Consider the following 57,671-nt stretch of genomic DNA (forward strand, 5'->3'; position numbering starts at 1 on the left):
GCCCGATCCCGCGGCATCCCGACGACGATCGCCCGGCTCGCGAGCCCGTATGGCAACCACGGGGGCTTCCCCTGGTTCCACCTGCTGCCGATCCTCGCAGGCGAGCCGGTGACGCTCCACACCCAGTCGCCGTGCTTCTACAACCTGATCCACGAGGACGATCTCGTCGCCAGTCTCCCGCTGCTGCTCGAGGCGGCCGATGTGCCGGCCACTGTGCTCAACTGGGGTGATCCGGTGGCGACCAGCGCCGAAGAGTGGTGCGAGGAACTCGCCCGGCTCGTCGGACGTGAACTCACGATCGAGCGAAGCGACTTCGCGCCGCCGCCCGGCCACGTCGACACGACGAAGCTGGCCGACCTCGGCTACGCGCCACGGGTCGACTGGCGCGAGGGGATGGCTCGGATGGTGCAGCACCTCCACCCCGACGAGTTCATCGGCTGAGGGCGCCTGCGGCGCCGAACTCAGTCGGCCTTCTGGGTGCCGACCTTCAGCTCCTTGAACGGGACGCCCTTGTCGACACTGATGTCGCGGGGGAGGCCGAGCACGCGGTCGCCGATGATGTTCTTCTGGATCTCGTTGGTTCCGCCGGCGATGCCGCCCTGGAGGCCGCTGAGCGCGGTTCGCGCCCAACCTCCGCCGGTGTCGCCTTCCCAGGCGACACCGCTCGCCCCGACGATCTCCATCGAGACATCGCGCGTGTAGTTCATGATGTTGGTGCTGAAGAGCTTGCCGAGGGAGCCACCGGGGCCCGGGGTCTTGCCGGCCTGCATCTCGGCACGGGTGCGCATGGAGACGAGCGACTGGCAGGTCTCCAGGATGTAGATCCGCATGAGCTTCTGGCGCAGGGTCGGGTCGTCGATGAGGCCGCGCTTGGTCGCTTCCGCGATCAGGCTGTCGGCCCGGTCGTGGGTGACACCACTGGTGGCGCCGGAGCCGATGGCGACCCGTTCGTACATGAGCATGGCGGTCGCCATGTTCCACCCGTTGTTGAGCTCACCGATGAGATTCTCGGCCGGGATGCTGACATCGGTGAAGAACACCTCGTTGAAGTGCTTGCCGCCGTCGATCTGATGGATCGGGCGGACCTCGACGCCCGGAGCGTCCATCGGGAGGATGAACATCGAGATGCCGGCGTGCTTGGGCACCTCGGGATCGGTTCGGGCGATGATCACGCCGTAGTCGCTCACGTGGGCGAGGGTCGTCCACACCTTCTGCCCGTTGATCACCCAGGTGTCGCCGTCGCGTTCGGCCTTCGTCTGCAGGCTGGCGACATCGGAGCCGGCACCGGGCTCGGAGAACATCTGACACCAGAGCGTGTCGCCGCGGATGTTGTCCTTGAGGTACGCGGCCTTCTGCTCGTCGGTGCCGTATTCGGCCAGCATCGGCAGGCACATGCCGTGCGAGATCGTGAACTCGAACGTCATGTTGGGGAACTTGCCGTATTCCTCGCGCCAGATCTTCTCGAAGGTCTTGTCGAGGCCCTGACCGCCGTATTCCTTCGGATAGGTGATCCCGGCGAGGCCCGCATCGAACAGCGCCCGTTGGAACTTCCGCCCGGCCTCGAGGCGCTTGGCCCCGCCGGCGTCGGCATCGCCGCCGAGGTGGATGCCGACCGCGTGCTCTTCGAGGAACGCACGACAGCGTGCTCGGAAGTCGGCTTCGTCAGGGGCTTCGGGCATCTCTGTCTCCAACAAGTAAGCGATCGTTCACAAGCTACCGGCGCGGCCGCCGCTCCGGCGAGTCCGCGCGATGCGCAGATCCTCACACCGGAAGACTCGGCTTCGGACCGCCCCGCCACCACTGGAGCACCTCGCGGCGCGTGGCGAATCCGATGGGTTCGTAGGGGTTGGGTACCAGCCCGTCGTCGACGAGTACCTGCAGTTCGCCCTTGCTGGCGGCGAGGAGGTCGGTGTCGATGCCGCACCGGATGCCATCGGGGTCGACGCCGAACAGAGCCGCCGCGTTCACGCCGAAGATCTTCGCTTTCACTGCGTCGGTCAGCGCCGGGTAGCCGTATTCGCTCTGGAACGCCTCGGTGATCCGGAAGGCCCGGAACGCCTCGATCTGACGCTGGGGAGAGCCGAGCCAGATGCCGTCGGTGCCCCACATCACTCGGTCTTCGCCGACCCGGGTGAGCAGCTTCCCGAGCACGTGCGCGGCCTGAGTGGGGTCGTTCATGGTCTCTCGCCACGTCGTGCCGAGCTCACACCAGACGTTGCCGTTGGCAGGAATGCCATGGTCGTCCATGGCTCTCAGGAGCGAGTTCACGCCGGTGGTCGCCCGGTTCGGATCGTAGGCCCGTTCCGTTGTCTGGATCTCGTAGGCCGAGTGGTAGACGACGAAGTTCATGTCGGGGAACTGGGCGGCGACCGCGCAGATGTCGTCGGGTCCGTTGAAGCGCCGATCGAACTCCTGCAGGGGGAGACCCTTGTGGGCGCAGATCGTGGTGACGCCCAGGCTGCGAGCCTGCTCCACCACCGGCAGGCCGATGGCGGGATCGGCCAGCGAGTAGCCCTGATTGCCGGGCCCCCATGCGGTGTAGACCTTGAATGCCGCGACCCGTCCCGTTCCAGCCGTGGTGGCCATGTCGTCGAGGCGAGCGGCGAGGTCACCGAAATTCGGTGCGATCACGTCGTGGATCAGGACGCGTGGTTGCCCGGCGACCGTGAGTGCCGCCATCAGGTCGGCGGTACCGACCTTGGCGTCCCAGGGCAGGGGAGCGTCGGCCGGGCCGGAGTTGGGAACGTCGCTGAGCAGGGCAAACGTCGTGTCGGAGCCCAGGAACATGTTGGTGACATAGGCAATCCGGTTGAGACACTCCAGGCGGTCGGCTTGGTTGCATCCCGACGGCACCAGATTGCGGATCATGCTCTCGATCCGAGGGGCGTTGTCCCGCCAGACACCCTCCGGCATCACGTGATGGGTGTGGATGTCGAAGATGAATTCGCCCCGATCGCCGAGCTCGATCGAGCAGGCCTCCTCGTCCTCGGGATCGGGGACGACGTATTCCCCGCCGCGGTCGCCGAGCGTCGTCGTGGTGGACGGAGCACCCGACGTCGTGGACGATGTCGTGGTCGGGCCGACGGTGGTCGAGGTGGGCGGTGGAAGCGCCTCGTCGCCGGACGCGCAGCTGTTGAGCACGGCCAGCGAGGCGGCCATAGCCCCCGACGTGGCGAGGAAGCGCCGTCGGTCGACACCGCGCCGCGACGCAGTGTGGGCGAGTGCCTCGAGCATCATCCGCGTCATCGCCTTCTGACGAGCGGTCGCCGGCGGGGGGAGGAACTCGCCATTCGACAGCGTGGTGGGCCACACGGGGAGCGCGGGGCGGCGATCCGGCTCCCGGTCACGGGCACGGCGCCACTGGCTCGTCATGGGGCGAGGCTAGGGCATCTACGCTGCCGCGATGTCTCGGACCCTCGCCGCGCTGTGTCGACACCCGGTGGCGGTGTTCGCCGCGCTGGTCGCCGCCCTCCGGTTGCCGAGCTTCGTCGGCCAGCTCTTCGACCCGGATGAGGCCGCGGTCTCGGCCCAGGCCATCGGGCTGTGGCGGGGCGGCGAGATGTACGTCGACGGCATCGACCGAAAGCCCCCGCTCGCGCCGTTCGTCTACGAGTGGTCGCACCGGCTGACCGGCAACACCGATCTACGTCCGCTCCACGTGCTGGCCGCCATGCTCCTCGTCGGCGCCGCGGTCGTGATCGCCGGTGAGGCGCGCCGAATCGGCGGGTCGCAGGCGATGTGGTGGGGCGGCGTGCTGTTCGTCACCGGGGCGCTCGCGATGGTCCCGGTCGACGCCCAGGCGGCCAACTACAGCCATCTCGCGATGCCCTTCGGCGCGGTCGCGATCGTCGCGGCGCGTCGCGGGACGGATCGGGCGGCATTCGTGACCGGTCTGGCCCTCTCGATTGCCACACTGACCCGTCAGACGTGGGCGATCGGGATGCTGCCGGCCGCGTTCGCGTTGTGGCGCTACGGCGATTGGCGGCGCCACCTGCCGCTGGCATTCGTCGGCGGGCTCGTCCCCCTCGGCGTCGTCGCTCTGATGGTCCCGTGGGACGACTTCGTCTACTGGTCGCTCGAGAGCAACGGGAGCTTCGTGCTCGATGGTGCCCGGCCGGCCACGGTGCTTGCTCGGGGGCTGGTGAGCATTGCCGTGTTCACGGCCTTCCATCTGGTGATCGTGTGGTTCGCCGGTCGGGCGCCCTGGCGCCGCCAGCCCGACCTCTGGCTCTGGACGGCGACGGGGATGGTCGCCGTCGTCGCCGGCTACCGGTTCTACGGGCACTACTGGATGCAGGTGCTTCCTGCCCTCGTGCTCATCGCGGCCGACGAGCTGCGTACCCGCGACGGTGTCGTGCAACGGCGGGCCGGCCGGCTGGTCGGGGCCACCGCGGTGATCGCCTTCGTGCTGGCGTGGACGCCGTCGACCGTGCGCGAGTTGCCGGATCCCGACCCGCTGGCCGACTTCGTCCGTTCGGTGTCGGGCGAGGACGACACCGTGCTGGTCTGGGGCAATTTTCCGGAGGTCTACTGGAAGGCGGAGCGGGCCCCGGCCGCCGGTTTCGTCAGCATGGACTTCGTGACCGGTCGGTCCGGGGCGCGCGACAACGGTCCGCACACCATCGCCGATGCGCCCGACCGCGGTTATCCGCACCTCCTGGCGTCGATCGAGGCGAAGCCGCCTGCGGTGATCATCGACACCCAACCCGGCGGGTTCCGCGAGTACGGCGACTACCCGGTCTCGCTCTTCCCCGAGCTCGAGCAGTTCATCGCGTCGCACTACGGCGAACCGGTGCTCGTCGACGGGTTCGTCGTGTACACCCCCGAGTAGGCGAACGCCTTCGCGGGTCTGTCCCGTTTCTCCCACCGGTTGCGAGGGTCCTAGTGTCGGCCGCGTGACGGTCGAGCGGGGTAGCCAGCGGAAGGCGACGGACCCTGCCACGTCGCTCGAACGTCCCCGTCTGTTGCAGATCATGGACGGGCGGTTCGAGCGATCGCTGACGGTCCTCACCGCCGGTGCCGGTTTCGGGAAGAGCACGCTGCTCCGCCAGTCGATGGATCGCAACGCCGAGGATCCGCAGGGGATCGATCTGTTCCTGGCCTGCCGCCCGGTCGACGAGCGCCCGAACGAGTTCGCGGCGGCGCTGCGCCGTGCCGTCGGGATCGCTCGCGGCGATGACGACGTGATCGATGCCGTCTGCAGCGAGATGTGGCGTCGGAGCCCTGTCGAGGTTGCGTTGATCGTCGACGACATCCACCTGCTCCCTCCCGGCGGCGAGGCAGCGGCCCTCCTGCAGGACCTGCTCGATCGCCTGCCCGCCAACGCCCATCTGGTCCTGTCGGGGCGCCGGCCACCGTCACTGCGGACCGCCCGGCTCGAGGCCGCCGGCGATGTCTCGCATCTTCGCGAGACCGACCTCGCCTTCACCGGCGGCGAGCAGACGGCGTTGCTCGCCCAACGGGCACCCGAGCACGAACCGACCGATCTGGGTGGCTGGCCGGCGTTGCTCGCACTCTCGATGGCGTCGCCCACGGCCCGCGTCGACGACTTCGTGTGGGAAGAAGTGCTACGGCCCTTCCCTGCGTCGCAGGTCCGGGGCCTGGCTCGGCTGATCGGCCTGGACTGGCTCGACGCTGCGCGCATCGATGCGTTTGCCGGGCCGGACAGCGGGCTGCGCGATGTCATCGACGGGTTGCCGCTGTGCCATCGCGACGACGAGGGTCGGGTCCATCTCCATGCCTTGTGGGAACGGGTGCTGGAGGGCATCGATCCGGAGTGGGACGACGATGCGGTCGCCGCGGCGTCGTCGATGCTGGCCGACGACGGCTGGTACCGCGAAGCGCTCGAGTTGTGCATCGAGCACGGCACGGTCCGCCATGTCGAAGGCCTCGTTCGGCGGTACGCCACCGAGGCGGTGGAGCACCTGCCCACCGAGGAGGTCGAGACATTCGTCGATCTGCTGGCCGACGGGGCTCGCCGGTCGCGGTTCGGGTGTCTCCTCGAGGGCCGGTTGGAGATCCGGCGCCGGCCTCGGGTCGCGAAGCCGCTCTTGGCCGAGGCCCGTGAAGGATTCGCAGGCCGAGGCGAGGATGCGCTGGAGGTCGAGACGCTGGTTCTCCTCGGCCAGATCGCGTTCTCGGAGTGGGACGCCACGGCGTTGGCCCACATCGCCGGCCGGGCCCGTGAGATCGCGACGCCGGCGGCCCGAAGCCTCGCTGCGATGATGGACGCCACCCGGCTGACGGTCGAGGGTGCGCCCTTTGACGGGGTCCGCGAGCGCATCGAAACGGCACGGGCGATCGGTGTGCCGCTCGGGGGTGTCGACGGAGTGGTCGCCGGGGTGGCGTGCAGACTGTCAGGGGTGCCCGAGGAGGGGCTCCCGATCGTCGAGCGGGCGCTCCGGGAGGCCACGCGGGCGAACAAGCCGCTCGTCATGGCCAACCTCTTCGACGTGGAGTGGCTCGCAGGAAGAGTGGGTCCCGACGTGTTGGGAATGCTCGATGCCGGACCGGCCGACGGGTTGGCGGAGATGAGCCATCAGGCCGCTGCGGTCAGCGGGCTGATGGCATTCGCGAACGCGGTTGCGGGGCGAGCGCGCCAGGCCCGCCGGCACCTCGAACGAGCCGACGCCTTCCGTTCCCATCAGCTCCGCAGCGGGCTGGCCATGCCAACCGCGGCGCGCATGGCGCTCGAGATCGCCGCCGGCCGAGACGATGTTGCGGCGGCGATCGCCGACGACGGGTTGGACATGTCGATGATGACCGACCCCGGGGTGCGGCGGGCCATGCCGATGGCATTCCTCGTCTCGGAGAAGCTCCGGGCGGAGCTCGAGGAGGTCGACCTGGGGCCGTGCTACGAGGTCGGCCGGCGCGCGGCCGACGCGTTGCAGGCGCTTCGAGACGCAGGTGACACGGGGCCCGCCGCGGCGCTGCCGTGGTCGACGTCGTCGAGGTTCTCCATCTTCTTCGTGCCGCCGCTGATCCTGGAGCTCGCGCTCGGCGCAGTGGCGGGCGGGACCGACGCGGCGTCCTCGGTGGCGCGCGAGATGGCGGCGCTCGACCGGGAGGCGTTGCGCCGACTGGCCGTGGGTGGGCCCGTTCCGATCCGCGATGGTGCCGCGCGCCTGCTGAAGGAGGTGCCGGCCCGGCCGGGCGACGTGATGGAGCTCCGTGCCCTCGGGCCGTTCGAGCTGTGGCGTGACGGCGAGCCGGTCGACGACGCCGGGCTTCGTCGCGGCAAGGTGCGGGCCTTGTTGCAGTATCTCGTGGCGCGCGGTGAGTGCCGGCGTGACGAACTCGGCGTGGCGCTCTGGCCCGACTTCGACGAGGAGGCGATGGCCAACAACCTGCGGGTGACCCTCTCCCACGCGATGAAGCTGCTGGAACCGGAGCGGCAGAAGGGCGAGCCGGCGTATCGGCTACGGGCTGTCGCGGATCGCATCGAGCTCGCGGTCGACGATGCTCTCACGATCGATGTGGCGGTCTTCGACGAGCTGTTGGACGCAGCCGAGGATGCCGATCGCGGAGGGGACCCGGCCCGAACGCTGGCGCTGATGGACCGCGCCGTCGAGATGTATCGCGGCGAGTATCTGGAGGACTGTCCGGAACCGGCGTGGGGCGAAGCCGAGCGGACACGCCTGCGTCACCGGTTCGTCGGCGCTGCACTGCGGGCTGGGGAACTCCGCCTCGGCCAGGGGGATCTCGACGCAGCGCGGGCGAGAGCGGTGCGAGCTCGCCACGCAGACGCCTACTCCGAAGCGGCCGCGAGGCTGGAGGCGCTCGTCTACCTCCGCGAAGGCAACCGTGCCGCGGCCCGGTCGGTGCTGGACGCCATGGTCGTCGTGCTGGAGGATGCCGGCGTGTCGCCCGAGCGCGAGACCCTCGCCCTGCTCCGTCGGGCCGGCCGGGCGCCCGCCTAGTCAGCGGCCCGGACGATCACCGCTGCCGTCTCCTCGATGGCCGACACGAAGGGGGAGTGGTCGGTGTCGAGCGAGACGACGCGCCCCGCTCGCGTCGCCATGCGGTGTTGCGCATCGGCGCTGATCGCCTGGTCCTGTTCGCAGACGACGTAGGTCGACGGTGTCGAGCGCCACGGATCGCCGAGACATTCATGCGCCGTGCTGGACGCGTCCATGGCGCGGAGCCGTTCGATGGCGGCCTCCGCGAGTTCGGTGGGGCAGTGCGCGAAGAACGCGGCGGTGGCCTTCTCGGGAATGATCGCGCTGCGACCATCGGGGAGCCATTGCATCGCGTCGACGATCGGGGTGGGGATCTGGCCGGTGAGTTCGTCGGCGACGGTGTGGCCCTTCTCGAACAGGAAGGCGCAGACGTAGACGAGGTGGGAGATGTCGTCGCGGCCCTCGGCGGCACCGGAGATGACCAACCCGCCGTAGCTGTGGCCGACCAGGACCTTGGGTCCGTCGAGCGCGTCGAGCGTGTCGCGAACGCAGCCGACATCGTCGAGGTGCCCGGTCAAGGGCAGGTCGACCGCGACATGGGCCAACCCCGCCCGATCGAGATGGGGGAGGAGGTGCTCCCAGCACCACGCGCCATGCCATGCCCCGTGAACCAGAACGACCGTTGTCATCTGGTGGACAGTAGCCGTGACGATCGAACGCAGCGGTTCCCGTGGGTGTTTCGGCGGAGCCGGAACACTGTGGAACCCGAAGGGTTCCCGTGGGTGTTTCGGCGGAGCCGGAACACTGTGGAACCCGAAGGGTTCCCGTGGAGCTGGAGGGAATCGAACCCTCGTCCGTCAGGTGGTTGCCCACCGCGCTACGACCATTCCCGTGATCGTGGCTCATGGTCGCCACACTGCCGGGTCAGGCGGGCCACGAGGGCCCAACCACTGGGTCTTTCCCCTGGGTCAGCGGTCTTTGCCTGCTGTCAGTGGTCTTTCCCTACCGTCCACCACCGCTTCTGGTGACAGGCTGCGGTGATCTGGCCCCGCGTGCCATTGCTGGTCGCGATGACTCTCTACCTACTGACTAGGTCAGGCGGCGAGAGCGAGATCGTCCGAATCGGCGTCTCTGTTGTTGCCCCGTTTTGAGAGTCTGAGCAACTCTGGTCGCACGTTGTTGCATCCGGTTCCCAACGTCGAAACCGATCAGCCCCGTTGTGCTGCGTTCGATTGTCAAGCAGCGTCCCTCCGGGGAGGGAACTGTCTTCATGGTATCGGGCTGCCGTGACCGCTACCTTGCCGACATGACGCATGTCTCCGATTCATCCCCGCCCGACCCGAACGACATCTGGGCGGCCGGTGGTCCGGTCGAGGACTGGACCACCGACTACGACATCCGCGACGCGGCCTATGTCGAGAACCCGGTTCCGATCTGGGCGGAGATGCGCGAGAAGTGCCCGGTTGCCCACACCGATCGGCTGGGGGGATCGTGGAACCCGACGAGGTTCGACGACCTGCGGGCGATGGCGAAGATGGTCCCGGAGCTGTCCAGCCGGCAGGTGCTGGTGATGCCGCAGCCTCCAGGCCTGCCGGAGATGTCGCGCTACGAGCAGCAGATCGCAGCTGCGCCGATCACTGCGGATCCGCCGATCCAGACCTGGACGCGACGCATGATCCTCCCGGCGTTCTCGCCGAAGACGGTGAACAAATACGAGGAGTTCACCGAGGAGCTCTGCCATTCGCTGATCAACGGGTTCATCGAGAACGGCGAGTGCGACGGCGCCGTCGACTACGCCCAGCAGATTCCACCGCGGGTCATCGCCCACCTGATCGGGATCGACGGCGGCATGGCCGACCAGTTCGTCGAATGGGTCAACGATCTGCTCGGTGAGGGGCTCTTCGATCCGGCCCGGCGCCTCGCGGCTCGCAACGCGCTGTTCGCGTTCCTCCACGAGGAGGCCGACAAGCGGCTGGCCGATCCGACCGAGGATCTGATGAGCGAACTGCTGTTCATGGAACTCGACGACCCCGAGGCCGACATCACGACGGACGTCGTGGTCGGGATCTGCAACCTCCTGGTCGTCGCCGGCATCGACACCACATGGAGCTCGATCGGGTCGGCGCTGTGGCACTTCGGCACCAACCCCGACGATCGGTCCCGGTTGGTCGACGAGCCCGAGCTCCTGCCGTCGGCGGTGGAGGAGTGCCTTCGCTTCTACGCGCCGGTGACCATGGCCCGGGTGGCCGAGGTCGACATCGAGTTCGGCGACGCCCACATCCGCGCCGGCGACAAGGTCCTCATGAACTTCCCGGCGGCCTGCCACGATCCCGAGCACTTCGAGAACCCCGACGACTTCATCATCGATCGGGCGCGGAACCGCCACATCGCGTTCGGATCCGGCATCCATCGTTGCGCCGGTTCGAATCTCGCTCGACTCGAGATGACGACGGCGCTGCGCGTGTGGTTCGAGCGCATCCCCGACTTCGAGGTGAGCGATCGTGAACCGATGCGCTGGGCCGGGGGTCAGGTCCGGGGGCCGAGGGTGATGCCGATGAGTTTCCCGGCCGGGAGCGTCCGCTAGTCCTTGCCGCTGCGCCGACGGGACAGAGCCCGCTCGGTTTCACGCTGGGCGTCGCGTTTGGCGATGTCGTGGCGCTTGTCGGTCTGGCTCTTGCCCCGGGCCAGCGCGACCTCGAGCTTGGCCCGACCGTTGAGGAAGTAGAGGGCGAGCGGGACCATCGTGAGGTGCTCGCGGTCGAGTCGGGCGGCCCACCGCTCGATCTCTCCCCGGTGGGCGAGCAGCTTGCGGCGCCGATCGGTCTCGTGGGCGAACGCGGCAGCCGAGTGCGAGTAGGCGGAGATGTGCAACCCCACGAGCCAGAGCTCGCCCTGGTAGTGGATGACGAACGAGTCGGCGAGCTGGACCTTGCTCTCGCGCAACGACTTGACCTCGCTGCCCCGGAGCTGGATGCCGACCTCGAGGGTGTCGAGGATGTCGTAGTCGCGACGGGCGACGCGGTTGGTGGCCACGGCGGTGGCCCCTGCCGGGACGTCTCGCTTCTTCTGTGACTTTGCCATCGGATCTCCACGTCCCGGTCGGGAACACGTCCACGGTACCGGTCCACTGTCGCGACGGTCGATGGATTGCTACGGTCGCGCGAGGGGGATCGATCATGAAGACGCTGGTGAAGCCCATTGTGCTGGTCGTGGTCCTGGCGCTGGTCGCTGCGGCCTGCGGCGATGACGGCTCGGAGACGACCGGCCCGGCATCATCCACGACGACCGTCGGGTCGACGACGACGGCGGGGTCCGGCGAACCGGGCGACTCGACCACCACCACGGAGGCGGTCGAGCTGACGGCCTCGTGGAAGGGCGTCACCGAGGACACCGTGAGTGTCGCCGTGTCGATCCTCGACTTCGACGAGCTCCGCGAGATGGGACTGCAGGACTTCGGCTGGGGTGACCAGCGGCTGATCTGGGAGTTCTACCTCGACCGGCTCAACGAACGGGGTGGTGTCGCAGGGCGTCAGGTCGACGCCGAGCTGGTCTTCTACAACCCGGCGTTCGCCTCCGACGCGGAAGCGGCCTGTCTCGAGATGACCGAGGACCGCGAGGTGTTCGCGGTGATCGGTGCGTTCCTCGGCCCGGCGGAGTCGGCGACGCCGTGCCTCACGCTGCAGGAGGACCTGGTCGTCTTCAGCGGGACGATGACGGTCGAGCTGCTCGCCGGCGCCGAGGCGGTGTGGGTGAACGACGGCTCTGCCGGCGCGCGCCGGATCCCGATCTTCTTCGAGTTGCTCGACCAGGCCGGGTATGTCGACGGGCAGAAGGTCGCGGTGGTGAGCGGCAACGAGAACGAGCGAGACAGTGTCGATGTGATCGAACCCATCCTCAACGACCTGGGGCTCGACATCGTGCTCACGACCGTCAACACCGTCTCGACCGACGACGTGGTCGCCGAGGACCGCTACTGGGACACCACGGCCGAGAAGATCCGGACCGAGGGCGCCGAGGTCATCGTCATCAATGGCGACACCACGGGAGCGATACGCGGGATCGGTCGTAACGGCCTCGACCAGGAGCTGTGGGTCGTGACCGGCGACCAGTTGACCAACCTCGGTACCACGGTCGACCGTTCCGAGGCCGATGGAGCGATCACGCTCGGTGGCCTGAGCGCCGAGGAGGGCTGGGCGGAGCCGGGTCTGGCGGCGTGCGTGGAGGAGTTCACGAACGCTCACCCGGAGATCGACGTGCGTGGTCCGCTCGAGGTCGGTGAGGGCGACGAACGCTGGGACCTGGCCCTGGGGCAGGCCTGCCGTTGGCTCGCGACGTTCGAGATCGTGATGAACGCAGCGGGACCCGAACTCACCCCGGCGTCGGTGCAGGCAGCTTACGAGGGCCTGGGCGAGGTGGATCTTCCCGGCTACTACTTCGCGTCATGGGGGCCGGGCAAGCCCGACGCCAACGACGGGTTCCGACTGTCGGCCTGGGATTCGACCGTCGGCGAGAACGGTTCGCTCGTCCCGATCACCGACCTTCTCGACGCGACGCCCTGACGCTACCCTCGGCCCCGTGTTGGCGATTCCTGCGTCCGTTCATGCCGAGATGATCGGACATGCGATTCTCGGCCTGCCCGACGAGGCATGCGGACTCTTCGCCGGCGCCTTCGGCAGCGGCGTCGTCGATCGCTTCTTCCCGATGACCAATGCCGCGAAGTCGAGTCAGATCTATCAGCTCGACGGCCAGGAGATGATGGCGGTCGAACGCACGGCCGACGACGCCGGTCTGTCGCTGATGGGCGTCATGCACTCCCACACCCACACGACCAACTATCCGTCGCCGACCGACGTGGCCGATGCTGCCCGCTTCGACCCGTTCGGCGCGTGGAGCTTCATCATCGTGTCGCTCAAGCACCCCGACCCGTCGCTGCGGAGCTATCGCATCCTCGACGGTGAGATCGCCGAGGAGTCGGTCGTCATCACCGACGGCTAGAGACGGATCTCGCCGGTCGTGATCCGTTGGTGCCGTTCGGCGTCGAGGCGGACATAGCTGCCGGTCTCGGGGTCGAGGAACCAGATCGGGTCGGGGAGGGCCGGGTCGAATCCTTCCTCCATCGCGTCCTTCTTGCGGTGTTTGAAGGTTGCGGTGATCTCCACCTCGGTCTGGACCCGGAGGAAGAGTGGCCGGGCGTAGGCCGGGAGGTTCTCGGTGAGGCGGGTGAGCACGGCGTCGGGCGAGAACTGATCGTCCACCACGAGCGTGGCCATGCCGGCCCGGCCGTCGGCGCCGGGCACCTCGACGCCGTAGACGTTGGCCTCGAGGACACCATCGCACTCGCCGAGCACGGCGGAGACCTCGGCCGTGGACACGTTCTCGCCCTTCCACCGGAACGTGTCGCCGACCCGGTCGACGAAGAAGTAGTAGCCGTCCTCGTCCTGGCTGAGGAGGTCGCCGGTCCGGAAGTAGGTGTCGCCGTCCTTGAACGCACCCCGCAGGATCTTCTTCTCGCTGGCCTCCTCGTCGGAGTAGCCCTCGAAGGGCGTGATGCTGCTGATGCGGGTGATCGCCTCGCCCGGTTCGCCGGGACCGACCTCGATCACACGGCCCTCGGCATCGCGCTCGATCTCGTCGGCGGCGACGTCGTAGCGGACGAGATGGATGCCCATGCGTTTGGCGAGCGCCGGGCGGAGCCGGCCGATGGCGCCGACCCGGTTGTCGAGGTTGAACAGCGACGAGGTGCCTTCGGTGGCACCGTAGAACTCGACGATCCGGGGGATGCGGAACCGTTCCTGGAAGGTCGGCCACACGTCGGGCCGGAGGCCGTTGCCGATGCAGATGCGCAGCTGGTGGGCCCGTTCGAGCGGGTGGCTGGGACTGTTGGCGAGATACCGGCAGAGCTCGCCGATGTATTGGAACGTGGTGGCCCCGTGTCGGACGCAGTCGTCCCAGAATCGGCTGGTCGAGAACTTGCGGGTGATGATCGCGGTGCCGCCGTCGAGTAGGGGTGCTCCGAGCGCCATGACGCCACCGGCCGTGTGGTACAGCGGGAGGGTGACGTACATCCGGTCGCTGCGACCGAACCCGATCAGGCCGGCCGACCCGCCGGCGACGGTGAGGAACTTCCCGTGGCTGAAGCGGGCGGCCTTGGGCAGCCCCGTGGTGCCGCTCGTGTAGATGAAGAACAGCGGGTCGCCGTTGACGAGCCCCTCTCGCACGCTGCGGTCGGGTCGGGTGGCGCTCATGGTGGCCAGCGTCGCGTCGAAGTCGGTCGGGGCGTTCGGCCCGCCCCACCGCCATTCGGTGAGCATCTCGTCGGCGCGGGCTTCGGCCCACTGGTCGGCCAGTTCGGCGTCGACCACGAGGTGCTCGGCCCCCGCCACCCGGATCGAGTGGCGCAAGGGTTCGCCGGTGAGGTTGGTGTTGATGAGCGCGGTCACGGCGCCGACCTTGGCCAGGCCGAGCCACGTCGACACGAACTCCGGCCGATTGGCCATGAGGAGCGCGACCACATCGCCCCGGCCGATGCCGTGCGCGCTCGCCCAGTGGGCGATCCGGTTGGCCTGGGCGTCGAGCTCGGCGTAGGTGACCGTCCGTCCGTCGTCGGAGGCGTCGATGAGGGCGACGGCCGCGCCGTGGTCGTCGACCACCTTCTCGAGGCGGTCGGCGACGGTCGAGGTGCTGCTCGCCCGGTTCTTCGCCGCGTCGGGCGCCACCCTGGCCAGCGCCCGGACCATCCGCAGGTCGCTCTCGATCCGCTCCCGGCGGCTCAGTCGACCGGGCGATGTCTGCATGAACCCTCCCTCCGCATGAATTGACCATAGACACCGAGCGGGGTTTGGTGCTCGGGCTCGCGCGACTACAATCCCGAGTAGTCAGGTCGGATTTAGGGAGTCCCCCGTGGTGGTCTACAACTCGGTGCTCGACATGATCGGCAACACCCCGATGGTCGACGTCAGCCGGCTGAGCCCCAACCCCAACGTGCGCATCCTCGGGAAGATGGAGGGACAGAACCCGGCCGGGTCGGTGAAGGACCGCATCGCGAAGTCGATGATCCTCGCCGCCGAGGCCGACGGCACGCTCACGCCGGGCAAGACCATCATCGAGCCGAGCTCGGGCAACACCGGGATCGCCCTGGCCATGATCGCCAAGGAGCGCGGCTACCCGATCAAGATCGTGCTGCCCGGCAACGTCAGCATCGAACGCCGGCAGATGCTCGAGGTGTTCGGCGCCGAGATCATCGACTCGCCCGGTGAGGAGGGGAGCAACGGCGCAGTCCGGCGGGCCCAGGCGCTGGCCGACGAGCACCCCGAGTGGGTGTTCCTCTACCAATACGCCAACGAGGCGAACCCGCAGGCCCACTACGACACGACAGGCCCCGAGATCTGGGCCGACGTGCCCGAGATCACCCACTTCGTCGCCGGCCTCGGCACCAGCGGCACACTCATGGGCGTGGGTTCCTTCCTCAAGGAACAGAACCCCGAGATCAAGATCCTGGCCGTCGAGCCGCCCATCGGCGAACAGGTCGAAGGCCTGCGCAACCTCGACGAGGGCTACATCCCGCCCGTCTACGAGAAGTGGGGCGGAATCGACCTGCTCGACGGCAAGCGCATCGTGCGTCCACGCGAGAGCCTCGAGTGGACCCGCAGGCTCACCGAGGTCGGGATCTTCGCGGGCATCTCCGCCGGCGCTGCCCTCGCCGGCGCGGTCCGCACGGCCGAGAAGATCGGCGAGGAGGATCCCGATGCCGAGGCGACGATCGTCTTCATCGTCTGCGATGGCGGCTGGAAGTACCTGAGCACCGGTGCTTGGACCGACGACCTCGACGAGGTCGTCGAGCGGGCCAAGAAGATCATCTACTTCTAGCGGTCACCTCTCATCGCCCACGGCCCAGGTCAGGGCAGTTCCGATCCGAGGATCGTCGCCCGTTCGGTACGACGCAGCGTGATGTCGCCGAGATCGCCGACGGCGGGCGCCATCACCAACCCGATGTCGAGGCGCAGGGTCACGGCGATGACGGTCCGACCCTGCGGGTCGAGGGAGATCGCGACCTGCTCCACGACGGCGTCGGGCAGCGGCCCGTTCACGACCGACGCAACGACCCGGGCCCGGGCGTCGGCTTCGTCGATCACCACGCCCCGCCCACTGCGCAGGGCGGCGACGTCGAGGGCGGCGAGTGCATCGTTGGCGGCCGAACCGGCCACCGCCTCGAGCTCGCGTGCTCGCACCTGGGTGAGGGCAACATCGATCACGATGGCGCCGAGGAGGAACATCACGAGCACCGCAGCGGGAAAGAGCAACAGGACGGTGCCGTGCTGCGCTGCCGGATGCGGCCCGGGTCGTCTCAGCACGTCGATGGGCCGTCGAGGCCGCTGCGAAAAGGATCCACGAGCGCCGAGTGGGTCGACTCGACGGGAGTCGCTGAACCGAATCCACCGATGAAGGGGACCTGGATCAGCGGCACCTCGTAGGACACGGTGATCGACACGCGCACACATCGTCCGAACGAGGCGCCGATCGCGGGGGATCCGACGGTGGCGCGCTCGTCGTCTCTTCCCCAGGCCCCGAGGGTCTCGGTCCCTCGCCGCGTCGCCGTCGCCGTTGCCTCCGCAAGCGTGTCGGCTTCGATGAACGCCCGGACCGATTCCCTCGCGGCGGCAGTGACGGCGAACTTCGCGTCGATGACGCCCCACGCGTTCACGAAGAGCAGGGTTGCGCTGACGAAGGTGAGAAGGCCGAACGGAAGGACTTCGATACCGCCGACCTGGCCGGCGTCGCCTCGGCATCGACATGGTCGCCTCGGCCTCACCGCTCGGTCTCGATCCGGACCTCGACCGTACGGTCGACCTCGGACAGCGACAGCAGCCCTCCCAGCCGGGGCGGCAGCACCGACGGGTGGGTCGCCAGCACCCTGACCCGGACAGCCTCCGGATCGCTACACGTCCACTCGAGCGTCGCGTGGCCTGCCGCGCCGTAGGCGCCGAGATCCTCCACGAAGCCGGCAGTGGCAGCGTCGACCGCCCCGCATCGATCCGACGCAGCGCGAAAGCCGGCCACTTCGCGAGCAGCGTCGTGGGCCGCGGCCGTCACCATCGAGGTCGCGTAGAGGTCGAAGAGAATCTGAACGGCCGAGAAGAGGAGCAGCAGGAACACGACGAACGCAGCGGCGGTGCCGATGGTTCCGACGCCCCGTTCGTTCGACGCCCGGCCGGCAGGCGGCTGTGTGGCCGGCATCGTCACGGCGCGGGACTCGCCCCGATGTTGCCGACCTCGCGTTGGATGTTGCCTTCGGCGTCGGTCCAGATCGAGTTGAATGCCACCCACATGGCCGCGCCGATGAAGGCGACGATGAGGACGGCGATCGCGGTGCTGATGACGCCCTCCCCGCGATCACCGCGAAATCGGAGACGCTGGGCTGCCGCTTCGGCGTGGTCGGTTCGGTTCATGGTCGGTTCCTTTGGTTGTCGGATCATGAGGAGGAGAAGAGCGTCAGCGCATCGATGAACGGCACGCCCATCAGCAGCGCTCCCGGGATCAGGGCGGCGACCGTCACCGGAATCCACACCTGCTGGTTGCGCTGCTCGATCGCCTCGATCAATTCGCGTTGGGCTTCTCGCCGAATCGCGCGCGCCTCTTCGCTCACGAGCCGGCCGAGATCGGCGGCCTCCCGATTCAGCGAGAGAATGGCGACGAGACGGTCGAGCGCGTCGATGTCGACGAGCCGCGCCCACTCCTGGAGCGCGTCGGCTTCGCTCAGGCCTTGGCCGATCCGCTCCGTGACGCGGTGCAGATCGGCGGCGCAGTTGCCCGACCCGCGGGACGAGATCCTCCGGATCGCGGCGCTGAGCGACCAACCCGCGGCGGTGAGCATGCCGAGTTGTTCTGCAACGACCGGCAGTTCGAGGAACACACGCCGCTGCCAGTCGGCAGAGGCCGAGGCGACGCGCTGTTCCTGGACGAGGAAGCCGAGGAGGGCCGACCCTGCGACGGCCAGCATGGCCAACGGCGGCGAGAGGTCGAAGGCGAGGGCCACGAGCGAGCCGGCGACCATGGCCGTCGCGGTCGTCCCGATCTGGCGGACGCGAAACGTCGCCACATCGAGGGGGGAGTGGACGCGCCGGAGGCGAACCGACAGGTCCTCGTTCACGCCGAACGCCCGCGCGATCCGTTCGCCGAGCATCTCCGATAGTGGGGCGACGACCTCGCGGAAGGTCTCGACCGAGAACATGCGGGATCCGGGGGCACGCGGGCTCCCGGGGACATAGGGCGAGAGGCGGTCGGCCAGGCGGGGTCGGCGGAACCAGCGAAGCTCCGAGAAGAGAAGGGTGAGACCGGCGGTCGCCGAGAGGCCGATGAGTACGAGGATCCGACCCATTTCAGTCCTTGAAGACCCGATCGGCTTCGGGCAGGCGCATGACGCGTCCGGCCCACACCCAGCAGCCGATGACGAGTGCGAGGGAGAGCGCGACGATCATCTGGCCGGTCGAGGTCCGGTAGGCATCCCGTCCGTTGCCGATGGAGGTGCCGGCAAGCGCCATGCCGGCGGGGACGGCAAGAACGAACAGTCGGGCGAAGCGAGCGCCCGCCTGACGACTCCGCGCGTCCTTGCGGCCCTGCACATCTTGTCGCCGATCCTCGGCCAGCGCCTCGAGGCGGTGATCGAGATCGGTGCCGCCGAGTTCGTGGGCCACGAGGAGCGTTTCGCACGCGATGTCGGCGGTCGGATCGGCGAGGCGCTCCTTGAGCACGGCGAAGGTCCGGCTGAGATCCGTGGTGAGGAGCCACTGGCGCTGGGCAGCTGCGAAGGCCGGGCGGAGCTCGTCCGGCGCCCGCCTGCCCACCTCGAACAGGGCCTGCGGTATCGACCGGCCGAGCGACGAGGTCTGGACCCTGATCTCCTCGATCATGCGCGGCCAGGCGTCCTGGGCGCGGAGGCGGCGGGCATCGCGGCGGTGCCGAAAGGTCGCGAACGGAACCGACGCGCCGAAGCCGCCGACCGTCAGCGCCGGGGCGATGCCGCCGAACAATGCGTAGCCGAGCGATGACGTGAGCCCGAAGATCAGCGCCACGACACCGGCGAATTCCCAGCGGTCGATCTCGTCCAAGCCGGCCTGTCGGAGCCAGCGGTCGACCTCGGCGGCGCGGTGGCTGCGGGGCTGCGGGCCGGGAGCTGTCGCCTGGATTCGGCCCGATGGTGAGCACAACGCCGAGAACAACGTGAAGACGCCGATGCCGGAGACCGTGGCGAGCGCGAGGGCGATCATTGCCGTCCTCGCAACGTTTCGCGGACGTCGAGACCCGTAGCAGCGAATGCGTTGCCCAGCCGTACCGGCAGGAGCTCGGTCCAGGTCAGCGGGCCGTCGGGCTCGCGGCGAAAGAGCTCGGTTGTCGTGAACCCGCCGCCGTCGACGCCCGACGTGAGGTCCTCGACCGCGACGATCGAACCGACCTGCGGGCCGTCGGGGGTTCGGACGCAGTGCACCACCACGTCGACCGCCTCGGAGACGAGGCTGGTGAGGGCCGACATCGGAAGTTCGTTGCTGGTGTCGGCCAGCTGGCAGATGAAGCGGAGCCGGGTCAGCGCCTGGCGAGCGGATCCGGCATGGATCGTCGTGAACCCCTTCACCCCGGAGGAAAGCGTCAGCAGCAAGGGCAACGCCTCGCGGTCCCGGACCTCGCCGACGATCGCGACATCGGGGGCCATGCGGAGGAATCCGGCGACGAGTCGGCGGAGGTCGACCTCCGGACGATCTGGTCGCGCCGCGCGGGTCTGCATGCTCGCGACGTTGGGGAGCGGGATGTCGGCCTCGAAGACCTCCTCGGCAACGACCACCCGTAGTGCCGGGTCGAGCTCGGCGGCGCAGCAGTTGAGCATCGTGGTCTTGCCCGCTCCGGGGGCGCCGGCGAACACGATGGTCTGGCGGGCGTCGACGGCGGCGCGAAGGAAGCGAGCGGCCGACGCGGTCAGCATCCGGCGGTCGACGAGTTCGTCGAGACTGCGAAGCGACACTCCCGTGAACTTCCGGATGTTGACCATCACATGACCACCTCGTGCCACGTCGCCGTGGACGATGTGAAGGCGTGCCCCGTCGTCGAGCTGGGCATCCTGGAGACCCTCGCTCGGGTCGAGCTTTCGATGTGCCCGGGAGGAGTCGTCGAGGATCTTGGTCAGGGTCCGCACGACGTGCTCGTCGTCGTGGAACACCTCGTCGTGGTAGCCCGACGGCCCCTGGTGGCGCTTCACGAAGATGGCGTCCGGTGCGTTGACCATCACCTCCCAGACATCGTCGTCGTGCAGCAGTGGAGCCAGGGGCCCGTAGCCGGTCAAGTTGCGCACGGCGCGCTCGGCGACGGCGGCCGGGTCGTGCAGCGCGAATGCCCGGACGCCACGCTGGTGATCGGCATTCCAGCGCCGGATCTCGGCGTCGACGAGGCCGGCGAGCGCGGCAGCGGACGCGTCGGCTGCGAGATCGATCGCCTCCTCCTTGGCTCGTGCCTGCACGATGGTCTCGATCTCGTGCAACGGGCTGATCGGCTGGGCGGCGGTCATCCGGCCTCCTCGGTCCAGGAACCGAGCGAACCCACGGCGACCGGCAATGGCTGCGGGTCGCCGCCGCCGACATCGGCGGTAGACGGTGGATCGACGAGATCGAGTCGACGAAGCAGTTCGGCGTGGAGCGGGCGGCCGAGCTGGACGGCGAGGCGTTGACCGTCGCGGATGGCGTCTTCGACATCGTTGCGCTCGGTGAGGAACACGGGATTGCCCATGTCGCCGAGGCCGGGCTCGGCATCGACCAGGGCGGCGAGCGCCCGGACCGATTCCGCCCTGCGCCGAGGGTTCCGAGTTGCCCGGGTGAAGACGGGCACGAGGCGTTCGCCGGCCACACCGGAACGATGAAGGTGGCGGGCGACCCGCAGCAGGGCGTGGATTCCCTTGGTCGTGGGGTTTCCGACGACGACCACGATGTCGGCGGTGGCGGCGCTGCGGCGGGCCATGACGTTGCGATCCTCGACATCGATCGACCCGGTGGACGCCTCGCCCTCGAGGTCGGCATCGATGTCGGCCACGATCAGGCGGTAGGCGGAAAGGAGCCCGTCGAGTGACGCGGCGAAGGCTTGCGGACGGATCGCGGTCCAGTCGCGATGGCTCCGAAGGCCGAGCAACAGGTGGTAGCCGCGCCCGCGGGCGTCGAAGGCGAGCGACCGCACCTGATCGACGGTGAGGCGTCCCCCGCGGTGGGCCTCGGTCAGTTCCTGCACGCCCGGGATCACCTCGCGGGCATCGTGGAGCATCGCGAGCTCGGCGTCGAGCCGAAGATCGGCGAGGAGTACCGATCCGCTCTCGGTCGACTCGGCGGCGAAGGCCTGGGCGACCGCCATCGCGGCGATCGACGACCCGGTGCCGCCCGGACCGGTGACCGCGATGAGACGACCCCTCGCGACGTCGGCCTTGTCCACTGCTCCGGCGAAGGGCAGGGAACTGACGCGCGTCACAGCTCTGGCGTGGGTGTGGAGCGTCGAGACGAGCGTCTCGCGATCGAAGTCGGGTGGAAGGGCCGCGGCGGCGCCGAGGTCGGCCCAGTCACGGTGGGAGGGTGCGCCGACGACGATGACCGTTGCACCGCCGGTTCGGGCCGACTCGATGAGGTCGCGGTCGAAGCCGCTGACGTCGGCGCCCACGAGGAGTGCGGAGTACGAGCGTCCGCCCTGGAGTCGAATCCGGGCTTCGCTCGCCGACACGCATTTCACGAAGTCGACCGGGATCGCTGCGGTCGTGGACCACTTGGCCATGTCGCTGAACCAGGCGGCCCGCGGATGCCCCAGGCCCAGCACGACCCATCGATCGTCGTTCATGGCGCGACCTCGCCAGGTTGCAGTGTCACCGTCGTCGGCGGCGAGAGCTGGATCGGATACTCGTCGTCCACGGCTCGGGTGGTCAGGACGACGGTCAACGGTTGGTAGGACCAGCGCGTGACGGCGGTGACCGCCTCGGCTCCATCGAGGGCCAGTGTGAGCCGAGCGTCGGCCGACGCACCGATGCCTGCGGCGTCGATCTCGAACCCGAGCACGAGCGCGTCCTCGATCGCGGTGTGCAGGGTCTCGTCGCCGCCGGAGTAGGCGAGGATCGCCACCCGATCGCCACGGCGCAGCGCGGAGGGTGCGCGTTCGCGGGACACCGGGATGGTCAGCTCGTGGACGCCGGAGACGGCGATGCCATCGACGAACGCCGCCCCGTTGACATCTCGCGGGTCGAGGATCGATCCGGCTCGGAGCAGTGTGAGTGCGGTGGCCCCCTCGAGGCCGCTGGTCGTTCGCAGTGCGTTGGACGCGGCGGCGGGGGAGAGCAGCAGCGGTTCGAGGGCGAGGTCGTCCAGGCCGATCGCGTCGCCCGGCTCGATGTCGTCGAGCATCACCACGTAGCGGGTGTCGGGGTCGCCGTGATCGGTCGTGGCGAGGGCGAACGTGCCGATGGCGGCAACGGAGACCAGGAGCGCGCCGACCACGGCGCGACCGTTGGGCAATCCTCGCCGCGGTGCAAAGGAGCGCGGTGCGTGGGTCTCGGTGTCGGTCGCGGGCAGCGAGACGCTCCGGCTCATCGGTGGTCTCCGCCGATGAGGTGCGAAGTGCACGGGCAACCATCGAAAGGGTGCAAAAGCAGCAGAACTGCGCGATCATCGACACATGGCTCCTGCTGCATCAGACGACACCGCCGAAGAGATCACGTGGCTCTCCACGCCCGCCGCCGCCGAGCGCCTCGGGATCACCGCCCGCACGCTCTACCGCTTCATCGACGAAGGCCAGTTGCCGGCGTTTCGCTTCGGTCGGGTGATCCGGCTCAAGAAGGCCGACGTCGACGCCTACATCGAGAGCTGCCGTGTCGAGCCGGGGTCGATGAGCCATCTCTATCCGGAGACGACGGGTTCGAGCGACTCCTGACACGCCGATCGGAGGGTTCTGCGCAATCACATTGCAAGGATTACTCGCGATGTGTCGGGAATGTCAACAGGACGCTCAGGGAGCGACGGCCGCCCAGGCTTCGGCGAGGTCGGTGTCGCCGCTGATCGTGACGTGGCCGCCGCGGCCCCACAGGTAGAGGAGCAGGTCCTCGGCGCGTCCCTGGACCGTTGCGGTACCGCTCGTGCCGGCGTCGCCGTTGCGGCCGACGAGCAGGGTGCCGTCCATGGCGCGGACCCGCCAGCGGTCGGTGCCGTCGGTGCGTTCGAGGAGCAGGTCGCCCTCCGGGTACTCGACGCTGTTGCCGTCGCCGCGGAAGCGCATGCCGACGTCGAGGATCTCGTTGATGCCGTCGGTCGCGACCTCGGTGTCGATGTGTGACGAGATGCCGGCTGCGTCCTCGGCGTCCCAGCGGTGCACGACCGTCTCGTGGAGCATGCGACGGTGGTAGAAGCTGCCGTTGCGACGGTCGGTCCACGACCAGACCGACTCCTCGGGGCCGATGTCGGCCAGCGCGGCGAGCACGAGGCCGAGACCGGCGCGGCACCAGTCCCACGGTGCGGTCGGGTCGGCCGGTTCGTGATCGGGCCAGCGCTCGGGCTTGGCGAGGCGGTTGGCCGTCCAGTGGGCCACGCGGCGGTGCACCCCGGCGGTGTGGATCGCCAGATCGGTGTTGGTCCAACCCGGGCACGCCCGTACGGCGGCATCGGGCGACCGTTCGGCGGCGGCGATCAGCGTCTCGCCGTCGCGCCGGATCATCTGCAGGGTTGTCGCCAGGTCGAGGGTCATCGGCAGCGACGGTAGCGGCGGATGTCGCGTCGGCGGTGAACGATCCGGGTTCGCCTGCCGATCACTCCGTCGTCCGGGCCCGGCTGCGCCAGATCTCCGGACCGACGTCGACCGCGGCGTGGTCGGCAGCGAGTTCGACGAGCCGGGCATCGAGCGCGGCGCTGCGCGACTTCGCGTCGACATAGGCGCGGTAGGCAGCCGACGCGTCGGCCTTCGCGGCAGCGAGCCGTGTCTGCAGCGACTCGAGCACCGCCGGGTCTGTCGTCTCCACGGTGTCGCGTTCGAGACGGAGTGCTTCGGCGGCGACGAGGAGACGGCCGGCTTCGGCATCGAGTTCGGCGGCCCGCTTGCGCGCCGCTTCGGCCTGGTCGGAAAGGCGGGCGTATTCGGCGACGTCGCCGTCGTCGGCCTCGGCGTTGAGTTCGATCTCCTCGGTAGGGAGGATCATCACGGCCAGCGGAAGGCTCTCCACGAGCATGCCGAGCGGTGTCTCGAACGGTCCGATCGCGACACCTCGGCGCACCCGCAGCGGCGCGAAGGCCAGCGTTGCGTCGGCCAGGGCGGTGGTGAGGGCGGCCGGGGTGGGCTCGACGGCCCGGACGGTGGCTTCGATGCGCCCGTCGTCGAGCACCTGCGCCACACGGGCGGCCTCGGCCTGTCCGTCGTCGTCGTTCCCGATCGGGACATGGACGACGATCGACGCGGCAGACCAATCGGGATGGCGTCGGCACAGCCACCCCAGGAGCGTGATGAGCTGACCCGCTTGGTCGTCCGACCACCACAGCCCGATCGAACGGTCGGTCGGAGGGGTCGCCTCGAACCGCTCCCAGGCATCGTCGCGCACATTGATGACCGCCACGTTGGTGCCGAACCGCACACAGTTCTGGAGCATCGTGCTGTAGATCTTGCGATCCTCGTCGCTGCCGCGGAGATCGCCCACACCGAACATCGTCAGGTTCGCCCGCATCGGTCCGAGGCCGTGCGACTGCACGAGCGCCTGCACCCCGGCCTCGGTGTCGCTCACGACGAGGACGCGGGAGAAGGCGGTCGGCGCGACGTCACCCACCTCGGCGGCGAGGTCGACCTCGATCACCCGTGCCTGCTGGCGCAGACGAGGGCCCGACCCTTCGATGATCCGCACGGCGGTGAGGAAGCCCGATGCACCTTCGAGCCACGAGGCGATCGTCACCATCCGCCGCCGGCTCGTCGGGTCGCGGGGAACGAACGCGAGGATCGACGGCCGCCAGTCGCGCTTGGCTTCGGGCTCCGCGGCCAGGGAATGAATGTGATGGCGGGTGCGCGTGAAGTGGTGGGAACCGGCGCTGTCGATCCACCGATCGGGAACGTCGCGATGGCGGAGGTAGTTGAACAGCGCCAGCAGCACGAGCGCCGCCAGCGCGCCGGCCAGAGGATTGATCGCGACGATGGCGATGCCGCAGGCCAGCGTGCCGGCCAGGCTGGCCCGGCGGTCGTACCAGCGGAACCGGGGCCGGAACGAGGTGCTGCCGGCACGGATCTCGTAGTACGTCGCGTAGTTGATGAGGCCGTAGGTCGCGAGGAAGAACATCGAGATGATCGGTGCGATCGCGTTGAGGTCGCCGGCCATCACCGTGATGAGGGCGATCACGACGCACAGGCCGAGAGCGCGGCGGGGATTGTTGGTGGGGCCGGCGCCGACCGCGAACGTCTCGAGACGGGGCAGCACGTGGTCTTCGCCGAGTCGCTGCAACACCCGCGGGCCGCCGAGCGTCGACGCGAGTGCGGACGACAGGGTCGCGGCGAGCACGCCGACGAGCATCGTCCAGGTCAGGAGCGACAGGTCGCCCATGATCGTGGTGGTCTCGTCGGCCAGCCGCGCCGCCGGCGCCGCCCCGGCGAGCAGCACCACCACAACGATGTAGACCACGGTCGAGAACCCGATCGCGGCGAACGTGCCGCGGGTGATCGATCGGCTCGGCGAGCGAAGGTCGCCCGACATCGCCACACCCTGACTGAAACCGGTGACCGCGGGGAAGAAGATCGCGAAGGCCTCCCAGAAGCCGACGCCGCTCTCGGGTCGGTCGAGGTTGTCGCGCAGCACCGCACCGTCGAAGTCGGCGCCGGCTCCGATGAAGAACGAGCCGAGTGCCACCACGAGCAGCGCCATCACCAGGTACTGCAGGCGCGTGGCGAGATCCGCGCCGACCGCGCCGACGCCGGCGAGGACCAGCACGAGCCCGGCGGCGATCAGGCGCACGACCAGTGCGCTCTCGTTCTCGAACGCGGCGGCCACCGCCTCGGCGAACCCGATCGCATAGAAGGCGATCGACACCGAGATCGCCAGATAGAGCACGACACCGACGGCTCCGCCGAACTCGATGCCGAGCGTGCGGGAGATGAGGAAGTACTCGCCGCCGCCTCGGACCTTCATGTTGGTGGCCACCGTGGCCAACGAAATGCTCGTGAGGATCGAGACCGACGTGGCGAGGCCGAGGATGACCAGCGCTCGGAGCAGGCCCACCGAACCGATGACGTACGCCACCCGCAGGAAGAGCACGAGCCCCAGGATCGTGAGGATGCTCGGTGTGAACACGCCGCCGAAGGTCCCGAGGGTGCCGCTGGAGGCGACGGACGGAGCGGATCGACGTGCGGTCATCAGACGTGGCCCTGAGGGGGGAGGAGTCGGCGAGCGTTTCGCTCCGTGGCGAGACACTAGTCCCGAGGCGCTGTGAACCGGCGACGGGATACGCTCCGGCAGAGATCGACCGGCGCACCGGTGCTGCGTTCGGCGGAGAGGACCCGAAGTTGTTCGTCACCGTCGCCGCCGTACTCGTGGGCGTCGCGCTGTTGGCGTTCGCCGCCGATCAGTTCGTCCTCGGAGCCGCCCGGGTCGCACTCCTGCGCCAACTTCCCCCGCTGCTCGTCGGAGTGGTCATCATCGGGTTCGGCACCAGCAGCCCCGAACTGCTGGTGTCGGCGATCGCCGCGTTCGGCGACCGCCCCGAAGTCGCGATCGGCAACATCGTCGGATCCAACCTCGTCAACCTGTCGTTGCTGCTCGGGGTCGGCGCGATCATCGCTCCGATCGCGGTCTCGTCGGCGACGGTGCGGCGGGAGGCTCCCGCTGCGGTCGCCGCCACCATTGCCTTCGCCGTCGTCGTGCAGGGTGGCATCGGCCCGTGGGAGGGCGGACTGCTGCTGCTCGCTCTGGCGCTCGTGTTGTGGACCATCGCCCGTCCGGGGTCAGGGTCGGACCCGCTCGCGGACGACGCCGAGGAACTCGCCGACTCCGGCAACCACGATCTCCGAGTCGAGGTCGGGCGAACGGTGCTGGGCCTGGTCGGCACGGTGGCCGGCGCGAACCTCTTGCTCTGGGGCGCACTGGATCTCGCCGACCGGGCCGGGCTCGCCGAGGGTTTCGTCGGCGCGACCCTCGTCGCGATCGGAACATCCCTGCCGGAACTCGTCACCGTCGTCCAGTCGGCGCGTCGCCGCGAATCGGATCTCATCGTCGGGAACCTGCTCGGATCGAACCTGTTCAACGCGTTGGGGGTCGGAGGGGTGATCGGCCTGATCGGCATCTCCGAGGTCGACGACCGTGCCCTCACGACAGTCGCCACGTCGGCCGCCGTGGTGGTCGCCGCGATCGCGCTGCTCGCGATGATGACCGGTCGCACGGTGCGCCGATGGGAAGGTGTGGCGCTCGTCGTCGTCTATCTCGCGTTGGTGCCGCTTCTGGCCTGACACCACGCATCGACGAGCCCACAGAATCCTCACACCCCTGTGTCACCATGTCGCCCATGCGTCGCCTCCGTCTCGTCGCCGTGCTGCTGGCCGGCCTGCTCGTTGCCACTGCCTGCGAGCCGGTGAGCCACGTCGTCGAACCCGACGCGTGGCAGTTCGAGGGATTCACCGTCTACTCCCACGTGCCCGACGACCCGGTCGGGATCGTCTACGTGTTCCACGGCACCGGCGGCAGCGCCGAGTTCGGGAACAAGGTCGAAACCATCGATCAGCTCAACGAACTCGTCGAGCGCGGCTACGGGTGGGTCTCGACGGAGAGCACCGAACGGACCGGCAACAAGCGGTGGGACGTCTTCGATCCGAGTCTCACGACCAACCCCGACCTTTCGCGCCTGGCCCGACTCCATGCCCGGCTGGTCGACGACACCGGGATCGAACCGGAGACGCCGATCTTCGGCATCGGGATGTCCAACGGCGCCCGCATGGTGACGCTCTTCGGTCAGGTGTTCGCCAACGAGGGGTATCCCGTCGCTGCGGTGGCCCCGTTCATGGGTGAGGCGGCGCCGCTCGTGAACCTGACCGGCGGGTTGACGGTGCCGGCCTTCTGGGTCATCGCCGAGAACGACACCGTGGTCGACAACGATGCGATTCGTGCCGATCAGCGTGCCAACGCGGCGACCGGCGCGACGAGCGTGATCGCGGTGAAGCGCGAGGAGGCGTTGACCAGTCTGCGATTCCTTCGGATCCCCGCGATCGACCAGGGTGAGTCGGAAGCGATCAGGGATGCCCTCGTGGCGACCGGCGCGTGGGACACGAGCGGGACCCGACTCGTGGAGATCGACGACATCCCGGGGGCGCTCGCCGGCCTCGCCGTGCCGGCATCGTTCGGTGCTTCCGACAGCGACGTCCGGTCGCAGATCCAGGCGATGCTGGCACTTCACCAGTTCGTCGGAGCCTTTCGGCACGCACTCGCCGACTTCTTCGACGCCCAGCTGTAGCGGGGCATGAGTGGAGCGGGTGACGGGAATCGAACCCGCATCATCAGCTTGGAAGGCTGAAGTTCTAGCCGTTGAACTACACCCGCGGGTGAGAACAGAGTAGCGGCGGACTGCGGAGGGTCGGCGCGCCGTTAGGCTTTCGCGCAATGAGTTCCAGCAACATCTCCAGCACGGTCGAGCTTCTTGACGACAACAAGGTCAAGCTCTCGGTCGAGGTCGACGAGGCCGAGTTCGACACGGCCATCAACGCGGCTTTCAAGCGCATCGCCAAGGAGGTCCGCGTGCCGGGCTTCCGTCCCGGAAAGGCCCCGCGCAAGTTGCTCGAGGCCCAGTTCGGTCATGGCATCGGCCGTGAGGAGGCGCTGCGCGAGGCGCTGCCCGACTACTACGCCCAGGCCGTTGTCGCCCACGACGTCGATGTCATCGCGCCGCCGGAGATCGAGATCACCGCAGGACAAGACGCGGGTGCCGTCACCTTCGATGCCGTCGTCGAGATCCGTCCGACCGTCGAGGTCGCCGGCTACGACGGACTTCGGGTCGAGATCCCGAGCCCCACTCCGAGCGACGAGGAGATCGACGAGCAGATCGATCGGATGCGTCAGCAGTACGCCGAGTTCGTTCCCGTCGAGCGGCCCGCCGAAGACGGCGACCATGTCACGATCGACATCGCCGGCACCCACGAGGGCGAAGACGTCCCCGGGCTCACGACCTCCGACTACGACTACCAGGTCGGGGTGGGTGCCGTGGTCGCCGAGATCGACGAGAACCTCCGTGGCGCGTCGGCCGGCGACGTGCTCGAGTTCGATGCCGAGCACCCCGACCCCGACGAGGAAGCCCCGCTGTCGTTCAAGGTGACCGTCAAGGAAGTGAAGGAAGCCGTGCTTCCCGAACTCGACGACGCGGGTCGCCGAGAGCAGCGAGTTCGAGACCGTCGCCGAGCTGCGGGCCGATCTCTTCACCCGCATGAGCAGTATGCGGATCGCCCAGGCCCGCATGGCCCTCCAGCAGAACACCGCCGAGGCGTTGGCCGAGCTGGTCACCGTCGATGTGCCCGAGGCGATGATCGAGAACGAGGTCGACGCCCGGCTCCAGGACCTGGTGCAGCGTCTCCGCCAGCAGGGCATCGATCCCGGCCAGTACCTCGCCCAGATGGGACAGACCCCCGAGCAGCTCCGGGCCGAGTTCCGCGGACCCGCCGAGCAGGCCGTCAAGGTCGACCTCGCACTCCGGTCCGTCGCGGAAGCCGAGAACCTGATGCCCGACGACGACAAGCTGACCGAGGCGATCGACGAGATGGCGGCCCAGTCCGGGATGGAAGGCGCCGAGCTCAAAGCACGACTCACCGAGGTCGGACAGATCAGTCCTCTACGCGCTGACCTGGGCAAACGCGACGCGTTGGAGTGGCTCACCGAAAATGTCGAGCTGGTGGACGAGAATGGTCAGCCTGTCGATCGGGCGGCACTGGAGTTCCCGGAAGAAGTGACCGAAGAAGAAGCGGTGGAAGCATCCGCCGACGAAGTGACCGCCGAGGCCGAGGGAGACGAGGAAGAGTGAGCATCCACACCGACATGAGCATCCCGCCACGCAACTATCTGGTGCCGACGGTGGTCGAGCAGACCAACCGGGGCGAGCGGGGCTACGACCTCTACTCGAAGCTGCTGAAGGAGAACATCATCTTCATCGGCACGCCGATCGACGACACGATCGCCAACCTGATCTGCGCCCAGCTGCTGCATCTCGAGTCGGAGAACCCCGACAAGGACATCAACCTCTACATCAACTCGCCGGGTGGCGACATCAACGCGCTGTTCGCCATCTACGACACGATGTCCTACATCAAGCCCGACATCACCACGATCTGCTTCGGCCAGGCCGCCTCCGCGGCTGCGGTGCTGCTCGCCGCGGGTGCCAAGGGCAAGCGCATGGCACTGCCCCACGCCCGGATCCTGATCCACCAGCCCTACGCCGGCGCCCAGGGTCAGGCGAGCGACATCGAGCTGATCGCCAAGGAGATCGCGCGCATGAAGTCCTCGCTCGAAGAGGTGCTCGCGTTCCACACCGGCCAGTCCGTCGAGAAGATCTCGGCCGACACCGATCGCGACTTCGTGATGACCGCGCAGGAGGCCAAGGAGTACGGCATCATCGACGAGGTCATCGAAACGCGTAATGTGGTCGACAACTCGGGACCGATCACCGCGATCGGCTAGCCCACCATCCGAGCAAACACATCAGTGAGAAGCAAGGCCTGAAGGGGAAGCTGCGTGGCGAAATTCGGTGAAGGTGGAGAACTCCTGAAGTGCTCCTTCTGCGGCAAGTCGCAGAAGCAGGTCAAGAAGCTCATCGCGGGCCCGGGGGTCTACATCTGCGACGAGTGCATCGACTTGTGCAACGAGATCATCGAGGAGGAACTCGCCGAGACCTCCGAGGTCAGCCTCGGTGAACTCCCGTCGCCACGCGAGATCTACCAGTTCCTCAACGACTACATCGTCGGGCAGGACACGGCCAAGAGGATCCTCGCCGTTGCCGTCTACAACCACTACAAGCGGGTCCAACTCGGCACCACGCTCGACGGCGAGGTCGAGCTGTCGAAGTCCAACATCTTGCTGATCGGGCCGACCGGCTGCGGCAAGACTCTGATGGCCCAGACCCTCGCCCGCATGCTCAATGTGCCGTTCGCCATCGCCGACGCCACGGCGCTCACCGAGGCCGGCTATGTGGGTGAGGACGTCGAGAACATCCTCCTCAAGCTGATCCAGGCCGCCGACTACGACGTCAAGAAGGCCGAGACCGGCATCATCTACATCGACGAGATCGACAAGGTCGCCCGCAAGAGCGAGAACCCGTCGATCACCCGCGACGTGTCGGGTGAGGGTGTGCAGCAGGCGCTGCTCAAGATCCTCGAAGGCACCACCGCTGCCGTGCCGCCCCAGGGCGGGCGCAAGCATCCGCACCAGGAGTTCATCCAGATCGACACCACCAACGTGCTGTTCATCTGCGGTGGCGCGTTTGCCGGCATCGAGAAGATCGTCGAGAGCCGCATCGGCGCGAAGGGCGTCGGCTTCGGTGCCGACATCCGCAAGGCCGAAGACAAGGACCTGGGCGCCATCTTCGATGCGGTCCTCCCGGAAGATCTCACCAAGTTCGGCCTGATCCCGGAGTTCATCGGCCGCCTCCCGGTCGTGGGTGCTGTCAGCCACCTCGACGCCGAGGCGCTCATCGAGATCCTCACCGAACCGCGCAACGCCCTGGTCAAGCAGTACCAGAAGATCTTCGAGTTCGAGAACGTCGAACTCGAGTTCACCGACGATGCACTGGTCGCGATCGCCGAAGAGGCGATCAAGCGCAACACCGGCGCCCGCGGCTTGCGGGCCATCCTCGAGGGTGCGCTGCTCGACGTGATGTACGACCTTCCCGGTCGTGACGACGTCATTCGCGTGGTCGTCGATCGCGACACCGTGATCGACGGTGCCGAACCGACGCTCGTCATCGCCGGCGACGAGCGCGCCGCCAGCTAACGGCAACCCTTCGGGTTGCATGAGTTCGGCTGCGCCGAACTCCCGGCAAGTACAGAGTTCGGCTGCGCCGAACTCCCGGCAAGTACAGAGTTCGGCTGCGCCGAACTCCCGGCAAGTACAGACTTCGGCTCCGCCGAACTTCCGGCGTCCGAATTCCGGGCACACTGGGCGCGTGGACTATCTCGAGGCGCTGGATCATCTGGATTCGCTGATCAACTACGAGGCCATGCCGCGGGCGGGTGCCATCGAGGGGCTCAGTCTCGAACCGATGCAGGCGTTCATGGGCGCGCTCGGCGATCCCCAGTTGGCGTATCCGGTGATCCACGTGACCGGGACCAACGGCAAGGGGTCGACGGCCCGCATGCTCGAATCGATCCTGACCGTGATGGGGCTCCGGGTGGGGCTCTACACCAGCCCGCACCTCCACGAACCCCGTGAAAGGATCCGCATCGGCGGCGAAGCGATCACCGAGGAAGACTTCGCCCTGGCGATCGCCGATGTGGTGCGGGTCGAAGAGGTCCAGGGACTCGGCCCCCGCACCTGGTTCGACACCGTCACGTCTGCCGCACTCCTGCTGTTCGGGAACGAAGCCGTCGATGTCGCGGTGGTCGAGGTCGGCATGCTGGGCCGCTACGACTCGACCAATGTCGTGCGCGCCGATGTGGCCGTGATCACCAATGTCGGACTCGACCACACCGATGGTGAGCCGGGATGGCGGGTCCGAATCGCGGAAGAGAAGGCCGGCATCATCGAACCCGGGCGCCCCGTGGTGGTGGGGGAGTGCGACGCCGAACTCCTCGCCGCGATCGAAGCGGAGTCGCCGGGGGTCGTCGTGGCGATGGATCGCGACTATGGCGTCGCCCAGAACCTCCTCGCCGTCGGTGGCCGGTTGATCGACGTCCGCACGCCCCGGGCCGAACACGAAGAACTCTTCGTGCGATTGCACGGCGAACACCAGGGTGCCAACGCGGCGACGGCGATCGCCGCGGCGGAGGAATTCTTCGATGCCCCGATGACCGAAGAGGTGATCACCGAGGCGTTCGACACCGTCATCGTCGACGGCAGGCTCCAGATCGTGCATCGCTCTCCGCTGGTCGTCGTCGACGCAGCCCACAACGTCCCTGGCGCCGAGGTGCTCGCCCAGGCGGTCGAGGAGGAGTTCGGTGGCGGATCGCGGCGCTTCCTCGTGATCGGGATGCAGGACGGCCGCAATCCGGTGTCGGTGCTCACAGCACTCGATGCAGCGTCGTACGAGGTCGTGGTGGCCTGCACGGCGCCGAGCGCCCGTGGGATCGATGCCGAGGTGCTCGCCGCCGCAGCGGAGACGGTGGGCGCTCGGTGCGATGCCATCGCCGATGTGCGCGATGCGCTCGATCACGCGATCTCGCTCGCAGCAGACGACGATCTGGTCGTCGTCGCCGGGTCGATCACCGTCGTCGCCGCGGCATTGACCCTCGCCGACAGCTGGTGACCCGCATGGCCGCGCGGTGCGGCCGACGGTTCGCGGCCAACGGTGCTGGTGGTGGGTCGTGCAGCCCAGGCGCCGGGGCCGTCGGGCCCATGGCGGCGTCGGAGAACGGTGCGATCGGCCCATCGAGCGCGCCCTTCGATCGTGTCGAAGAACGACACGTGGGAACGAACCGTGCATTCACCAATCCATTCCGTCGTCGCGGCGACCGTGGCGCGAGCGGCGTCGAGTACGCCTTGATCATCAGCCTGGTGCTGACCGGGTCGTCGGTGTCGTTCGAGATGATGGACCAGCGAGTCGAGGACCACTACGAGGCGACCGCCAGCGACATCGGCGAAGCCGACCTGTCCCGCTTCGACGTGACCACCACGACCTGCGCCGACTGCGAGGGCGACGAGACCACCACCACGACGTCCACGACCACGACGCTGGCGCCGATCACGACGACCACCCAGGCACCCACCACGACCACGACGCAGGCCCCGACGACGACTTCGACGACTTCGACCACCACCACGACCACGACCGTCCCGGTGACCACCACCACCGCCGGTGGCGGCGGGGGCGGTGGCGGCTCGTCGGATCCCGCGGCGGACGTCTCGATCAGCGACCGATCGGACGGGAGCTGGAACGACTGGAGGGCGCGGACGCGGCTCGAGTTCGACGACGAGGACGGCGGCAACCTGCGCGACGCGACCTTCCAGGTGACCTGGGTGACCGCCGACGGCGACACCCGGACCCGGACCTTCGAGACGAACAGCAACGGGATCAAGACGATCTCGTGGAGCAGCCGCAACAACGCCGACTTCCCGATCGTGGTCACGATCGACTGGCTCGAGGACGAGGACGGCAACCCGCACACGCCGGACCCCTCGACCTACACGATCAACCAGCCCTGATCGACCACGGTCCGGGCGAGGTCCGGGCGGACCGGCCGGCGAGGCGCGGCGATAGCCTCCCGGTCATGGACCGCACTCTCGTCATCTGCAAGCCCGACAGCGTCGAACGAGGTCTCGTCGGTGAGATTCTCCGCCGCTTCGAGACGAAGGGCCTGCGGCTCGTCGCCGCCGAGCTGCGCACCCTCGACACCGACACGCTGGCCCGCCACTACGAGGAGCATGTCGGCAAGCCGTTCTACGACGGTCTCGTCGAGTTCATGAGCCGCGGCCCGGCCGTGGTCGCGGTGGTCGAAGGGCCCGAAGACACCTGGCAGGTCGTGCGCGACATGATGGGCGCGACCAATCCGCTCAAGGCCGCGCCTGGGACGATCCGCGGCGACCTCGGAACACTGTTCACCGAGAACCTGATCCATGGCAGCGACTCGCTCGAGTCGGCCCAGCGCGAGATCGGGATCTTCTTCCCCGACCTGTAGGCGGGCGGTGGGTCCACCACGCAGAGTGGGTCCGTCGATACAGTTCGTCGCTCTGTTGCATTTCGGTGACACCGCGCGCCTACACTTTGCCCGAGCGGAGGGAGCACCGTACGGGTGGCGCCTTTCGTGTTGGTCGTCCACCATCGCATCCGAGGCACCTGAGCATGGCCCTAGAAGCATTCCTCAACTCCTTCGCCGGCGGCTTCCGGGGTGTGATCGGCCGTGACATGGCGGTCGACCTCGGCACCGCCAACACGCTGGTCTACGTCCGCGGTGAGGGCATCGTCCTCGACGAGCCCTCGGTGGTCGCGATCAACGTCCATACCGGCACCCCTCTGGCCGTCGGTCATGAAGCCAAGCGGATGATCGGGCGCACGCCATCCAACATCCAGGCCATCCGGCCGCTCAAGGACGGCGTGATCGCCGACTTCGAGATCTGCGAGAAGATGCTGCGCTACTTCATCCACAAGGTGCATCAGCGCAAGTGGGCGAAGCCCCGCATGGTCATCGCCGTTCCGTCGGGCATCACCGGCGTCGAGCAGCGGGCCGTGCAGGAAGCCGCCGAGTTCGCCGGCGCACAGAAGCCCGCCTACATCATCGAAGAACCGATGGCTGCGGCGATCGGCGCTGGTCTTCCCGTCCAAGAGCCGACCGGCAACATGATCGTCGACATCGGCGGCGGCACCACCGAGGTCGCCGTGATCTCGCTGGGTGGTGTCGTGGCGAGCCAGTCCGCCCGCGTCGGCGGCGACGAGCTCGACGATGCGATCGTCCAGTTCGTGAAGAAGGAGTACAGCCTGGCCCTCGGTGAGCGCACAGCCGAGGAGATCAAGATGCAACTCGGGTCGGCGTTCCCGCTCGCCAAGGAGCTCCACGCCGAGATCCGCGGTCGCGACCTCGTGACCGGCCTTCCCCGCACCATCGTGATCGGCACGAAGGACATCCGCGACGCACTCGAAGAACCCGTCGCCGCGATCTGCGACGCCGTGAAGTCGACCCTCGACAAGACCCCGCCGGAGTTGGCGGCCGACATCATGGAACGCGGCATCACCCTCGCCGGCGGCGGGGCGCTGCTCCAGGGCATCGATCGCCGACTCGCCAACGAGACCGGCATGCCGATCCAGCTGGCCCCCGAGCCGCTCTACGCTGTCGCCATCGGCTCCGGCCAGGTTCTCGAGGAGTTCGAAGCGCTGCGGGGCGTCGTCTTCGGCTCCGGCGAGCTCTGATCCGCTAGCGGCAGGTCATGGCATTGGCCCAGCGGACCGGGCGGTCCCGGCATCGGCTGGTGCTTCTCGCGCTCATGGCGATCACGCTGTTGACCGTCGACCTCAACGGCTTCGGTCCGGTCGAGAGCACCCAGCGAGTCGTTCGCGATGTGCTCCACCCGGTCACCTCGCTTGCCGCCAACATCTTCTCTCCCGCCGGCGACGCGTGGAATTCGGTCTTCAACTATGGAGACCTCGAAGACGAGAACGCCGCGCTGCGGGCCGAGCTCGAGGAGTTGCGGGGCGCGGTGATCCGCGGCGAGGCCGACACGCAGACGCTGCGCCGTCTCCTCGAGGCGACCGATCTTCCGTATGTCGGCGATGTCGAGCAGGTCACCGCCACTGTGGTGCGCGGATCGGTCGGCAACTTCGACGACCACGTGATCACGATCGACAGGGGTTCGCGCGACGGCATCCGTACGGGAATGGCCGTCGTGACCGGCGCAGGCATCGTCGGTCGGATCGAGCGGGTCGACAACGCCACCTCCACCGTCCAGCTGATAAGTGATGCGTCGCTGTTCGTCGGGACTCGTCTCGTCAGCACCGACAAGGTCGGCCTCGGTCACGCCGTCCCCGGCCAGAGCGGTCGTTTCGTGATCGATCGAGGTCTCGACTATCCCGACACCGACGATCCTGCCTTGTTGCCGGCGATCGGTTCCGCCGTCGTCACCGCGGGGGAGAGCAGCTATCCCGCCGACATTCCGATCGGGACGGTGGCATCCGTCGAACGTTCGACCGATGAGGCATCGATGCGGGTCGAGGTCGAGCTCTCGAACGACCCCGACGACCTCCACTTCGTCAGCGTGTTGCTGGTCGAGCCGCCGGACGAGTTCCCGCTGGGCGAGGTCGTGCCGGGCACGAGCGCCGGCCTCGGGATCGACCCGGCCCTGCTGAATCCCGACGCGGAGCTCGACGAATGACGGTCCTCAAGGTCGGCGCCGTGCTCCTCGTTTCGATCGTGGTGCAGCTGACGGTCTTCGTCGATGTGCGGGTCGCCGGGGTGGCACCCGAACTCCTGGCCCTGGTTGCCGTGCTCGCCGGCCTTCTGGCCGGGCCGGAGCGGGGCGCGACGGTCGCGTTCGCGGCCGGGTTGCTGTGGGACGTGTGGCTGCCGACCCCGCTCGGCCTCGCCGCCATCGTGTTCGCGACGGTCGCCTTCGCCATCGGTTCGATCGAGGCCGGACTCTTCACCGATTCCGCCGGGCAGGCATCGGCGATGGCCTTCCTCGGCACCTTCGCCGCAGTGATCGGCTACGCGATGCTCGGCGAAGTCGTCGGACAGCGGGGGCTGGTCGACGTCGAGCTGTTGCGCGTTGCCCTGATCGCCGGGATGCTGAACGCGGCGATCGCCCCCGTCATGGTGCGGCCCATGCGCTGGGCGCTCCGAGGCCCACTCACGTTGGGCGTGCCCGCGCCCACTCGCTCATGAGGATGTGCTGATCTCGTGGCCGTGGACGACGACGCCGGCCGGCTGCGGCTCAGGATCTTCGCGTTCGTTGCGCTGATCCTCTTCGGCGCGCTGTTCACGCGCCTCTGGTACCTCCAGGGCATCGAACACGAAGTGTTGGCCGACGAGGCGGAGACCAACGTCTTGCGCGAGGTGTTCGAGGAGGCGCCGCGGGGTCGGATCCTCGACCGCAACGGCCGGGTGCTCGTCGACAACACCGTCGTCGATGTCGTGACGATCGACAAGGCTGCGCTCGAGGAGCTGGGCGAAGACGAGCAGCAGGCGATGTTCCATCGTCTCGCCGTCGCCATCAGCCGATCGGGGCGCCTGACCAAGGTCGACTCGATCGCGAACGAGGTGAACAGCGGCCAGTACGGGCCCTTCGACGTGGTCCCCGTCGCGGTCGACGTCGACCCGGGACTGCTCGTCTACCTGGGTGAGCGACCCGACGAGTTCCCCGGCGTCGACGTCGTGTCGCGCACCGTGCGCAGCTATCCCTTCGGAAGCCTCGCAGCCCACCTGCTGGGCTACGTGGGGCCGGTCACCCTCGGCGAACTCCAAGCGGGCAACGAGCGCATCGACCGCGACGCGCCCGACGCGAAGACGTATCAACTCAGCGACGAGATCGGCAAGACCGGTGTCGAGCGGGTGTTCGAGGACGTGCTCCGGGGTGTTCCCGGGGTGCGCTACCTCGAGGTCGACAACCGGGGCGAGGTGATCGGCGAACGCACCGAATTCCGGCGGGACCCGGTGCCCGGCGCCGACCTCTACCTCACGATCGACATCGACCTCCAGGCGGTGGTCGAGCAGGAGCTGTCCGACGGCCTCGCCGCGACCCGCGCCGCCGGCACGCGTCCGGGCGACGCCCCGATCGTCGCCGCAGCGGGCGCCGCGGTGGCTGTGGACCCGCGCGATGGCGGGCTGCTCGCGATGGCGAGCTACCCGACCTATGACCCGTCGGAGTTCGTGAACGGGATCTCGTTCGCCCAGTTCGAACTCCTGACATCCCCCGAGAACTTCTCGCCGATCCTGAATCGGGCGATCCAGGGCACCTACGCGCCGGGCTCCACGTTCAAGGTCGTGACGGCCTTCGCCGCGCTGAAGCGTGGCTACCTCGGGCCCGACAGCCCGATCGAACAGGCCCGCGACGGCAGCATCCGCGACACCGGCACCTACAAGTTCCCGGGTTGCCGCGACGACTTCGAGGCGGCCGACACCTGTGTGTTCGAGAGTCCCTTCACCGGGGACGACACGTACTTCCTGCCCCGCGCCATCGCCGCATCGAGCGACGTCTTCTTCTACACGCTCGGCGGCGAGGGCTTCTGGGCCGAGCCGATCCAGGGCCCCGACGGCGACGAGGGGATCCAGGCCGAGGCGCGGGCCTTCGGACTCGGTGCCTCGAGTGGCATCCAGCTGCCCTACGAGCGGGCCGGCGTGGTGCCCGATCGTGCCTACTTCGACGCCCAGGCCGAAGCCGGCGTGTTCCTGCGCGACGGCTCGCAGTGGTTCCCGGGCGACACGATCCAGCTCGCCATCGGACAGGGCGACCTGCTCGTCACCCCCACCCAGCTCGCCAACCTCTACGCCGCCATCGGCAACGGCGGAAAGCTGCACCAGATCAATGTCGCCCTGCGGGTCGAGGAGCCCGACACCCGCGATGCGGAGGGCAACGTCGTGGCCGGCGACGTGTTCGAGTTCGGGCCGCGGGTGCTGCGCGATCTCGACTTCCCTGCCTCCGACCTCCAACAGGTGCAATCGGGGCTCGAGGGCGTCCTCACCGGGGCCGGAGGCACCGCGGTCACCGCGTTCTCGGGGTTCCCGCACAGCACCTGGACGGTCGCCGGCAAGACGGGCACGGCCCAGGTGAAGGGCAAGGCCGACACGAGCCTCTTCGTGGCGTACGGACCCACCAACTTCGGCAATCCCGAGATCGCCGTGGCGGTGGTGCTCGAGGAGTCCGGCTTCGGCAGCAGCGCGGCGGCGCCCGTCGTGCGCAACATCCTCGAACCGCTGGCTCTCGACGAGTTGCCGCGGGCGCGTACCTTCGACGAGATCGACCGTGAGCAGGCCGAACAGCTGGCCCTGATCGAGTCGGCGGCCGCCGGCGAGGTCGATGCCGACGTCACGGAGCCGAGCGAATGACCACCATGGGCGCCTTCGGATCCGGGTCCCCGAGGGTCCGCCAAGACGATGACCAGCGGTGGTGGTTCGTCGTCGACCCGATCCTCATCGCCGCGGCGATGTTCATCACGTTGCTCGGCATCCTCCTCGTGTTCTCGGCCACTCGGGGCCCCGCGACCGACATCGAACCCGCCGACACGTCGTTCCTCGAGCGCCAGCTCTTCTTCGCCGTTGTCGGGGTCGGGCTGGCCTTCGGCGCGGCGTTGCTCGACATCCGTCGGATCCGCCGTTTCATGCCTGCCGCCTATGCAGGTCTGCTCCTGCTGCTCGCCGGCGTGCTGGTCTTCGGTGTCGATCGCAACGGCGCGAAGGCCTGGTACCGCGTCGCAGGCTTCACGTTCCAGCCTTCGGAGCCGGGCAAGCTCATCCTGATCATCTCTCTGGCGGCCGTGCTGGCGGCGTCGGCCGTGACCCTCGGTCGCCTGATGGTCACGCTCGCCCTGGCGGGTCTGCCGATCCTCGTGATCCTGCTGCAACCCGACATGGGCACGGTGCTCGTCTACATGGTGATCGTCGCCGCCATGATCATGATGAGCGAAGTGAAGGGACGGGTGATCGTGCTCCTCTCGATCATCGGGCTCACCGCGGTGGTCGGGGTGTTCCAGTCCGATCTGCTCGCCGACTACCAGCAGAACCGGCTCACCGTGTTCCTGCTCGACGACGCGGCCGTCGACGATCTTCCCGTCGAGGTCCGGCGTGTGGCCTACAACGCCGAGCAGTCCCAGATCGCCATCGGCAACGGCGGCATCGCCGGGCAGGGGCTGTTCGAGGGCACCCAGACGGCAAGTGATCTCGTGCCGTTCCAGGAGACCGACTGGATCTTCTCGGTGGCGGGGGAGGAGCTCGGGTTCCGCGGCGCCGGTGTGTTGCTCGCGGTCTATGCGCTCCTGGTCTTTCGGATCTGGCGGATCGCGGTTCGCGCCACCGACCTCTTCGATCGACTGATCGCAGTCGGGGTGATGGCCATGTTCCTGTTCCAGATCTTCCAGAGCACGGGGATGGCGATGGGCATGATGCCGGTGACCGGCATTCCGCTTCCGATGGTGTCCTACGGCGGATCCTCGATGATCACGTCGCTCGTCGCCCTCGGCCTGGTCCTCGGCGTGCATCGCCGCCGGTTCGACTACACGGAGCGCCACTGATCCTCGACCTCCTCACGCGGTGGTCCCATCGGACCGGGTGGGGGTGGCGGTAGCCTGCCGGGATGAACTCCCTGTGGCCGCAGCTCGAACCGCTGCTCCCACACGTACAAAAGCCCGCCCGCTACATCGGGTGTGAAGACGGCATGCAGACGCCCACGCACGGGCCCGGCATCGTGAGCTGGCTTCTCACGTATCCCGACACCTACGAGATCGGCCTGCCCAACCAGGGCCTCCAGATCCTCTACGAGATCATCAACGAACGCCCCGACGGCGCCGCGGAACGCAGCTATGCGCCATGGACCGACATGGAGGCGGTGATCCGACGCGAACGGATCCCGTTGTTCTCGGTCGACACCCATCGGGCGGCGGGCGATTTCGACATCATCGCCTTCAACCTGAGCGCCGAGCTCACCTACACGAACCTCGTCAACTGCATCGATCTCGCCGGTGTGCCCATCCATTCGGCCCGGCGAGCCGACAGCGACCCGTTGATCGGGGTGGGTGGCCACTGCACCTACAACCCGGAACCGATCGCCGATTTCGTCGACTTCGTGGTGCTCGGCGACGGTGAGGAGGCGGTCGGGGAGATCACCGAGATCGTCCGCGAGTGGAAGGTCGCCGGCAAGAACGGTGGTACCCGCGAGGGGTTGCTGCGGGAGCTGTCGAAGCTGCCGGGCGTCTACGTCCCGTCGATGTACGACGTCGAGTACGACGGGGCGTTCCTTGCCGCGGTGACGCCCCGCTACCCCGACGTGCCCGCGAAGATCGAGAAGCGCACCATCGCTGACCTGGGCGAATGGCCGTATCCGAAGCGCCAGCTCGTCCCGATGACCGAGGTCGTCCACGACCGCTTGTCGGTCGAGGTGTTCCGCGGCTGCACGCGGGGCTGCCGCTTCTGCCAGGCCGGCATGATCACGCGCCCCGTCCGGGAGCGTCCGGCCGAGCAGGTCAGCCGGATGATCTCCGAAGGACTCCAGCGAACCGGCTACGACGAGGTGGCGCTCACGAGCCTGTCGACCGCCGACTTCAGCGGGATCGAGGGCGTCGTGAAGGACGCGGTGGCCGACAAGGGCACCGGGCAGATCTCCGTCGCTCTCCCGAGCCTGCGGGTCGACGCGTTCACGGTCGGCATCGCCGCCGAGATCCAGCGGGCCCGCCGTACCGGCCTCACCTTCGCCCCGGAAGCGGGTTCGTGGCGGATGCGTCAGGTCATCAACAAGCTCATCCGTGAGGAAGACCTCTACGGCGCCGTCGAGTCCGCGTTCTCTCAGGGCTGGCGGCGGATGAAGCTCTACTTCCTCACCGGTCTCCCCACCGAGACCGACGACGACACCTTGGGCATCGCCGAACTCGCCCGCAACTGCGTGAAGCTCGGCAAGACCCACAAGAGCTCGGCCTCGGTCACCGTCTCCGTCGGGGGCTTCGTGCCCAAGCCGTTCACCCCGTTCCAGTGGTTCGGGCAGAACACCGAGTCCGAACTGCAGCGCAAGATCGGGCTGCTGCGAGACGACACCCGCCGGTCCAAGGGCGTGCAGCTCAAGTGGCACGACCCGAAGGCGACCCTCGCCGAAGGCATCACCAGCCGCGGCGATCGGCGCCTCGGACCGGTCATCGAATACGTGTGGCGCCACGGCGGCACGTTCCAGGAGTGGTCGGAACACTTCAGCTACGAGCTGTGGCTGGAGGCGATGGCTGCCAACGACTGCGACGTCGACTGGTACGTGTACCGCCACCGCACCGAGAACGAGGTGCTCCCCTGGGACCACCTCTCTGCGGGCCTCCACAAGGACTTCCTGTGGCAGGACTGGCGTGACGCCCTCGACGAACTCGGACTCGAGGACTGCCGGTGGACACCGTGCTACGACTGCGGCGCGTGCACCGGCTATGGCATCGAACATCGTGTGGCCTCGGCCACCCCGCCGGCGGGCGGGAGTCAGGGGACCGGCGTCGACCTGTCCACCGGCGGTTCGGTGCCCATGGTGCTGCAACCCCGTCCGAGAATCGAAGCGGACGTCGTCTCGTGAGAACCGACTCATGAGAAACGACAACGTCAAGATCCGCATCGCGTTCTCGAAGCACGGCAAGATCCGGTTCACCTCGCACCGCGACGTGGCCCGTATCTGGGAGCGCACGCTGCGGCGGGTCGCGTTGCCCGTCGCGTACAGCGAGGGGTTCTCGCCGCGACCGAAGCTGAGCTTCGGTCTGGCCCTCTCGACCGGGCACGAGTCCGATGCCGAGTATCTCGACATCGAGCTCGATCCGGAGCGCACCGACACGACCATGGATCTCGAGTCGCTCGCGGCCGAGCTCACCGGGCATCTGCCGATCGGCATGGCCGTCATCTCGGTGGCGTTCGTCGAGCGGTCGACACCGTCGTTGCAGGAAGCAGTCACCAGTTGTACCTGGCAGATCGACGTCGTCGACGTCGATGCCGAAACCGCAGCCGGCGCCGTGGCCCGAGCGCTCGCTGCGGAGCATCTCGTCGTCACCCGGGAACGAAAGGGCAGGCAGGTCACGGACGACCTGCGGCCGCTCGTACTCAGTCTCGACGTCGAAGGGCCGATTGAAGCTGACGACACCGGCACCGTTGCCGGCGTGCGGCTGATCGCAGAACTCGGCACCCAACCGCGCGCGGTCCGGGTGGCGGAACTGCTGGCAGCCCTCGATCCACCGCTCGTCGAGCGACGGGTGGTGCGGCTTCACCAATGGATCACGAACGACGACACCGCAGAGCGCAGCGATCCGCTGAGCGCCGCGTTGTCATCCGCACCGGTGGGGGCGACGTGAACGTCTCCCCAGGCTCGGTGCCCCGAACGAAGGAATGCAACCATGGCCGAATCAGAGGCCGACAACATCCAGTCCCAGGGCGCCAACCCGCCGTCGTCGGGAGCTGACAGCAAGCCCAAGATCGGCGACAGCCGGCCGGCTCCGCAGGTGGGCGACAGCCGCCCCGCACCCCAGGGTTCGGCGTCGCGGGCGTCGGGGCAATCCCAAGGCGAGCAGGGCCAGAACGGCGACGGCAGCGCCAAGAAGCGTCGCCGCCGGCGTGGCGGTCGCGGTCGTGGCCGCGGTGGTCAGGGCGGTGGCGGTCAGGGCGGCGGCCAGCAGGGAAGCCAGCAGGGCGGCTCCGACGGCGGTCGGCAGGGCCAGAGGCAGAACAACGGTGGCCAGCGGCAGGGGCGTGGTGGCGGTCAGCGCCCCACCCCGGTCGAGGCGATCATCGACGACGAAGCCGTCGAGCTCGACGAGAAGACCCTCGAGACGCGCCGGGGGAGGACCCGCAACGGTCAGGCCATCGGCCGCTACCTGATGTGTGTCTCCGTCGGGGAGAAGGCGACACAGATCGCCACACTCGAGGGACGCAAACTTGTCGAGCATCAGGTGTCTCGTCCGGCCGACGACGTCAGCCAGATCCACGGCAACATCTACATCGGACGTGTGCAGAACGTCCTGCCGGGCATGGAGGCCGCGTTCGTCGACATCGCCACGCCGAAGAACGCCGTGCTCTACCGCGGCGACGTGCAGTACGACCCCGACGACGTGGAGAAGGGCAGCCGCAAGGAGCAGGCCCGCATCGAGGACATCCTCAAGGCGAAGCAGACCATCCTCTGCCAGGTCACGAAGAACCCGATCGCCCACAAGGGCGCCCGGCTCACGCAGGAAGTGTCGCTTCCTGGTCGCTTCGTCGTGCTCGTGCCCAACAGCACGACGTACGGCATCTCGAAGCGCCTCCCCGACGGGGAGCGCAAGCGCCTCCGCAGCATCCTCGACAAGGCCAAGCCGAAGCACCACGGTGTGATCGTCCGCACGGCCGCCGAGAACGTCACCGCCGAGGAGATCGAGCGCGATGTGCGTCGTCTCGTCGCCCAGTGGGACGACATCGAGGCCCTCGCCAAGAAGACCAAGGCACCCGCGCTGCTCTATCGCGAACCCGAGGCTGCGGTGCGGATCATCCGCGAGGAGTTCACCAAGGACTTCCGTGGCGTGATCATCGACGATCGCGAGCTCTACGAGGAGGTCAAGGGGTATGTCGAGAGCATCACGCCGGCGCTCGCAGAGCGCGTCGAGTACTACGACACCGAGGCCGAGCAGCTGCCGCTCTTCGAGCGTCAACACATCGACGAACAGCTTCGCAAGGCGCTCGATCGCAAGGTCTGGTTGCCGTCCGGCGGTTCGCTGATCATCGAGGGCACCGAAGCGCTCACGGTGATCGACGTGAACACCGGCAAGAACGTCGGCAAGTCGTCGCTGGAAGAGACCGTCTATCGCAACAACCTCGAAGCCGCGGAGGAAGTGGCGAACCAGCTGCGGCTCCGCGACATCGGCGGCATCATCGTGATCGACTTCGTCGACATGGAGGTGGCGAAGAACCGCGCCGACGTGATCAAGACATTCCGCGCCGCGCTCGCGCGGGACAAGACCCGCACCCAGGTCTTCGACATCTCAGAGCTCGGGCTCGTCGAGATGACCCGCAAGCGCATCGGCGAGGGGCTCCTCGAATCGGTCTCCGATCTCTGTCCGACGTGTGACGGACGAGGCCATGTGTTGATCGACGGAATGCTCGGCTGACCCGGTACAGTTGCCCACCTATGTACGCAGTAGTGAAGACCGGCGGTAAGCAGTACCGCGTCGAGCAGGGCCAGACCCTCGAAGTCGAGCGCCTGGGCGAGCCCGGGACCGACGTCAGTCTCGATCCCGTCCTCCTCGTCGACGGCGACACCGTCCTCGCGACCCCCGCCCAGCTCAAGGGTGCCTCCGTGTCCGCCACGGTGCTCGAGGAAGTCAAGGGCCCGAAGATCAACGGGTTCGTCTACAAGAACAAGTCGAACAACCGGAAGCGCTACGGCCATCGTCAGACGTTGGCTCGTATCGAGATCACCGGCATCACGAAGGGCTGATTCTCCATGTCGAAGACAAAGGGCGGCGGCTCTACCCGCAACGGCCGCGACTCGAACAGCAAGCGCCTCGGCGTGAAGGTCTACGACGGTGGCCAGGTGCAGGCCGGCACGATCATCGTGCGTCAGCGCGGCACCCGGATCCATCCGGGTGAGAACGTCATGCGCGGCGGCGACGACACCCTGTTCGCCACGGCCGACGGCAAGGTGAAGTTCGGGCAGCGGCGCGGCCGTAAGCTCGTCGACATCATCCCCGGCTGACGGGAACCCTTCGGGTTCCTTGGAGTTGCTGCGCAACTCCCTCGGGCAATCGGGTTCCTTGGAGTTGCTGCGCAACTCCCACGGGCATCGAGTGCTGCGCAACTCCCACGGGCATCGAGTGCTGCGCAACTCGCTCGGGCATCGGGTGCTGCGGCCTCCGGGCTAGTCGATTCCTTCGGGGAGCGCTTCGGGGGGCATGCCGAGCCATTCGATCGCGGCGCGACGGGCGTAGCGATCGGTCATGCCCGCAACCCATTCGACCGAGGCTCTCCGGATGCCTTCCTCCGAGTCATCGGTGAGGAGGCGAGCGGGGAGCCTCGTCGCGTCGGACGCCAGATGGTCGACAAGACCCTGGAGCATCCCGATCACGAGGGCGGCCTGCTCGCGCGATTCGGGCCGCAGATAGATGCGTTCATAGTTGAACGAGCGGAACGCGGCCAGCGCTTCGGCATGATCGGCGGTCATGCCGATGCGTCCGGTCGCCTCGGTTGCGTCGATCATCGCGCCGATCAGCGCGGCGAGCTGGGTTCGGCGGCTGGCGCCACAACGCTCCAGGACGAGATCGGGGAGGTCGCCGGAGCGCACGACCCCGGCGGTCGCGGCGTCTTCGAAGTCGTGACAGACGTAGGCGATCCGGTCGGCCCAGCTGACCACCTCTGCTTCGGGAGTCGACGGCGCCGGCCGTGACCACGAGTGGTTGCGGATGCCGTCGAGGGTTTCGACACAGAGGTTCAGCGGGGCGAGGGTGACATCGGCACCCCAGACGGCATGGTCGAAGCCGTCGGCGAGATAGGGCGCAAGGGCGTCCTCGCTCGCATGGCCGCCCGGTCCGTGGCCACAGTCGTGGCCGAGGGCGATCGCCTCGGTGAGCGGCACGTTGAGACCGAGGGCACGGCTGACGCTGCGGGCTACCTGGGCGACCTCGAGGGCGTGGGTCAGGCGAGTGCGTTGGTGGTCGTCCGGGAACACGAAGACCTGGGTCTTGCCCGCCAGGCGGCGAAACGCGGTTGCGTGAAGGATCCGATCGCGATCTCGTTCGAAGCAGGTACGGGTGCGGTCGGGGGCTTCTTCGACCCCTCGGGTGCCGGCGCCGCCACTGCGCGTGGCCCCGGGCCGCAACGACTGCGCCTCACGTGCTTCGCGTGCCGCGCGGTCGAGTACCGGGCCGGCCTCGACGACGGCATGGGAGTCGGCATGGGCGACCTCGACCCCTGCGGCGTGGTGGCCCCGCATGGTGGAGCCCCATTCGCGTTCTCGCTCGGTCAGCTCGTCCATGGAGGTCATCTCCCGAGCCTAGGGGGCCGCTCGACTGGGTCGAACGACCCTGGCAGAGGGGCCGTTCAGCCTCTCCGGAAAGCGGTGTGAATGACTCAACCACAGACCGTGGTGTGCCGACAGTATTGAGAGGGACGCGGAAACCGACGCGTTCCAGCGATCGACGGGAGTGCCGGTGAAGAACCGACGTATGCGAGGCGAGAGGGGGGCGACGCTCGTGGAGTCCGCGTTGATCACGCCCCTGCTGTTGCTTTTCGTGTTCGGCATCTTCGAGTTCGGTTTCGCCTTCCGCGACTACCTCACCGTGTCGAACGCGACCCACGACGGTGCCCGCGAGGTCAGTGTCGCCGGCAACAGCGCCGACGCCGACTACCGGATGCTTCGAGCGATCCAGCGGGGTTCGGCCGCGCTGCCCGACGACGCACTCGAACAGATCATCGTCTTCAAGGCCACCGGCCCCGGTGATTCGCCGGACCCCTCGTGCTTCAGTGGCTCGCAGGCCGGTCTGTGCAACGTCTACGTGCCGAGCGACTTCAACCGGGCGGCCGACGAGTTCGGCTGCAACGGGTCGTCGACCGTCACCCCCAACGCACCGGACGACGCCTGGTGTCCCACCACCCGTCAGGTGTCGGTCGGCACCGGCCTCGACTATGTCGGCGTCTGGATGCAGACCACCCACACCTACATCACCGGGCTGTTCGGCACGTCGGTGACGATGGACGATCAGATCATCCTCAAAGTGGAGCCACAGGATCAATGACGTATCTCCTCCGCCGTCTGCGACGAGCTTCCGACCGGCGGGCCCGTGGCGAGCGCGGCGTGGCCATGGTGGAGATGGCGATCGTCGCCCCTCTGCTCGCGCTCGTGATCGGCGGGATGGTCGAGTTCGGCATGCTGTGGCGAGACGACATGACCGCGTCGGCCTCGACCCGTGCTGCGGCCCGTGTCGCGTCCAACCTCGGAGACGACAACCTCGCCGACTACGAGGCCCTTCTGGCTCTCGATGCCGGCCTTTCCGGGCTCACGAACCTGAACGTCGAGGGCGTGTTGATCTACAACGCGTCGGCCTCCGATGGAGAACCGCATCCCAGCTGCTTCGACGCAAGCGGCGACCCGGTCGACTCGGCGGGGCAGTGCAACTACTACACGGCGGCCGAACTGGCGGCGGTGTCGTCGCTCAGCTGCTCCCCACCCGGCGGCTGTGCCGAGTTCCCCGACGACGCGTCCTGTGCCAGCGGGTGGGCGACCTACTTCTGCCCACAGACGCGCAGCACCAACCAGGGCGCGGGGACGACCATCGTCGGCGTGTGGGTACGAATTCAACGCGATTACATCACCGGGATGCTGCCCGGTGACGGTGTGACGATCACCGATCAAACGGTCATGAGAGTGGAGCCCCGATGAATCGGCACGCACGAACCCCTCGATCCGCTTCCCGTGACCGCGGCTACGCCGCGGTCATGACCGCGCTCGTCCTGGTGCCGTTGCTCGGCTTCGCCGGCTTCGCCGTCGACGTCGGTGGTTGGTACGCCCGCGCGTCGTCGATCCAGCGCGCCGCCGACGCGGCGGCGCTCGCCGGTGTGGTGTGGCAGCCCGACTTCGCCGTCGCGGAGGCCGAGGCCCGTGCCGCTGCCTCGCGCAACGGGTTCACCCACGGCGTCGACGGGATCACCGTCGAAGTGGTGAACGCGGGAACGAACCAGCTCTATGTCCGCATCACCGACACCGACGCCGATCTGTACTTTGCCGGGCTGTTCGTCGACAACGTGACCATCGGACGCTCTGCGACGTCGGAGTACGTGAAGAGCGTGCCGATGGGGAGCCCCGAGAACTTCCTCGGCAACGACCCGATCAACGGCAACAGCCCGAACCTGTGGCTTGCCACGTTCGGCCCCCGAACCGAGAAGCGTTCGGGCGACCGTTATCACACCGAAGTCTGTGGCGGCTCCATCTTCTGCACGGGGAACGCGAACGACGAGTTCGCTCCCGAGGGCTACTTCTTCACCGTCTCGGTGTCGGCGTTGCAGGCGGCGGCACTGAACATCGAGATCTTCGACGTCGTGCACCACGACTACGAGGATCTCTGTAGCGCCGGCTTCCTCTTCAACGACGGCACCGTCGGGGCTCAGGCCTGGTACAGCGGCAACACCAGCGGACTCGGCACCTATCCCGAGGAACGCTACGAAAAGGGTGGCGCCGGCAATCCCGGCGGCGCCGCGTGGTGTCCTGGCGACAACGGCCTCAGCGGCAACTTCGAGATGACCGTGATCGTGCGTGCGCCCGACGGGACACCGTTCGACAACACCGACAACCCGGTGGTCTGCTGGTCCCGGTGGGGCAATGACGAGCCGGCGAACCAGGCGGAGTTCGTCAGCGACCTTCTCGACAACACCCCCCGCCAGCCGGTCGCGTCGAGCGCAGCTGCCGGCTACAGCGTTCCCGCGCCGACCACGATCCCGTTCCGCGACTACTTCCGTGAGTTCGTCAACGTGTGTTCGGTCTCTTCGCCGGTCGTCGGCGAGTACGTCGTGCAGATTCGGACCAATGCGGACACCACCAATCCGACGCTGCGTGATGCGTCGATCACCACCCAGGGGCGAAACCGCTACAGCCTGAAGGCGGGTTTCGGTTCGTCGTCGAACGCGAGCTACGGCACCGGCGTGTCGATCTCCGCCGACGGCCGTCTGCCGATGTTCGTGAACGTGCCGCCCGGCGCCCCCTCCACGTGCTCGGGCAGCCCGACGTGCTTCTACATCGCCAGGGTGCTGCCGGAATGGGCCGGTCAGCAGCTCACGCTCGACGTGTTCGATCTGACGGATGGTTCGTCGATCGATGTTGCGTTCGTGCCGCCCGCCGACTCGGGACTCGCGTCCTTCGCCAGCTGTGACTTCATCTTCTATCCGGAGGGCGGCGGACAGGTCGATCTCAACGAGTCGAACTGTGTTGCGTCCTACAGCAACAACTCCCAGCTCCAGAACGGCGGGAGCAATGGGGACTCGATCGCCGCGGTGATCAACATTCCGGTGGGCTACACCTGCAACGACGCGAGCGCCTTCGGGTGTTGGGTCACCGCGGAGCTGTCGTTCAACGGCACGCCCTCCGATACGACCACATGGTCGGCGGAAGTCACCGGCGACCCGATTCGCCTCATCGAATAATCCGAGGCGTCGGCGATCGACCCCGTAGCCTTGCGGGGTGTCCGCGTTCGTCGATGAGTGCAATATCAACGTGAAAGCCGGCGATGGCGGCGCGGGATGCGTCTCGTTTCGCCGCGAGGCCCACGTGGCCAAGGGCGGACCCGACGGCGGTGACGGCGGCGACGGTGGATCGATCTGGTTCGTCGCCGACCGCAATGTGGCGTCGCTCCTGGCCTTTCGCGACCACCCGCACCGCAAGGGCGACAACGGGAAGCACGGCAGCGGTCAGAACCGTCACGGGCACCGGGGCAAGGATCTCGAGGTGAAGGTTCCCGTGGGGACGATGGTGCTCGATCACGACACCCACGAGCCGCTCGCCGATCTCGTGCACCACGGCGACCGCTGGCTGGCGGCCAAGGCCGGGGAGGGAGGTCGGGGCAACGCTCGCTTCCTGTCCAACCGGCGGCGAGCCCCGTCGTTCGCCGAGCAGGGCGAGCACGGCGAGGAACGCTGGCTCCGGCTCGAGCTGAAGCTGCTGGCCGACGTGGCCATCGTCGGCTTCCCCAACGTCGGCAAGTCCACGCTGATCAGCCGACTGTCGGCTGCGAAACCGAAGATCGCCGACTATCCCTTCACCACCCTCGAGCCGAACCTGGGCGTCGTCCGGACCGACGAGGGTGTCGAGATGGTCCTCGCCGACATCCCGGGCCTGATCGAAGGGGCGAGCGACGGCAAGGGGCTCGGCCACCAGTTCCTGCGGCACGTGGAGCGAGCGCGCGCCCTGCTGATCCTGCTCGACCTCGCGCCCTACGACGGCGTCGCGCCCGAGGAGCAGGAGCGGGTCTTGTTGCAGGAGCTCGGCAACTACCAGCCCGATCTCCTCGATCGACCCCGGCTGATCGTCGGGAGTCGGGCCGACATGGCCCCCGACCACGGCTTCTCCGGCACCACCGTGAGTTCGATGACCGGCGATGGGCTTCCCGAACTCATCGGTGCCCTCGTGCGTATGGTCGGTGCCGCTCGTGAGGAGGAACCCGACGTCGAGGGGATCACCATCCATCATCCTGTCTCGAGCGAGATCCAGCTGACGCGCCACGACGACGGTGCGTGGGAGGTACTCGGGCGGGCGGCCCGCCGGGCGGTGGCCTTGAGCGACCTGACCGACGATCAGGCGCTGGAATACGCCCAACATCGCCTCAAGCAGCTCGGTGTCAACACTGCGCTCGCCCGTGCCGGGGTGAAGCCCGGCGACGAGGTCCGCATCGGCGACTTCGCGTTCGAGTACGAAGAGGACCGATGAGCGAGCCACGGACCATCGTCGTGAAGATCGGCACCTCGTCGATCACCGACGCGGCCGGGGTGATCGACCGCGGCGCCATCGAGAAGCTGTGCGCCGACGTGGCCGCGGCCCGGGCCGACGGCCACCGGGTCGTCGTGGTCACCTCGGGCGCGATCGCGGCGGGGCTGCCCGAGATCGGGCTCGACGCCGATCGCCGCTCGGTCGACACCATCACCTTGCAGGCGGTGGCGACGATCGGCCAGGTCGCGCTGATGGGCGTCTACCGGGAGTCGTTCGCGGTCCACGGGCTGGTGGCGGGACAGGTCCTGCTCGTTCCGCTCGACTTCATCGTCCGCACCCAATACATCCATGCCGGGCAGACCCTGCGTCGGCTGCTCGAATTGGGCGTTGTTCCGATCGTCAACGAGAACGACGCGATCGCCGACGACGAGATCCGGTGGGGCGACAACGACCGCATCGCTGCCCTCGTCGCGAATCTCGTCGATGCCGATCAGCTGATCCTGCTGACCGACATCGCCGGGGTGTTGACGGCGGACCCGCGGGTCGATGCGAGCGCCTCGCTGATCGAGGAGATCGTGGAGATCGACCATCAGACCGAGGCACTCGCCGGTGGCGCCGGTTCGGTCCGGGGGAGTGGCGGCATGGCATCGAAGTTGACCGCCGCGAAGATCGCCGCCTGGTCGGGGGTGTCGTCGGTGATCGCCCACGCGGGCCGCGCCGATGTGGTGGTCGATGCCGTCGCGGAGGTCGCCGGCGTCGGCACGATCATCCGGTCCCGGCCGATCCGTCTGCCGGCTCGGAAACTCTGGATCGCGTTCGCGGTCGTCGCTCAGGGCACCATCGTCGTCGACGCCGGCGCCCGCGCCGCGCTCGAACGCGGTATGTCGCTGCTCGCCGCCGGTGTGCGGGAGATCGTCGGCGACTTCGACGCCGGATCGCCCGTCGAGGTGGTCGACAGCGACGGCGTCACCTTCGCGAAAGGACTGGTGCGCCACACGGCGAACGAGTTGCGGGCGGCCGCAGGCCAACGCAGCGACGACCTCCCGGTCGGTGCGCCCCACATCGTGGTGCACGCCGACGATCTCGTGACCCTGCCCGGCTAGTCGCGCTCGGGGCGCAACCGGCTTCAGTCGGCGCGTTCGGCCTCGCTCGGACTCTCGCTGAGTTCGGGCGTCGGCGTGCCGCTGGTGATACCGAGGTCGGCCTTGATGCTCTCGAGTCGCGACTGCGCCTCTGCGTTGCGCGCCGCCTTCTCGATCTCGAGCATCTGGGTCTCGACGTTGCCCTCGGTGAGCTCGGCGCTCGCCTTCGCCTTCGCGTAGCGGGCCTCGATCTTGTTGCGGACCTCGTCGAACGTCGGGACGTCTTCGCCCACCGCCTCGGACAGTGTTGCCATCGCCGTGTTGACGCTCTCCTGCATCTTGGCCTGGTCGAGTTGGCTCAGCAGCGCCTGCTTCTCACTGAGCTTCTTCTGGAGCAGGTCGCTGTTCTGGTCGACCGCGTTCTTGGCCTGCTCGGCGGCCTCGGACGCCTGGAAGTGGAGGCTCTTGAGGCTCTCGATCTCCTGCTCGAGGGTGAGCAGGCGGTTCGCGAACTGCTCGGCGGCGTTGGTGTAACGCTCCGCCTTCTCGATCTCACCGGACTTCTGTGCCGCGTCGGCCATGGTGACGGCCTGATGGGCATTGGCGTTGACCCGCTCGAGTTCTTCGAGCGACCGATTGAGACGGAGCTCGGTCTGCTTCTGGTTGGCGATGACGTTCGCCGCTTGCTGACGAAGCTGCTTGTGCTGCTCCTTGGCCTCGGCGATCGCCTGCTCCAGTTGGACCTTCGGATCGGCCGTGTCCTCGAAACTGCCGCTCAGCTTGGCGACGAGATACTTCCAGCGCTTCTTCAGATATTGGAGCATGCGCCGATCGTAGTTCGCCGGTGGGCGTCGGCGGCGGTCGTCATCGCCAGATGAGTCGACGGACGGGTCGCAGGATCAGGTCGGCACTGCGCACGCCGGCCCGGAAACACAAGACGACGTAGGCGGCCACGGCGACGGTGCCGACCACCACCGCCTCGATCAACAGCGGGAGGGGCGCCGCCAGCAGCTTCACCCCTGCGGTGAGCACGAACGCGCCGGCCGCAGCGACGGCGGGTCCGACGAGCGAGCTCCGGGGATCGTCGATGCCGGGCACGCGGCGGCGGACGAGCGAGGACAGCAGCGTCAGTTCGACCCAGGCACCGACGGCGGAACCGACGGCGAGGCCGACCGCGCCGAGGCGCACCGGGCCACCGGCACCGCGCACGGCGGCATCCAGTGGGCCGAAGGCGGCGATGTCGCCGAGGCCGAGGAGCCCGTCGGGGCCGACGAGCACGCGGTCGAGCGGGAACATGACCACCACGCCGATGACCGCGGCGATGCCCACGCGGATCGCGGCGATCCGGGCCGGCCCCTTGGTGTCGCCGACCGCGTAGCACGTGTTCTGTAGCAATCGGCTGGCGCCGATCGCCGGAAGGCCGACGGCGTATGCCCCGAGGATGAACCAGACGAGCACGCCGTCGGTGGCGTCGAACTCACCACCCTGGAACAAGACGCCGACGACCAGGTCGCCGGCCGCGATCATCACGAAGGCGGCGAGCAGCATCCAGAAGGCGATGCGATCCAGGCTCCGTCGGGTCCGGCTGACGAGGGCGTCGGGGTCGCCGACGAGGCGGGCCATCTCGGGCAGCTCTGCGGCCGCAACACTCATTGCGAACAGCGAGACCGGCAAGGTGTAGAGCATCTGCGCCTTGAACAGCGCAGCCACCGCCCCGGCGGCGAGGAACGTCGCCAGGAACAGGTCGAGATAGGCCGAGATCTGCACGACGCCGCGTCCGAGGACTGCCGGCGCGAACCGGCGTCGGATCTCCTTGACCGCTCGGTGGTGGTTGTCCGGTCGCATCCGAATGCCGCGGGCCAGGCCCCGAACGGTGGGCAGTTGGATGAGGAGTTGCAGCAGACCGCCGATGGTGACGGCGATCGCGAGCCCGCGTGCGGCGTCGTCGAGCGACCAGCCACGCAGCCAGATGAAGAGTGCGGCGACGATCTGGGCGGCGTTCCACACGATGGGGGCGGCGTAGGGGAGAAAGAAGCTCCGGTGGCTGTTGAGGATGCCGAGGCACCACGCCGACATCACGAGGAAGCCCACGCCGACCGCCATGATGCGAGTGAGATCCACGGCGAGTTCGAACGTCTCGTTGGCGAGCCCCGGTGCCAGCACGGCCGTGATCGGTCGGGCCGCCAGGACCAGGACGAGTACCGCGACGCCGGTCACCATCAACAGGAGGGCGCCCACTGCGCCGGCGACCCGGTTGGCCTCGGCGTCGTCGTCTCTGTCGAGGAGTTGGCTGTAGACAGGCACGAAGCTGGCCGACAGCACCCCCTCGCCGAGCAGATTCTGGAGCAGGTTGGGAATGCGAGCCGCGGTGGCGAACGCGTCGGCGGCGAGCGAGAGGCCCAGCACCCGAGATGTGACCATCTCGCGCAGCAGGCCCGCGACGCGAGACAGGCCGATGCCGCCGGCAACCAGGGTCGAGCCGCCGAACCGTCTCGTTGTCGGCGCACGCAAGCGCCGTCGAGGGCTGGTCACGTGTCGTTCCCGACCTCGTCGAGCGCGATCCGCAGCGAGTCCAACTCGTCGACCATGCCCGTGATCTGCCCGGCGAGTTCGTCGAGTTCGAGGGAACCACCGGTTCGGGTCGCCAGCTCGCCGGCTCTCACGATCGTCTCGTCGAGTCGGGCATCGAGGATCTCGAGCCGTTCCCGGGTCTGGTCCTCGCGTGCTCGCAGACGGTCGTGGCTCGCCTTCTGGGCCGAGGCTGCAGTGTGTCGCGGGTCGTCGGCGGATGTCGTCGACAGCGTCCGTTCGAGTTCGGTCACATCGATTCGGCGGCGCGCATCGGTCAGCTGTTGGCCTCGCTGCGCAACATCCCACGTGACGGTCACGGCCTGGTCGAGTTCGGCCTCGATCTCTCGGAGCCGTTCGCGCAGCGGACCGGCCTCGGCGCCGGCGAGCGCGTCGGCGAACCGTTGTCGGGCGTTGAGTGCGTCGCGCACGAAGAAGCGCCACGGCTCCCGAAGTGCGAACGGGTCGATTCGGCGTTCGAGGCCCCGGACCCGTTTGGCGATCGTCGACGACAGCAGCACTCGGGCGACCCAGGTGAGCGCGCCGACCAGCACCGCCGCCGGCCACGACCCGGTCGCCAGGCGCGCCACGGCTCCGGCACCGACCACGAGGCCCACCGTCATCGGCGAGATCATGGCCAGGAACACCGTGGGTTCGAGGCGACGTGACACGGCCGCGAGGCTACCCGTGCCCACGGCTACCCTGGGGCCTCGTGACGACGACCCCGACCCCGATCCCAGAGCTCGCATCCCGCGCCAAGATCGCGGCCCGCGCGTTGGCCGTGGCTTCGACTGCGGAAAAGGACGCGGCGCTGCATGCTGCGGCCGACCTCCTCGTGGCCAACGCCGACACGATCATCGAGGCCAACGCCCACGATGTCGCCCGGGCCGAAGCCGATGGCATGGCCGCGCCGCTCGTCGATCGCCTGCGGCTCGATCGCGCCCGCATCGATGGTATGGCCGGCGGACTCCGTCAGGTCGCCGCCCTGGCCGACCCGGTCGGTCGTATCAGCGACGGCTGGGTGCGGCCCAACGGCCTGCGCATCGAACGGGTCCATGTGCCGCTCGGTGTGGTCGCGATCATCTACGAGAGCCGCCCCAATGTCACCAGCGACGCGTTCGGCCTCTGTCTCAAGTCGGGCAATGCCGCGTTCCTGCGGGGGAGTTCGTCGGCGATCGATTCCAATCTCGCGATCTCCGAGGTCCTGCGCGGCGCGTTGGAGAAGGTCGGGCTGCCGGCCGACGCGCTGATCGTGGTCGACGATGTCCGTCGCGAGGCTGCCGTCGAGTTCATGCAGCAACGCGGGTATGTCGACTGCCTGATCCCTCGGGGCGGTCCGACCCTGATCCAGTCCATTCTCGACAACGCGACCGTGCCCTACGTGATCGACGGGGCAGGAAACTGCCACGTCTATGTCGACGCGGCGGCGGATCTCGACATGGCGCTCGAGATCGTGTGCAACGCGAAGATGCAGCGGACCGGGGTGTGCAACGCGGCCGAATCGCTGGTCGTGCACGCGGAGGTCGCTGACGTGTTCCTGCCGATGGCCGCAGCGGCGCTCGAGGGCGTCGAACTGGTCGGTGACAATGCAGCGCGGGCGATCATCGATTCGATCGGACCGGCCACCGACGAGGACTTCGCGACGGAGTACCTCGACATGAAGATGAGCGTGAAGGTGGTGGCCGACCTCGACGAGGCGATCCGCCACGTGAACGAGACCTCCACCGGACACAGCGAAGCGATCATCACCACCGACATCGCGTCGGCCGACCGGTTCACGCGTGAGGTCGATGCGGCCGCCGTGGTGGTCAACGCGTCGACCCGTTTCGTCGACGGCGAGGAGTTCGGGTTCGGTGCCGAGATCGGCATTTCGACCCAGAAGCTCCACGCTCGTGGGCCGATGGGGCTCGAGCAGCTGACCACCCGCAAGTTCATCGTGCGAGGCGACGGTCAGGTGCGCGGCTGAGCCGCACCGTCATCGGCCGATATCGGTTACGGGACTGTGGTTAACGCCCGCTAACCTCCTTCCCCATGTCGTATCGATTCGAAGACGTCGCCTCCGTCAAGGCCGACCTGCAAAAGGTCGACTACCTGTCCGACGATGGCATTGCCGGCGTGGTGTACCTCGCCGATCGGCTCCAGAAGCCGATCCTGGTGGAAGGGCCGGCCGGTACCGGCAAGACGGAACTGGCCAAGAGCGTCGCCAAGATCAGCGGCGCCCGCCTGATCCGCCTCCAGTGCTACGAGGGGCTCGACGAGGCCAAGGCGCTCTACGAGTGGAACTACAAGAAGCAGTTGCTCCGGATCCAGACCGAGCGGGGCGACGACCACGACTGGGCCGACATCTCCGACGACATCTTCTCCGACGAGTTCCTGCTCACCCGTCCGTTGCTCGAGGCG

General features: G+C 68.1%; 54 protein-coding genes, 1 tRNA gene and 1 other RNA gene (2 of these 56 only partly in view). 33 read left to right on the top strand and 23 right to left on the bottom strand.

Features of this window, described 5'->3' with window-relative positions; all coding sequences use genetic code 11:
- On the top strand, positions 1-441 hold the 3' end of the coding sequence (locus R2707_02270) for an NAD(P)-dependent oxidoreductase (protein MEZ5243896.1). The gene continues 450 nt to the left of window position 1, outside the view; only the last 441 of its 891 coding nucleotides appear in the window; its start codon lies beyond the left edge, outside the window; the stop codon is at positions 439-441.
- A gap of 20 nt (positions 442-461) precedes the next feature.
- Here the strand turns inward: R2707_02270 and R2707_02275 are convergent, their stop codons facing one another.
- Positions 462-1,679 carry an acyl-CoA dehydrogenase family protein gene (locus tag R2707_02275; GenBank protein MEZ5243897.1) on the bottom strand — a complete coding sequence of 406 codons (1,218 nt, stop codon included), beginning with the start codon at positions 1,677-1,679 and terminating at the stop codon, positions 462-464.
- An 82-nt stretch (positions 1,680-1,761) separates the two neighbouring features.
- Positions 1,762-3,372, bottom strand: a complete 1,611-nt coding sequence (locus tag R2707_02280; GenBank protein MEZ5243898.1) for an amidohydrolase family protein — start codon at positions 3,370-3,372, stop codon at positions 1,762-1,764.
- Between the two features lie 31 nt (positions 3,373-3,403).
- On the opposite strand from R2707_02280, the gene R2707_02285 reads away from it, so the two are divergent.
- Together R2707_02285 and R2707_02290 are read left to right on the top strand one after the other, a co-directional pair.
- Positions 3,404-4,831, top strand: a complete 1,428-nt coding sequence (locus R2707_02285; protein MEZ5243899.1) for a hypothetical protein — start codon at positions 3,404-3,406, stop codon at positions 4,829-4,831.
- Positions 4,832-4,895: 64 nt separating this feature from the next.
- Complete coding sequence (locus R2707_02290; GenBank protein MEZ5243900.1) at positions 4,896-7,919, top strand: BTAD domain-containing putative transcriptional regulator; 3,024 nt, start codon at positions 4,896-4,898, stop codon at positions 7,917-7,919.
- Here R2707_02290 and R2707_02295 read toward each other — a convergent pair.
- Both R2707_02295 and ssrA read right to left on the bottom strand, forming a co-directional pair.
- Positions 7,916-8,587 carry an alpha/beta hydrolase gene (locus tag R2707_02295; protein ID MEZ5243901.1) on the bottom strand — a complete coding sequence of 224 codons (672 nt, stop codon included), beginning with the start codon at positions 8,585-8,587 and terminating at the stop codon, positions 7,916-7,918. The genes R2707_02290 and R2707_02295 overlap by 4 nt on opposite strands.
- Before the next feature lie 135 nt (positions 8,588-8,722).
- Positions 8,723-9,114, bottom strand: a transfer-messenger RNA (tmRNA) gene (ssrA, locus tag R2707_02300).
- A gap of 90 nt (positions 9,115-9,204) precedes the next feature.
- Here ssrA and R2707_02305 point away from each other — a divergent pair.
- Positions 9,205-10,482, top strand: coding sequence for a cytochrome P450 (locus R2707_02305; protein ID MEZ5243902.1), 1,278 nt, complete (start codon positions 9,205-9,207; stop codon positions 10,480-10,482).
- Here the strand turns inward: R2707_02305 and smpB are convergent.
- Entirely contained in the window at positions 10,479-10,979 is a 501-nt protein-coding gene (gene smpB, locus R2707_02310; GenBank protein MEZ5243903.1) for an SsrA-binding protein SmpB, read from the bottom strand. The genes R2707_02305 and smpB overlap by 4 nt on opposite strands.
- 95 nt (positions 10,980-11,074) lie before the next feature.
- Between smpB and R2707_02315 the strand changes: the two genes are divergently transcribed.
- Together R2707_02315 and R2707_02320 are read left to right on the top strand one after the other, a co-directional pair.
- Entirely contained in the window at positions 11,075-12,457 is a 1,383-nt protein-coding gene (locus R2707_02315; protein ID MEZ5243904.1) for an ABC transporter substrate-binding protein, read from the top strand.
- A 16-nt stretch (positions 12,458-12,473) separates the two neighbouring features.
- Positions 12,474-12,893 carry a M67 family metallopeptidase gene (locus tag R2707_02320; protein ID MEZ5243905.1) on the top strand — a complete coding sequence of 140 codons (420 nt, stop codon included), beginning with the start codon at positions 12,474-12,476 and terminating at the stop codon, positions 12,891-12,893.
- Here R2707_02320 and R2707_02325 read toward each other — a convergent pair.
- Complete coding sequence (locus R2707_02325) at positions 12,890-14,692, bottom strand: long-chain-acyl-CoA synthetase (GenBank protein ID MEZ5243906.1); 1,803 nt, start codon at positions 14,690-14,692, stop codon at positions 12,890-12,892. The two genes, R2707_02320 and R2707_02325, sit on opposite strands and share 4 nt — an antisense overlap.
- Positions 14,693-14,798: 106 nt before the next feature.
- Between R2707_02325 and R2707_02330 the strand changes: the two genes are divergently transcribed.
- Entirely contained in the window at positions 14,799-15,764 is a 966-nt protein-coding gene (locus R2707_02330; protein MEZ5243907.1) for a cysteine synthase family protein, read from the top strand.
- A gap of 29 nt (positions 15,765-15,793) precedes the next feature.
- On the opposite strand, the gene R2707_02335 is transcribed toward R2707_02330, so the two are convergent.
- The 9 genes from R2707_02335 to R2707_02375 form a co-directional block, all read right to left on the bottom strand.
- Positions 15,794-16,249 carry a hypothetical protein gene (locus R2707_02335; GenBank protein MEZ5243908.1) on the bottom strand — a complete coding sequence of 152 codons (456 nt, stop codon included), beginning with the start codon at positions 16,247-16,249 and terminating at the stop codon, positions 15,794-15,796.
- Positions 16,243-16,599 carry a hypothetical protein gene (locus R2707_02340; GenBank protein ID MEZ5243909.1) on the bottom strand — a complete coding sequence of 119 codons (357 nt, stop codon included), beginning with the start codon at positions 16,597-16,599 and terminating at the stop codon, positions 16,243-16,245. Before R2707_02340 ends, R2707_02335 begins: the two co-directional genes overlap by 7 nt.
- A 104-nt stretch (positions 16,600-16,703) precedes the next feature.
- The gene (locus R2707_02345) at positions 16,704-17,138 is read right to left on the bottom strand and encodes a hypothetical protein (GenBank protein ID MEZ5243910.1); all 435 of its coding nucleotides are present in this window, start codon (positions 17,136-17,138) and stop codon (positions 16,704-16,706) included.
- Entirely contained in the window at positions 17,135-17,344 is a 210-nt protein-coding gene (locus tag R2707_02350; protein ID MEZ5243911.1) for a hypothetical protein, read from the bottom strand. Before R2707_02350 ends, R2707_02345 begins: the two co-directional genes overlap by 4 nt.
- 23 nt (positions 17,345-17,367) lie before the next feature.
- The gene (locus R2707_02355; GenBank protein MEZ5243912.1) at positions 17,368-18,273 is read right to left on the bottom strand and encodes a type II secretion system F family protein; all 906 of its coding nucleotides are present in this window, start codon (positions 18,271-18,273) and stop codon (positions 17,368-17,370) included.
- A gap of 1 nt (position 18,274) precedes the next feature.
- Positions 18,275-19,162: a hypothetical protein gene (locus R2707_02360; GenBank protein MEZ5243913.1), complete on the bottom strand. Its 888-nt coding sequence runs from the start codon at positions 19,160-19,162 to the stop codon at positions 18,275-18,277.
- Entirely contained in the window at positions 19,159-20,448 is a 1,290-nt protein-coding gene (locus R2707_02365; protein MEZ5243914.1) for an ATPase, T2SS/T4P/T4SS family, read from the bottom strand. Before R2707_02365 ends, R2707_02360 begins: the two co-directional genes overlap by 4 nt.
- Positions 20,445-21,752 carry a hypothetical protein gene (locus R2707_02370; GenBank protein MEZ5243915.1) on the bottom strand — a complete coding sequence of 436 codons (1,308 nt, stop codon included), beginning with the start codon at positions 21,750-21,752 and terminating at the stop codon, positions 20,445-20,447. Before R2707_02370 ends, R2707_02365 begins: the two co-directional genes overlap by 4 nt.
- Positions 21,749-22,495 (bottom strand): hypothetical protein, encoded by a 747-nt coding sequence (locus R2707_02375; protein ID MEZ5243916.1) that lies wholly within the window; start codon positions 22,493-22,495, stop codon positions 21,749-21,751. The genes R2707_02370 and R2707_02375 overlap by 4 nt, the downstream gene beginning before the upstream one ends.
- A gap of 85 nt (positions 22,496-22,580) precedes the next feature.
- Here R2707_02375 and R2707_02380 point away from each other — a divergent pair, with 85 nt between their 5' ends.
- A complete protein-coding gene (locus R2707_02380; protein MEZ5243917.1) occupies positions 22,581-22,835 on the top strand; it encodes a helix-turn-helix domain-containing protein in 255 nt (84 codons plus the stop codon).
- A 75-nt stretch (positions 22,836-22,910) separates the two neighbouring features.
- Here R2707_02380 and R2707_02385 read toward each other — a convergent pair whose 3' ends face one another.
- Together R2707_02385 and R2707_02390 are read right to left on the bottom strand one after the other, a co-directional pair.
- Positions 22,911-23,642 (bottom strand): maleylpyruvate isomerase family mycothiol-dependent enzyme, encoded by a 732-nt coding sequence (locus R2707_02385; protein MEZ5243918.1) that lies wholly within the window; start codon positions 23,640-23,642, stop codon positions 22,911-22,913.
- Between the two features lie 61 nt (positions 23,643-23,703).
- A complete protein-coding gene (locus tag R2707_02390; GenBank protein ID MEZ5243919.1) occupies positions 23,704-26,277 on the bottom strand; it encodes a hypothetical protein in 2,574 nt (857 codons plus the stop codon).
- Positions 26,278-26,426: 149 nt separating this feature from the next.
- Between R2707_02390 and R2707_02395 the strand changes: the two genes are divergently transcribed.
- Both R2707_02395 and R2707_02400 read left to right on the top strand, forming a co-directional pair.
- Positions 26,427-27,365, top strand: coding sequence for a calcium/sodium antiporter (locus R2707_02395; GenBank protein MEZ5243920.1), 939 nt, complete (start codon positions 26,427-26,429; stop codon positions 27,363-27,365).
- A 56-nt stretch (positions 27,366-27,421) separates the two neighbouring features.
- Entirely contained in the window at positions 27,422-28,363 is a 942-nt protein-coding gene (locus R2707_02400; protein MEZ5243921.1) for a hypothetical protein, read from the top strand.
- Positions 28,364-28,374: 11 nt separating this feature from the next.
- Here R2707_02400 and R2707_02405 read toward each other — a convergent pair.
- Positions 28,375-28,449: transfer RNA gene (locus R2707_02405), tRNA-Gly, on the bottom strand.
- Positions 28,450-28,494: 45 nt separating this feature from the next.
- On the bottom strand, positions 28,495-29,178 hold the full coding sequence (locus R2707_02410; protein MEZ5243922.1) for a hypothetical protein: 684 nt from the start codon (positions 29,176-29,178) through the stop codon (positions 28,495-28,497).
- Between the two features lie 124 nt (positions 29,179-29,302).
- Here R2707_02410 and R2707_02415 point away from each other — a divergent pair, with 124 nt between their 5' ends.
- From R2707_02415 to rpmA, 16 genes are all read left to right on the top strand, one after another.
- Positions 29,303-29,917 carry a hypothetical protein gene (locus tag R2707_02415; GenBank protein MEZ5243923.1) on the top strand — a complete coding sequence of 205 codons (615 nt, stop codon included), beginning with the start codon at positions 29,303-29,305 and terminating at the stop codon, positions 29,915-29,917.
- Positions 29,914-30,570 carry an ATP-dependent Clp protease proteolytic subunit gene (locus tag R2707_02420; GenBank protein MEZ5243924.1) on the top strand — a complete coding sequence of 219 codons (657 nt, stop codon included), beginning with the start codon at positions 29,914-29,916 and terminating at the stop codon, positions 30,568-30,570. Before R2707_02415 ends, R2707_02420 begins: the two co-directional genes overlap by 4 nt.
- A gap of 54 nt (positions 30,571-30,624) precedes the next feature.
- Positions 30,625-31,878: an ATP-dependent Clp protease ATP-binding subunit ClpX gene (clpX, locus tag R2707_02425; protein ID MEZ5243925.1), complete on the top strand. Its 1,254-nt coding sequence runs from the start codon at positions 30,625-30,627 to the stop codon at positions 31,876-31,878.
- Between the two features lie 172 nt (positions 31,879-32,050).
- Positions 32,051-33,349, top strand: a complete 1,299-nt coding sequence (locus tag R2707_02430; protein ID MEZ5243926.1) for a Mur ligase family protein — start codon at positions 32,051-32,053, stop codon at positions 33,347-33,349.
- 158 nt (positions 33,350-33,507) lie between these two features.
- Entirely contained in the window at positions 33,508-34,245 is a 738-nt protein-coding gene (locus R2707_02435; protein MEZ5243927.1) for a hypothetical protein, read from the top strand.
- A gap of 65 nt (positions 34,246-34,310) precedes the next feature.
- Positions 34,311-34,718 carry a nucleoside-diphosphate kinase gene (gene ndk / locus R2707_02440; GenBank protein MEZ5243928.1) on the top strand — a complete coding sequence of 136 codons (408 nt, stop codon included), beginning with the start codon at positions 34,311-34,313 and terminating at the stop codon, positions 34,716-34,718.
- Between the two features lie 164 nt (positions 34,719-34,882).
- A complete protein-coding gene (locus R2707_02445) occupies positions 34,883-35,944 on the top strand; it encodes a rod shape-determining protein (protein ID MEZ5243929.1) in 1,062 nt (353 codons plus the stop codon).
- 17 nt (positions 35,945-35,961) lie between these two features.
- On the top strand, positions 35,962-36,903 hold the full coding sequence (gene mreC, locus R2707_02450) for a rod shape-determining protein MreC (GenBank protein ID MEZ5243930.1): 942 nt from the start codon (positions 35,962-35,964) through the stop codon (positions 36,901-36,903).
- On the top strand, positions 36,900-37,412 hold the full coding sequence (gene mreD / locus R2707_02455) for a rod shape-determining protein MreD (protein MEZ5243931.1): 513 nt from the start codon (positions 36,900-36,902) through the stop codon (positions 37,410-37,412). The genes mreC and mreD overlap by 4 nt, the downstream gene beginning before the upstream one ends.
- Before the next feature lie 15 nt (positions 37,413-37,427).
- Positions 37,428-39,572, top strand: coding sequence for a penicillin-binding protein 2 (gene mrdA / locus R2707_02460; GenBank protein ID MEZ5243932.1), 2,145 nt, complete (start codon positions 37,428-37,430; stop codon positions 39,570-39,572).
- Positions 39,569-40,753, top strand: coding sequence for an FtsW/RodA/SpoVE family cell cycle protein (locus R2707_02465; protein MEZ5243933.1), 1,185 nt, complete (start codon positions 39,569-39,571; stop codon positions 40,751-40,753). Before mrdA ends, R2707_02465 begins: the two co-directional genes overlap by 4 nt.
- Before the next feature lie 62 nt (positions 40,754-40,815).
- Complete coding sequence (locus R2707_02470) at positions 40,816-42,777, top strand: TIGR03960 family B12-binding radical SAM protein (protein MEZ5243934.1); 1,962 nt, start codon at positions 40,816-40,818, stop codon at positions 42,775-42,777.
- Between the two features lie 10 nt (positions 42,778-42,787).
- Entirely contained in the window at positions 42,788-43,540 is a 753-nt protein-coding gene (locus tag R2707_02475) for a TIGR03936 family radical SAM-associated protein (GenBank protein MEZ5243935.1), read from the top strand.
- Between the two features lie 42 nt (positions 43,541-43,582).
- The gene (locus R2707_02480) at positions 43,583-45,322 is read left to right on the top strand and encodes an Rne/Rng family ribonuclease (protein MEZ5243936.1); all 1,740 of its coding nucleotides are present in this window, start codon (positions 43,583-43,585) and stop codon (positions 45,320-45,322) included.
- A 20-nt stretch (positions 45,323-45,342) separates the two neighbouring features.
- Complete coding sequence (gene rplU / locus R2707_02485; protein MEZ5243937.1) at positions 45,343-45,651, top strand: 50S ribosomal protein L21; 309 nt, start codon at positions 45,343-45,345, stop codon at positions 45,649-45,651.
- Between the two features lie 6 nt (positions 45,652-45,657).
- Positions 45,658-45,909, top strand: a complete 252-nt coding sequence (rpmA, locus tag R2707_02490; GenBank protein ID MEZ5243938.1) for a 50S ribosomal protein L27 — start codon at positions 45,658-45,660, stop codon at positions 45,907-45,909.
- Between the two features lie 162 nt (positions 45,910-46,071).
- On the opposite strand, the gene R2707_02495 is transcribed toward rpmA, so the two are convergent.
- Entirely contained in the window at positions 46,072-47,193 is a 1,122-nt protein-coding gene (locus tag R2707_02495; GenBank protein MEZ5243939.1) for an HD domain-containing protein, read from the bottom strand.
- A 166-nt stretch (positions 47,194-47,359) separates the two neighbouring features.
- Between R2707_02495 and R2707_02500 the strand changes: the two genes are divergently transcribed.
- Genes R2707_02500 through proB form a run of 5 tightly spaced genes read left to right on the top strand, consistent with a single transcriptional unit; the run spans position 47,360 to position 52,724 of the window.
- A complete protein-coding gene (locus R2707_02500; protein MEZ5243940.1) occupies positions 47,360-47,944 on the top strand; it encodes a pilus assembly protein in 585 nt (194 codons plus the stop codon).
- Complete coding sequence (locus R2707_02505) at positions 47,941-48,588, top strand: pilus assembly protein (GenBank protein MEZ5243941.1); 648 nt, start codon at positions 47,941-47,943, stop codon at positions 48,586-48,588. The genes R2707_02500 and R2707_02505 overlap by 4 nt, the downstream gene beginning before the upstream one ends.
- Entirely contained in the window at positions 48,585-50,342 is a 1,758-nt protein-coding gene (locus R2707_02510; GenBank protein MEZ5243942.1) for a pilus assembly protein TadG-related protein, read from the top strand. Before R2707_02505 ends, R2707_02510 begins: the two co-directional genes overlap by 4 nt.
- Before the next feature lie 37 nt (positions 50,343-50,379).
- Positions 50,380-51,621 carry a GTPase ObgE gene (obgE, locus tag R2707_02515; GenBank protein MEZ5243943.1) on the top strand — a complete coding sequence of 414 codons (1,242 nt, stop codon included), beginning with the start codon at positions 50,380-50,382 and terminating at the stop codon, positions 51,619-51,621.
- Complete coding sequence (gene proB, locus R2707_02520) at positions 51,618-52,724, top strand: glutamate 5-kinase (GenBank protein MEZ5243944.1); 1,107 nt, start codon at positions 51,618-51,620, stop codon at positions 52,722-52,724. Before obgE ends, proB begins: the two co-directional genes overlap by 4 nt.
- Before the next feature lie 23 nt (positions 52,725-52,747).
- On the opposite strand, the gene R2707_02525 is transcribed toward proB, so the two are convergent.
- Genes R2707_02525 through R2707_02535 form a run of 3 tightly spaced genes read right to left on the bottom strand, consistent with a single transcriptional unit; the run spans position 52,748 to position 55,942 of the window.
- Complete coding sequence (locus R2707_02525) at positions 52,748-53,527, bottom strand: PspA/IM30 family protein (GenBank protein MEZ5243945.1); 780 nt, start codon at positions 53,525-53,527, stop codon at positions 52,748-52,750.
- A 40-nt stretch (positions 53,528-53,567) separates the two neighbouring features.
- The gene (murJ, locus tag R2707_02530) at positions 53,568-55,235 is read right to left on the bottom strand and encodes a murein biosynthesis integral membrane protein MurJ (protein MEZ5243946.1); all 1,668 of its coding nucleotides are present in this window, start codon (positions 55,233-55,235) and stop codon (positions 53,568-53,570) included.
- Positions 55,232-55,942: a hypothetical protein gene (locus tag R2707_02535; protein MEZ5243947.1), complete on the bottom strand. Its 711-nt coding sequence runs from the start codon at positions 55,940-55,942 to the stop codon at positions 55,232-55,234. Before R2707_02535 ends, murJ begins: the two co-directional genes overlap by 4 nt.
- A 41-nt stretch (positions 55,943-55,983) precedes the next feature.
- Here R2707_02535 and R2707_02540 point away from each other — a divergent pair, with 41 nt between their 5' ends.
- Together R2707_02540 and R2707_02545 are read left to right on the top strand one after the other, a co-directional pair.
- Positions 55,984-57,237, top strand: coding sequence for a glutamate-5-semialdehyde dehydrogenase (locus R2707_02540; GenBank protein ID MEZ5243948.1), 1,254 nt, complete (start codon positions 55,984-55,986; stop codon positions 57,235-57,237).
- Positions 57,238-57,302: 65 nt separating this feature from the next.
- Positions 57,303-57,671, top strand: the beginning of a protein-coding gene (locus tag R2707_02545) for a MoxR family ATPase (GenBank protein MEZ5243949.1). Its footprint extends 513 nt past the window's final position; the window shows 369 of its 882 coding nt (coding positions 1-369); its start codon is at positions 57,303-57,305; the stop codon falls past the right edge of the window.

The organism is Acidimicrobiales bacterium (assembly GCA_041394245.1).
In the GTDB taxonomy this organism is placed as follows: Bacteria; Actinomycetota; Acidimicrobiia; order Acidimicrobiales; family Aldehydirespiratoraceae; genus JAJRXC01.

Coding starts and splice junctions, on each gene's coding strand:
- R2707_02275 (MEZ5243897.1), bottom strand. CDS start 1,679: ATGCCCGAAGCCCCTGACGAAGCCGACTTCCGAGCACGCTGTCGTGCG.
- R2707_02280 (MEZ5243898.1), bottom strand. CDS start 3,372: ATGACGAGCCAGTGGCGCCGTGCCCGTGACCGGGAGCCGGATCGCCGC.
- R2707_02285 (MEZ5243899.1), top strand. CDS start 3,404: ATGTCTCGGACCCTCGCCGCGCTGTGTCGACACCCGGTGGCGGTGTTC.
- R2707_02295 (MEZ5243901.1), bottom strand. CDS start 8,587: ATGACAACGGTCGTTCTGGTTCACGGGGCATGGCATGGCGCGTGGTGC.
- R2707_02305 (MEZ5243902.1), top strand. CDS start 9,205: ATGACGCATGTCTCCGATTCATCCCCGCCCGACCCGAACGACATCTGG.
- smpB (MEZ5243903.1), bottom strand. CDS start 10,979: ATGGCAAAGTCACAGAAGAAGCGAGACGTCCCGGCAGGGGCCACCGCC.
- R2707_02315 (MEZ5243904.1), top strand. CDS start 11,075: ATGAAGACGCTGGTGAAGCCCATTGTGCTGGTCGTGGTCCTGGCGCTG.
- R2707_02325 (MEZ5243906.1), bottom strand. CDS start 14,692: ATGCAGACATCGCCCGGTCGACTGAGCCGCCGGGAGCGGATCGAGAGC.
- R2707_02350 (MEZ5243911.1), bottom strand. CDS start 17,344: ATGAACCGAACCGACCACGCCGAAGCGGCAGCCCAGCGTCTCCGATTT.
- R2707_02355 (MEZ5243912.1), bottom strand. CDS start 18,273: ATGGGTCGGATCCTCGTACTCATCGGCCTCTCGGCGACCGCCGGTCTC.
- R2707_02360 (MEZ5243913.1), bottom strand. CDS start 19,162: ATGATCGCCCTCGCGCTCGCCACGGTCTCCGGCATCGGCGTCTTCACG.
- R2707_02365 (MEZ5243914.1), bottom strand. CDS start 20,448: ATGACCGCCGCCCAGCCGATCAGCCCGTTGCACGAGATCGAGACCATC.
- R2707_02370 (MEZ5243915.1), bottom strand. CDS start 21,752: ATGAACGACGATCGATGGGTCGTGCTGGGCCTGGGGCATCCGCGGGCC.
- R2707_02375 (MEZ5243916.1), bottom strand. CDS start 22,495: ATGAGCCGGAGCGTCTCGCTGCCCGCGACCGACACCGAGACCCACGCA.
- R2707_02380 (MEZ5243917.1), top strand. CDS start 22,581: ATGGCTCCTGCTGCATCAGACGACACCGCCGAAGAGATCACGTGGCTC.
- R2707_02385 (MEZ5243918.1), bottom strand. CDS start 23,642: ATGACCCTCGACCTGGCGACAACCCTGCAGATGATCCGGCGCGACGGC.
- R2707_02390 (MEZ5243919.1), bottom strand. CDS start 26,277: ATGACCGCACGTCGATCCGCTCCGTCCGTCGCCTCCAGCGGCACCCTC.
- R2707_02400 (MEZ5243921.1), top strand. CDS start 27,422: ATGCGTCGCCTCCGTCTCGTCGCCGTGCTGCTGGCCGGCCTGCTCGTT.
- ndk (MEZ5243928.1), top strand. CDS start 34,311: ATGGACCGCACTCTCGTCATCTGCAAGCCCGACAGCGTCGAACGAGGT.
- R2707_02445 (MEZ5243929.1), top strand. CDS start 34,883: ATGGCCCTAGAAGCATTCCTCAACTCCTTCGCCGGCGGCTTCCGGGGT.
- mreC (MEZ5243930.1), top strand. CDS start 35,962: ATGGCATTGGCCCAGCGGACCGGGCGGTCCCGGCATCGGCTGGTGCTT.
- mreD (MEZ5243931.1), top strand. CDS start 36,900: ATGACGGTCCTCAAGGTCGGCGCCGTGCTCCTCGTTTCGATCGTGGTG.
- R2707_02465 (MEZ5243933.1), top strand. CDS start 39,569: ATGACCACCATGGGCGCCTTCGGATCCGGGTCCCCGAGGGTCCGCCAA.
- R2707_02470 (MEZ5243934.1), top strand. CDS start 40,816: ATGAACTCCCTGTGGCCGCAGCTCGAACCGCTGCTCCCACACGTACAA.
- R2707_02475 (MEZ5243935.1), top strand. CDS start 42,788: ATGAGAAACGACAACGTCAAGATCCGCATCGCGTTCTCGAAGCACGGC.
- R2707_02480 (MEZ5243936.1), top strand. CDS start 43,583: ATGGCCGAATCAGAGGCCGACAACATCCAGTCCCAGGGCGCCAACCCG.
- rplU (MEZ5243937.1), top strand. CDS start 45,343: ATGTACGCAGTAGTGAAGACCGGCGGTAAGCAGTACCGCGTCGAGCAG.
- rpmA (MEZ5243938.1), top strand. CDS start 45,658: ATGTCGAAGACAAAGGGCGGCGGCTCTACCCGCAACGGCCGCGACTCG.
- R2707_02495 (MEZ5243939.1), bottom strand. CDS start 47,193: ATGACCTCCATGGACGAGCTGACCGAGCGAGAACGCGAATGGGGCTCC.
- R2707_02505 (MEZ5243941.1), top strand. CDS start 47,941: ATGACGTATCTCCTCCGCCGTCTGCGACGAGCTTCCGACCGGCGGGCC.
- R2707_02510 (MEZ5243942.1), top strand. CDS start 48,585: ATGAATCGGCACGCACGAACCCCTCGATCCGCTTCCCGTGACCGCGGC.
- proB (MEZ5243944.1), top strand. CDS start 51,618: ATGAGCGAGCCACGGACCATCGTCGTGAAGATCGGCACCTCGTCGATC.
- R2707_02525 (MEZ5243945.1), bottom strand. CDS start 53,527: ATGCTCCAATATCTGAAGAAGCGCTGGAAGTATCTCGTCGCCAAGCTG.